This window comes from Streptomyces albidochromogenes (assembly GCF_005981925.1).
GTDB classification, from domain to species: domain Bacteria; phylum Actinomycetota; class Actinomycetes; order Streptomycetales; family Streptomycetaceae; genus Streptomyces; species Streptomyces albidochromogenes.
Genome location: NZ_VBVX01000007.1, coordinates 1 through 54,424 on the forward strand (window position 1 = coordinate 1; position 54,424 = coordinate 54,424).

Sequence of the window (54,424 nt, forward strand, 5' to 3'; positions counted from 1 at the left end):
CAGCGGGGGCGAGTTCGCGCCATTGTTGCCGCGGCAGCCCGGCCGGCGCGGCGGTCAGTACTTGCAGGCAGACGTGGCTGGCTCCCGCTTGAAGGTGGTGCGAGACGCGTCGGCGGATCGCTTCCGTGTCTCCGTAGGCGACGATCGCGTCCACCAGTTTGCGGCTCGGGCCGCCGACGATGTCCTCGTCTCCGAAGCCGAGCCGGCGTACGTTCGCCTCCTGGTGCGGTGCCGATGCCAGGTATCCGGCGACGTGCGCCGTGGCCACCTCCCGGGCTCGGTCGAGGTCTTGGTCGAGAACGACGGCCTGCTCGACTGCGAGAAACGCATCCGGTCCCATGATCTGGCGTGCTCGTGCGGTGTGCTCGACGGGCGCGAAGTAGGTGTGGGCGCCCCAGGTGCGTTCGGCGGCCAGCTTCAGCATCATCGGACCCAGGGCGGCCAGTAGGCGGCGCGGGGCAGGGGCCGGAATCGGGCTGTGGGCGGGTGAGGCATCCATGGCTTCCAGGTAGGAGCGCATCGTGGTCACCGCCCGGCTGCGGGTTGGCACAGGGAAGCCGTCCACTGTGTGAACGGTGTCGTCGACGCGGTGTCCGCCCAGGCCGAGTACGTACCGTCCGGGGAACGCCTCGCCGAGCGTGCGCGCTGCCGCGGCAGTGGCGATCGGTTCCCGGAAGGCGATGTTGGCGATGCCGGATGCGACGGCGATGCGACGGGTTGCCGACAGCAGGAGCCATGCCTGGCCTACCGTGTCACGGCCGAAGGCCTCTCCGTACCAGAGGGCTCCATATCCCAACTCCTCGATTTCCGACGCCGATTCACGCACACGTCCGGCGGGCTGCCCGTCGAAGGCGAAGGTCCAGATTCCGACCCGGCCGAGTTCTACTGATGGGCCGTCTTTCAAGAGTACTCCTGCGGCAGTCGTTCCGGAGAGGCTCTCCGGTTGGAGTCCGCTACGATACGGAGAACTTCTCCGCTTCGCTATCCCTGAAGGCAGGACGATGACGACCGGACGCGACCATGCCGCTCAAAAATCGAAGCGTGCAGACGCGCGCCTCAACCGGGAGCGCCTGGTAGCCGCTGCGCACGAGGTGTTCACCGAAGTCGGCCCCGAGGCGTCCCTCAACGAGATCGCCCGCCGCGCCGGCGTGGGCCCAGGGACCCTGTACCGGCACTTCCCGAACCGCCAGGCCCTGCTGACCGCAGTCCTCACAGACCGCATTCAGGCCCTGTGCGAGTACGCGGAGAAACTGCGGGCCACGGACTCCGCCGACAGCGCCCTGGCGCAATGGCTGGGTGCATTCCTGGCCCATGCGCGTGACAACCACGGCATGGGCAGCGCGCTGATGGTCAACGAGCCTGGTGAGACGGACCTGGACTGCCATCAGCTGATTTCGAACGCGGCAGCAGGTCTGCTCACTCGGGCGCAACACCACGGCACCGCTCGCTCCGACCTGACCGCCGACGACCTGGTGCGGCTCGTCACCGGAATCGCACTGTCCACGGCCCGCGAAGAAGATGCCGAACCGGCCCACCGGCTGCTGGCTCTCGTTCTTGATGCCGCGTACGCAGCACCACGCCAAAGCCGGTGACACCATTCCCGCTTCGCGCGCGCTGCGGGTGACAGGCGGCCTGCCCACCCGGTGCCAACCACCGTGCTTTGCCCGACTGAAGCCGCAGATCGACGGGGTGCGCTGGTGACAACGAACGCCCTTCGGCTCACCGTGCAAGGAGCCGTAGTCGGGTGAGGCCGAGGATGGCGTACGAGAGTCTCGGCCGCCGTCGTCGATCACTGCGATGGTCAGCCCGGCTGTTCCTTGCGCTTCCTGAGCCGCCGGATCGCTTGTCGCCGGACGGGAGGGTGGCCGTGCCCGCGCGGGCTCCTCATCTTCGTCTTTCTGGCAGGCCTATTGGAGTGGTCGGCCGTTACCGTCCTAGTGAGGCGGACCATAGTGCGGCAGAGGGCCTTGGGCGTGGGGCGTCGGGCATCGAAGGCAGGGGGGCGTCGCTGGCGGCATTGATGACGCCAGCGTTAGCCATGAGCTGGATCGGCATGTCGCGGTCGGTGAGCACGATGTGGCCCCCAGAACACTTCGAGTTGAGTAGCTGTACGGATAGCAGTCCACCAGTCGACAAGTGGACGATCGTGCGCATGACCTATTTCGTGCGGGCTGCGAAGGCGGCTTCCGTGGCTGCCGCGGCCACGCTCGTCGCATGGTGGCTGATACGCGGTCTGTACACGCTGATCGACCACGCCACCGAAGCCGACAGCGCACGCAACCCCTCGGGGGAGCCCATTACTACCTGGCCGCCAACGCGGCAGGCATCATCTGTCAGCCCTTGGCCCTATGGGCCGGCGCCAGACTGGCCGGAGTCCGCGGCAACCATCCGACGATCGTCATCAGCACCTACGTGTGGGCCACGATGACCATGGGACACCTTGTGGACTCCACCCCGGGCCCGTGGGAGGCCGTCTTGTGGGTGGCCATCCAGTCCGCCGCCGCGACCGGGGCCGCGCTCCTGCAAGCCAGGCTCATGCCGGCCAGCACACAGCCCAAGGAGCGGTCCTCCTGACTCGGCGCCCGGTGAAGATTCTGGTTCTGCGTGCCGTGACGTGGCCGCTCCTCGTCATGTTCAATCTCGTGGCACGTGTGTGGACGCTTGTTGGATCGACCAGCCGCTACACAGCCCGTCGACTCGCGGACAGTGACACCGCGCAGCAGGCGCGGGAGTCTGCTGAGGCACGGCTGCGGGCCATCGCCCACGCCTACGCGGAACGCACGCCCTTGGTTTTGCGTCTCCTGGTCGTGGAGGACCACTACAACCGCGGCATGGCCGACTGGGACCTGTTCAACCCGGTGAGGCCTGCCTACCGGGTGTCCTGCTGGATGCGTCTGACGGCCTACTACAGTTCCCCGCTGTCACCAGACGAGACCATCACCGAAATCCTCGCCGCCGGTGAGCAGGCCTTGTCCAGCATCCCCTTCACCCACGACAACACTCACGAGGACAATCGAGATGAACTGACCCACGCGGGACACACCCTTACCTGGGATCACCCAGGCTCACCGGTCCCAGCACCTGCGCAACCGGCCCACGCCTACCGGTTCGTGTGCGAGCCTCCAGCGGCGAGCCTGGGCGGTGTCCGCCGCCGCTACGGCACGGTGTTCGCGCTGGACCTGCCGTCGGTTGACTACTACCGAGTCCCACGATGACAGAGCCTCAGCGGCGGTAGTGCTAGAGCTCGGGACAGTGGCAGACAGGCTCCGCACTCCCCGCACCCGGCCGCGTCCCGGCCCGACAGCGCACGGCCACGCGCCAGGCGGTGTTATTAGGACCGTATCCCCTGGTGCGGTGCCCGTTGCGCCATGTGGTGATCGCGTGGTTCGCGAAGAAAGTGATCAATGAACTTTTTCGGACTGACCGCGATCGGCCGCTCTGGTTGCGATACTGCGCTGCCGTACCGCCTCGCGCTTCGCGAAGAAGGGCCACCGACGACTGACACTGACTTGAACGTGTTCAAATTTCGTGCCAGGGTGCGACATGAGTTCCCGAGCCCATCGGTCGCGCCCGCGGCCCGCGAAACCCGCTAGGGGTGGAGTGTGTTGCGTTCCTGCCGTACTGCGCTGATCTTGCTCGCCACGGCCCTCGCCCTGACGGCCTGCGGCAGGCTCACCGTCATGCCGCCGCCCGACGGCGAACCCGTCGTTCTGAAGCGTGCCGAACTCGCGACCACCTGGACTGATGCCGACGGCGGCACCCTCACACTGAAACAGGACGGGACGTTCGTCGCCGACAAAGTCTGCGTCGCCGTCGCCTGGGAGGACGGTTTGACCTGGTCCGGACCAGGCACCTGGGGGCAAGGCTCCAACAAGAAGCAAAGCCTCGTCGGTGTGACCTTCGACGCCGCTCACCCCGAAACCGGTGAGCGGGAGCCCGGCCCCTACGCCGCCTTGAGACACGGCAAGGTCCTGAAGCTCTGGGTCGCCATCGGCGATCCGGACAACGATTATCCGAACTGCGTCCTGACCAGCCCGGCCGGCTGACCCCGCTGCGGCATCGCACGTGCGATGCCCTCGAGCGCGACCCACAGCCGTGCCCGGTAGGCGACCCGCACCCGCACCGCCAGGACCGTGGCAGCCCGCCGTGCCTCGCTGACCGCGGCCTGCAGCTGCTCGGTCGGCCGAAGCGCAACAGCGCGGCCGACCTGCTGCTGCCTCAGTACGGTGTCATGGGCCTGACCACGAACCCAGGCGATGAGGTCGGCCACGGGTTGGTCCGCATGGCGCGCGGCCGCGGCCGCTGTCCTGTGCCGGCGTGCTTTGAGGGCGTGCCAGCACCGTTTGCTCAGTTTCTTCGACCGTGCCGCGTGCGGGCTGGAGCTTGTGGCGCGGCTGTGATGTCCGGGGGTTGGCTGGGCAGGAGGGTCCGTAACTTAGGGAGGCTGATGTGGAGCGTGATCGGATCGGACTGGCCGAGGTGCTGGCAGCGGCGGAGGACGCGGCGCCAGTGCGCTCTCTTGATGTCGTAGCGCGCAATCTCCGCGAGCGGTTCGGCGCGCGTTACGTGTCGTTCCTGTTCGTCGATGTCGTCGGCCGGCGTCTGCTGCGGGTCGACGAGGAGGGGGCAGCACCACAGGAGCGTGGCGTTGATCAGGTTCCCCTGGCGGGCAGTGTCTACGACGAGGTCCTGCGCACCCAGAAGCTGGTGCAGGTACCCGAGGGTGCGCAGGGGCAGCGGGTGCTGGCCCCGGTCACCAACCGGGGCGACACGATCGGGGTCTTGGAGCTCTACCTCACCCGCGTCGCCCAGGACGTGCTGGAGCAGGTCGAGGAGGCTGCGCACGCGCTGGCGTACATCATCGTCACCGACCGCCGCTTCACCGACCTCTACCACTGGGGCAACCGCACCGCCACGGTCACTCTGGCCGCGGAGATCCAGCGCCAGCTCCTGCCCTCGGCCCCCTCGTGCGAGGCCGCCGAGTTCGCGCTCGCCGGCGCCCTGGTCCCCGCCTCCGACATTGCCGGCGACACCTACGACTACAGCCTCGACCACGACACCTTGCACCTGTCCATCACCGACGCCATGGGTCACGATGTCGACGCCTCACTCATCGCCACCCTCCTGGTCAACGCCTCGCGCGGTGCCCGCCGTGCCGGCACCGACCTTGCCGAACAGGCACGCCAAACTCACCAGGCCCTCCTCGATCACGGCCGCCGTACCTTCGCCACCGGCCAGCTCCTGCGCATCGCCCTGGACGGAACCGGCGCTCAGCTCGTCAACGCCGGCCACCTCTGGCCCCTACGGCTGCGCGACGGCAGGGTCGGCGAAGTCAAGCTCGACATCAACCTCCCCTTCGGCGTCCCCGCCCAAGTCTCCTACCAGGTGCAGAACCTCGATCTGCGCCCGGGCGACCGGCTCGTGCTGTACACCGACGGCATGCAAGAACGTCAAGCCAAGACCGTCGACCTGCCCGCACTCATCCGTGACACCGCCACCGAGCACCCCCGCGAAGCCGTACGCGCCATGGTCACCGCAGTCCAAGAGGCCTGCGACGGCGGCGTGAGAGACGACGCCACCGTCCTGTGCCTGGACTGGCACGGCCCCCGCCCGGGGGGCGTAGTGCGAACGCCGAACGTCTGACCTGCTGCGCTCACCTACCGCTCAATCCCACTGTCGGCGGTGTCCGGGTGGGCGTAGGCGTAGGGCGAGCAGAGCGTCGTCGTCGGTGCGGTCGGACGCCAGGCCGGCAAGGAGTCGTCGCAGACGTCTTCCAGGGGTTGGCGGGCGAGGGCTGCTGCATGCTGGCGCAGGCGGGTCAGGCCGTGGTCGAGGGTTTCACCGCAGCGTTCGATCAGTCCGTCGGTGTAGAGCAGCAGGGTGGAGCGAGCGGGCAGGGGCTGTGTGGCGTTGGTGCGCGGGGCGGTGGGGTCGACGCCGAGGAGCATTCCGTGGCCGTCTTCGAGGTATCGGGTGTCGCCCTGGTGGGTGATCAGCAGAGGTGGGAGGTGTCCGGCGCTGCAACGGCGCAGCTGCCAGGGTCCGCAGGGGACATGCGTTCCGCACCGGATTCCGCTGACCTGCGGCGATGGGGTTGTCTCCAAGCCCCCTCAACGGGGTCGGGGCCGGCTAAGCGAACCGGTTCCACGCCGTGCTGCACGCGATCGGAGGCCCGAGGCTGAACCCCGCAGAGATCCCGCCCCCCTGCGCCCCCGCTGGTCGTGACCGACGGCTGACTCCGCGGGCCCGCGAAGACAACGCGGCAGGGTGGTCATCGCAGCCCAGGTGTTGGTCTCCCACTCCACCCGCCGGTCACCCGGCTCCAATGTCAACGGCTCGTCGGCCACCTCAGCTATCCATGTCAACAGCACTGAAGCAGTATCCCTGCATCGACTGGCCGAAGAACCACCATCACCCAGCCAGCAGGACTCCGTGGCCGGGACTCAAGTCCTGGACCGGGTGGCCGCCCGCGACAACCCTTCTGCCACGACTCCATGTCAGGCTTCCGCTGGGAGGACGGCGCCCTGGCGCGCGTCGCGGACCCCGCAAGGGCCGGTGCCGCTGCCGACGCTGCTGGGTGCCGAGGTGTCGGCGTACGCGCGAACGTGGCCAGTGAGGTATAGCGATGTGTCCCCGCCCTGAAGGTTGGTCGTGGCCAGGTCGGCGAGCCGGGGCGCCCCGACCGCTCAACAGCGCACATCCGAGAAGTCGTCGCCGTCAGCGGACGGTTGCGCCCAGGTAGTCGAGGGCTGCGCGGGCGAATCCTGGTGCGGTACGCGGGCACTGCCAGCGGGCAAGGATCTCGGGCGCGGAGAGGTTCGAGGGTTCGGCCTGTTCGTCGAGTTCGTCCAGGTAGTCCTCGGGAAGCAGATCCTCTCGAAGCAGGTCGTCGAGGGCCTGGTTCATAGGGGAGCTCAGCACCTCCAGGTGGGCGGGAAGGCGCTCGAGTACATCGTCCACGTCCGCCTCGTACGGGTGCCAGTCGTGCGCGCACGTACGGCCGTCGTCACGGCGCGCGACCCGGCTCAGTACGGCGACGACCTCGTTCTCGACTCCAGGACCGGGGTTGGCGAAGGCCACGTAGGGGGCGAGCATCAGCATGCCCAGCGTCCAGAACAGCACGGGATCGCCCTCCGGCCCCGGCGCCTTCATGTCGAGCCGGCGGGCGCAGCCGCGTACCGTCTCGTCCTTGTCCCCGGCGTGGTAGCCGTGCCGGAGCTCGTCCCAATCGCTGACCAAAGAACGCCAGTTGTCAGGCACAGGTATGACCGTCGGCATGCCTCCAGCTCCCTTCGCAAGGTCCCGGCTCCGCGGCCATTGGATCACACGAGCTTGCGCCGACACCCAAGGACCGCGACCCCACCCGGCCACCAGAACCGCGCAGTGCCCAGGCGTGTCGGACGGGCTGAGCCTTCCGTCGGCGGATGCACCATCGGCGCCCTTGAAAGCCTCACCGCGTGCACGAGATCAACCGAGGTAACGGGCCGGTGCGAGACACGACGGTTCGTAGAGGGGGCCTACAGGCCTCGCGGAGCGATGGGGCTGCGGGCCGATCACCCTGAACCGAGACTCTCACAGGCTATCGGCTGTCCTGGCTGTGCGGCGGCCAGGCAGCCGAGGACGTCGCCCGTACGCACCTGGGGAGAGACTCTCGTATGCCGACACGAGGACGACCCTGTCGCCTTCCCGGCAGTATCGCCTGTCGGCGTGCGAGCTGAAGAGCGGCACTGGGGAACCGGGTTGAGAGGCAGCCGGAGCCGCGGTGGAAACTGCGGGCTGTGCACCTGCGACCCGGGCGGGGAGGATCGGTCCATGGACGAGACGACAGCGCTGGTCAGCATGCTGCAGCACGCGCGCGTGGCCCAGATGAGCTCGGTGAGCGGGGTCGGGGCGTACGGAGAGATCCGGGTGGACCTCTTCGATCCGGTGGAGTCGGCCAGCCAGGACGCCATGGCTGTGGAATCGCTGCCCGAGTTCCAGTGCATGTGCCCCGGGGACGTCCGCTTCGAGGTGTTCGACCGGGACGGTGAGCGGCTTGCAAGTCGTCCTGCACCACGGCGCGACGCTGCCGCGTGTCCCATGGCCAGACCACTGCGGAGGGTGAGCGGGTGAACCAGCGGCGCTTCGGCAGCGCGTGAGCCCGTGCGGAAGAACCCGCTTGATGGGTCTGAACTGTCTCTTATGATGCGGACTGCGCCCAGGCGGGTGTGACGCCCTGCCTGGCACTCGCCCCGCCCCACCCCCCCCGGGGCCGGGCCGGGCCAGACCGGACAGGCCGCCTGGCCGAACGTGCCGAGGTTACGAACCTTCTGAACGCTCCGTGAACGTGGTGGCGTGGTCGGCGGCCCACTGGCGAAGCGTTCGTGGCGCCGTCCCGAGGATGTCGGCCACCGCTGTGGTGATGTACGCGGGCTGTCCGACCGCCGCGCTCCACGCGGCGAGCAGCATGTCGACGACCGAGCTGGGCGCCGTGCCCTCCGACAGGCTTTGAAACTCGTCCGGCGTCATCTCCTCGAACGTGATCCGGCGCCCCAGGGCGTCACCGATGACGCCCACCTGCGCGGCCTGGGTCAGCGATTCGGGGCCCGTAAGGACGTAGTCGCCTCCGACGTATCCGTCCTGATGGAGCGTCCGCGCCGCGACGGCTGCGACGTCGCGGTCGTCGACCGGTGCCGACTCCGCAGCGCCGTACGGCCACCGGACGACGTCGCCGGCCCGGATCGCGGACGCCCACCAGGCCAGCGAGTTCGACGCGAGCATCCCCGGCCGGATGATCGTCGACTCGAGTCCGGTGGTTGCGATGAGCCGCTCGATGTCGGCGTGCAGCACCGCCATGGGATTGGGCTGCTGGAAGAAGGGGTGCGGCGTCTGGTGCGGGGAGGAGAGGAAGACGACCCGCCGCACGTGGGCTGCCAGCCGCTCGACGACTGCCGCGGCGGTCTGAGGCGGGGCGGTCCAGACGAGGAAGACCGCACCGGCGCCGTGCAACGCCGGGTCGAGCGACTCGGGCACGGTGAGGTCGCCGGTGAAGACCTCGACCTTCGCCGGCAGCGTCGCCGCCGCCTCGGAGCGACGGGTAAGAGCGCGGACCGGCACGCCCGCGTCGAGGAGTTGGTCGACGACGACGCGGCCGACCCGGCCCGTCGCCCCGGTTACGAGCACGGGAGGAGTGTCTATCTGGTTCACACCGCCCATAAAAACGTTACTCGGTTAAAAAAGCAACCCGGTCAAAAATGTTACGGTGGTCAGATGAGTGAGCCGACGGGACTGCGGGCCCGCAAGAAGGAGCGGACGCGCGACGCCATCGGCGACGCGGCCGTCTCACTGTTCCTGGAGCGCGGCTTCGACGGCGTCTCGGTCAACGACATCGCAGCGGCGGCTGAGATCTCCAAGCCGACCCTCTTCCGGTACTTCCCCACCAAGGAAGACCTGGTGCTGCACCGGTTCGCGGACCACCAGGGCGAGGCGGCACGCGTCGTACGCGACCGTAGGTCCGGCATCAAGCCGGTGACGGCGCTGCACCGGCACTTCCGGGCCGGCCTTGATGGGTACGACCCCGTCACCGGCCTCAACGATCACCCCGAGGTGGTGGCGTTCCATCGGCTGGTGTTCACCACACCGAGCCTGGCGGCACGGCTCACGCGATACCAGCTCGAGGACGAGGAGGCACTGGCGGACGCCCTCGGCGAAGGCATCCAGGCACGTCTGCAAGCTGCCCAGGTACTCGCGGTCCAACGGGTGCTCGCCCGGACCAACTGGCAGAAGATCGCCGACGGTCGAACCGCCCGCGACGTCCACCCCGAGGCTGTAACCGACGCCGACCAGGCATTCAACCAACTGCGGTAACAGGCGCCCCCCCCGGTCGAAGAAGGCTCCGCAGCCTGGTGTACGCGCGTTGCCACCGGCCCCCGTTAAGCCGCTTCCGCGCTGCTTCGATTGATGCTGGCGCCCTCTGACCATCATCGCCGGAGGTGACAACGGTCCACGTCACGAAGGCTCCGGCGGCGCGGCGACCGCAGTAGTGCGAGCAACGATCTCCCGGAAGGTGGGAATGACCAGGTCGACAGCCTCCCTCTGCGGCGCCGCGGTCAGCGCCAACGGGGCTGTGTGTAGTCGTTGGTGCGTGGGCGTTCGTCATGGTTGTGCAGCGGCGTGTTCATGAACAGGGCATGCAGCGTGCGGGCCGGGTCGGCACCTGTGATCAGCGGTAAGTGCGGCATTGATCCTCCAGTTCAGCGGGCATGGGAGCCCTAGGTGAGGGTTGAGAGCGCCTGGGTGTGCAGGGCGGTCCGGTCGGGGCTGGCCATGCCGGTCCACATCGGGGCGAAGGCCTTGTCCTTCTTGTCCGGCCAGCCAGGTTCGGGCGCGATCTGCGCGGCCCAGGTGCGCACGGCGAGGTCGTTGCGCGGGTAGATGCTGAAGTCGCCGGTGTAGTCCGCTGTTGCGGCGGCCCCGGTCCACGGACCGCTCCGGGGGACGCTGGTCAGTGCGGCGACCAGGGCGCGGGCGTCCCCGCGGACCCAGCGCTGGGCGTGCCGCTCGTAGTGCGATCGCCTTCGAGCTGTAGCCCTTGTCACCGATGACGTGATCGGGTCTGGTGCGTGCCCGGCCCGGTCCGGTCCGGGCTACCCGGATGGCGTTCATCAGCGCGGCGAACTGGGTGCAGTCGTTGGTGTTCCCGCCGGTCAGAATAAACGCGAGCGGCGGCCAATCGCGTCGCAGGCGAGGTGGATCTTGCTGGTCAGTCCACCTCGCGGCCGTCCGAGGGCCGGGTTTCGACGCCCCTTCTTCGGGCCCCTGCTGCGTGCTTGTGGGCGCGGACGATCGTCGAGTCGACCGACATCAGCCACTCGATGTCGCCGGCCGCGTCCGCCTTCGCCTGGGCGGCCCGCAGCATCCGGTCGAACGTGCCGTCCGCCGCCCTGCGGCGGAAACGGGTGTGGAGGCTGGTCCACGGACCGTATCGCTCGGGCACCTCCCACCAGGGGGAGCCGGCCCTGGCCAGCCACAAGATCCCGTCGAAGACCTGCCGCCGGTCCTTCGGTGGCCTTCCCATCTTCGGTATCGGCGGCAGCAGCGGCTTTGACCGCTCGCACTGCTCGTCCGTCAGACAACCACGCGCCACACCGAGATCGTTCCATCGGCTTGATCGACGCCTCAAGCCCGTGTCAGGACGCCGTCTCCTCTGTCTCCGCTTCCTCATCCGAGCCGAACATCTCGGCCAACAGACGCTGCCGCGCCGTCTTGAGGCGCTCTTCGTAGTCCGGCACGAAGATCTCAGCGAGCGTCGTTTCCAGGGCCCCGGAGAGTGTGTAGATCGGAGACCAGACTGCACGGTCGGTCTTCAACAGATCGTCCGGTACGTCGGACTGGTGCATCGCCTGATAAAGCCAGTCCGACAGCACAAGAGCGTGATCGCGCGTGAACTTGATGGTTATTGGTTCTTCTGCCACGAGGGAACAGTAACGCCCAGCTTTCGCCCTATCGCGCGGGCCCCTCAGCGCGCGGCCCCTGGCAACTGAGCCCGGCCAGTGATTCTCTGGCATGCACTGGTCCCCATCACCATTCGGATCCAGGTGAGCGATCAGGCCCAGAATCCCTCTGATTCCTCCCGACTGAGCCGGGGATACAACAATCCGCCTCGTGGCACACATGCACCGCTCGACGGTGTTGCGCTGCTTGTACGTCTCCCGGTCGAAGGAGGGCGGTCTGCCGCCGGCCTGTCCATGCCGCCGCCGGTTGGCTTGCTGGTCGGCCCGATCCGGGATCACCGCGCGGATGCCGCGTCTGCGCAGGTGGTTCCGGATCGCGCGGGAGGAGTACGCCGCGTCGGCCAGGACCATGTCCGGCCTGGTGCGGGGGCGTCCGTGTCGCCGTGGCACGCGCAGGCGGGCCATTGCCCCCATGTAGGCGGGTGCGTCGCCGGCCTGTCCGGCCGGTGAGGTAGAAGGCCAGTGGCCGGCAGCGGTCGTCGGCCGCGAGGTGGATCTTCGTGGTCAGTCCACCGCGGGACCGGCCAATGGCGTGGTCGTCCGGCTCGCCGGCAGGGGCCCCCTTTTTGCGGGCCCCTGCCGCGTGCTGGTGAGCCCGCACGATCGTGGAGTCCACCGACCCCAGCCCACGTCTTCGTCCGCGTCGGCCTGGGCGACCAGGGCGGTGAACACCCGCCCCCACGTGCCGCCGACGGCCCACATCCGCAGCCGGTTGTAGACACCCCGCCAGTTGCCGTACTTCTCCGGCAGGTGCACCCACTGCGTACCGGTCTGGAACGTGTAGGCGATCGCGTCGATCACCCCGCGGTGGTTCCGCCGGCGGCCACCCCGCTTCGATGTCCGGTCCGGGAGCAACGTCTCGATCCGCGCCCACTGCGCATCAGTCAACGGCACGCCCGGACCAACGACCGAAGGGCACGGTCCGGATCGGTGCCGTTCGTCAGGTCGCCTGCTCTGTACGCAGTCGTCGTACGTCCCGCACGAGCGCGTAGAAAGCGCTGAGGAAGATCACAGCTCCAGCCGCAATCCAGAGAGCCGATGCCCCGGAGCGGTACTCACGAACGGCGCCGGCGAGCATCACCGTGCTGGCAAGAACGCCGAAGGCCGAGATCAGAGCGCTGACGCGGTTAGTCACACGGACATCATCACAGGCAACCTCGCTGAGCGGCAGTGCTCCAAACGAATCGGCCTAGTCGTGTTCGGAGTCACTGGCCTGGATGGCCGGGTTGCAGTCCGGGGGCAGCGCATCTACGACCAGGGCGATCGCTTCGGCGGTGGTGGTGACAACGGTGTGCGTGCCGAGTGGTGCCTGTTGGCTGCCGACCCGCCAGCTGTTGTTGTCGGCGGGGCCTATCTCGAAGAGGTCGTGGGAGAAGGGCGGCGTGGGGGAGCGGTGGAATCTGAGCGTGCCGTGGGTGACGAACGGGGCGAGTTGGCGAAGCTGTGGGGTGTTGTATGCCTCTTCCACGAGAGAACTGTTCCATTGGTCTGCGGTCACGGCCCTCGCCACATCCCACGCGTACTCGACAGCGCGCCCTTCCTCGTGTGCCACTGCGCGCGGGGAGGCGGTGAGCCACCCACGACGGCCGGCAATCATGGTGAGTGTGTCACCACGCTGCCAGTCGTGGATCGCCTGCGCCACGTCCTGCAGCGTCTTGGCATGCCCGGAAAGGGCCGCTCCCACCCAGGGCATCATCAACTTCACCTGGATTTCGTGCCTGTCGCGTTCCAGGACCACATGGACGATCCCACGGTCTGCTTCGACCACGAGCGTGACCGGCCCGTGAGGCGCCGAAGCCGATTCCGTGACACGCAGGGGCGCCAGGGTGATGCCTGCTGCTGTCGCGAAGCGCCGTAGCCCAGCGCCCGGGTCGCCGGCGTCGGGGCTGAGCTCCGGGTAGAGCGTGGTATCCATCTTTGGCCCGTCGTGCGGGGACTGTGCGCTCACAGATGATCTTCCTCTCGTCCGGCTGGTCATGCTATTCGGCCGCTGCCCAGGGGCCGACCCCTCCTTTCCGAATCTGGGGGAAGTCCTGACTGCGGTACGTCGCGGCCTGTGCAAGCAGTGAGCCGGAGTCGTCTATCGGCGTGAGGCAGATCGCGGTCCGGTCAAGGGCAGCACCAGCCAATGGCTGATCAGGCAGCGGGCGAGCTTGAGGAACGCTTCGTGGATATCCGCTCGGCGTTCCGAGCGGATGCGGAGTCGTTTGAAACCATGCAGCCAGGCGAACGTTCACGCGACGCCCCATCTGTCGACGCCCAGACCGCTGCCGTGGGCTGTGCCACGTCGGGCGAGGGCCGGAACGATGCCGCGGGCGCGCGCTGCGGTCCGCGCTCTCGCTCGACGGTGAACTCACCGAGGAGCAGCGGGAGACGTACTTCGCGCTGCTCGAACCGCACGAGGACACCGACTGATAGCACCCGCGCGTAGAGGAGCCGGAGCCAATGCCAGTGGCTCCGGCCCCTTCGCGTGGACGTAGCCCGGTTCCCTCGTCGGCGGCCGTTCCCTCAGGGAACGGCGGGCGCACGGTTGCTCCCAATGGGACTAACGGGGGCAACCTGGCTTGGGCTGGAAACCCCTAAAAAGGGTTTCGCTCCGTCAGACGAGGCCGGACGGGTGACGCGCGGGCCTGAGCACGGCCGACGGCGCGCACCCTGTCGCCATGACCCCTGACACGTCCGTCGTCCGGCTCCCTCCCGTTGGCCACCGCTTCGCCTCCGATGGGGGCGGCCGGGAGATCTTCGGGCGCCGCTTGGAGCTGGCGCTGGACACGAAGTACGACGAACGGGGCCGGTGGCCCTGGGGGATGCTCGCGGCTGCTCGGCTGCTGACGGAACTGCGGCTTCGGGTGGACGAGCAGAGCGTGTTCGTCCCGCTCCTGGACCGGTTGCGGGGCGGCGTCCCCGTCGGCCGGCTCAGGGTCAAGGCATCGAGCGTCGAGGACGTCGCCGACCAGCTGGCCAAGTCAATCCGGGTGATGCTTCACGATGCCGAGGCCGGGGAGCTCCTGAGCGAGGCCGCCGACTACGCGTACGACGCGGTGTTGCGGTCCCGCACCTGGTGCGAGACGGATCGCACTGCGTTCCAGCCGATCCTCGGCCGGCCCGGCCTCGGACTGGCAGGTCGGTTCCGCCAGCGCAGGCAGGGACTGGAACGGCCTCCGCCTGGCCACCCCCAAGGCCGAGCGGTAGCCGCCGGAACGGACTCCACGAGGGACACGGCCGCCCAGCCCGAGACATCGGGCTGGGCGCCTTCTCGTGTGGATCGTCAACGGGGACTGCAAGCTGCACTTCGTGCCGCGTCTGGGCCGTATTCCGATCGCTAGTTGGCGGCTTCTCTCCGACATTGGGTGGCGGGCTGAAACCAGCCCTGAGACCTTCGTAGGGCGTCGCCGCAGCCGACTTTGTGCCGGCGCGCTGTCGGGCTTGCTCCGCCCGGACACTCATCGAGGGAAGTGAGCTGCCGAGCTCGTTGTCCTCCATCGAGGTACGCGGGGGCCCGGCATTCCCCGGGGAATGCCGGGCCCCCCGGGCGGGTCAGCCCCACATGCCGACGTTCTTCCTCTCTGCGGCCTGGTAGTTCTGGGCCGCTGTGCTGAGGGACTGCTGGGTGGCGTTGAGGCTCTCGTCCAGTTCAGTCTCCCGTCCCCGCCGTACGACAACACGGCGCTACGCCGTGCCTGCTGGCCCTGTCCATCCGCGTGCTCTGGCCTCTATTCTGGACTACGCCCCCCGGGCAGTCAGCCGCCGCACCCGTGGAGCTGCGTCGGCAGTGCGCGCCCAGTAGCAGAAAGACCGCGTCTTCACCCGGGCCTGACGGGCGGACTCCACGGATTCGAGCAGTGCGGACATGAGGTCGACGACGACGGGGGCGGCGGTCGGCTCGGCCGGGGCGCCTTCGGGCTTCGTACCCTCAGCCTTTGCGCGGATCAGGCCTTCGAGGGCTTCACGGTAATGATCGTAAAAACCGCTGAGGTCCTCAACGGCCAATGGCCTCCATGCGGTCGATGGCCGCCTGGATCTCCTCGTCATCCACCGGCACCGGCTTGAGGACCAGGGACTCGGGAGAGCGCACTTCGTCCGGCCATTTCAAACTGTGCAGGACGAGCGCGTCATCCTTGATCCGCAGCAGGCCCAGGCGCTCCCGGTTGTGCCACGCGTACTTGGCCACGGCCACCTTGCTGGACCGCTCCAGGGCCTGCCGGAGCAGGACGTACGGCTTCGCGGCCACGGCGCCGTCGGCTGCCAGGTAGTACGAGTCGCCGATCCGCACGGGTCGATGGACTCGGCCGGCACGAACGCGACGATCTCAATGGCCTTCGCCGCAGGCAGGGGCATGCTGTCGAGCTCCGCGTCGGTCACCTCGGTGATCGTGTCGCCGGAGACCTCGTAACCGCGCCCGATCTCGCCGTGCTGAACGACCTGCTCGTCCAGCTCGCCGTCGGCCGGCCGGGGAAGCGGCTGCGCGGGGTGCAGCCGCAGTGCTCCGGACGGGTCGGGAACCTCGTGTTCTCGTGGAGCGTTCGGGCCCGCACGGTGAGGTGCCGCCCTTGTCTCCCCAGGGTTGCGGTGCTGCCTTCGGACCGCACTGGAGGGTTCCCGCAGCGCTGACGCATCGAGGCCTTGGTCTCCCGCCGGACCAATCCGGCAATTCGGCTGCGCGCTGGTGACCGGCCAGTAATGGCCGGTTGTTTGACCTGTCTGACCTGCACTTTAAGCGCCTAGCTTCCAGATGTCCGGCCCGCAGCACACACCGTTGCGGGGCCATGAAGCGGCACAGCCGACGCTCAGGGAGCGACGATGAAAACAATCCGAAGAAGAACCGCGAGACTTCTCCTCGCGCCCGCTGTTGCTCTGGGGCTGTTCGCGCCGGTCCTCGCCGCTGCCCCGGCCGCCGCTGCCCCGGCCGCCGCTGCCCCGGCCGCCGCGGCGGCGGACGAGGCGTATACCTTCACCAACCCCCACGGCACCCTCAACTCCACGGGCAACAACGACGGGAATCAGATCTCTGTCACGCCCGACGGGAAGAACTACACGCAGTGGCGGCTGATAAAACTCAGCGCTCCCGGACAGTTCAACATCGCCAGCACGTCCTCCGGGAAGTGCATCTACGCGACCCAGCCCGCCACTCAGCGGTCGTGCGGCCAGGACGGTCAGCAGTGGCACTTCCGTCCCGTCGACGGCAAGCCGAACACCTTCGGCATCGTCCGCCGTGCCGAAACGGGCACGGAGTACTGCATGGACAACCGTGGTGGCCTCCACCTGTGGGGCATCCTGGCCCAGCCCAACGTATGCAACGGAAGCGCGAGCCAACAGTGGACGCTGCCCGAGTACAAGGCAGCCGAAGCCAGAAGCCTCGCCCTGGACTACTACAGCGACCTGTGTTCCAAGAAGACTTCCACCTGCTCGTGGAAGCAGCGCTCCGAAGGCCAGCCCGAGGTACTGCCCAGGCGTCCCGCTTCTTCGGTCTGGTTCAACGACACCAGTACCACGATGACCCAGATCTTCACCACGATCTATCACTCCGGCTGGGCCCAGTCGTTCTCAGCCGGTCTGTCGACCTCAATCGGAGTCTCCACCCCGGTCCAGGCCATGATCAGCAACCAGCTGACCGCGACGCAGACGTACACCTCGGACGAGTCGACGATCAACGGCATCTCCGTGACCGTCCCTCCCAAGAGTTACGCCTGGGTCGACTTCGCCGCCGTCGGCAAGAAGGTCACCGGCACCTGGACGTTCAACACCGACAACCAGCCATGGACGACCGACGCGACCGTCACGGTCCCGGTCATCAACTCCACGGTCGGCACGACGATGTACGTCGCCCGTACGAACGCGAACCCGCCCGGCAGTGGCTCCACCAGCGACGACGTCAAGCCCACCGTCATCGCGAAGACCGCATCCGCCGTCATGGACGTGCCCGCAGGCGGCAAGCTGACCGCCGTACAGGGCGGCGTCAGGGTCAGTGACGCGGACGGTGCGACCATCGCGACGGTCATGCCCGGCGCCGTCACCGACACCAACGGCGTCATCCACAAGGCCGCTCTCACGGTGGCAGGCACCACCGTCACTCAGACCATCGAGGACGTAACCGGCGACACCATCACTGGAACCATGTCGCCCCCGACCTTCTCCCTGGGCGACGGCACTCCCGCCGGTTACGCCTCCGCCAAGAAGAGCACCCAGACGATGGCAGCGGCGTCCTTCATTGCCTCCCAGGACAGCGACGCGTACGACAAGTGCATGGCTGCGAAGATCGGCACCAGCATTGTCAGCGGAGGTATCTCTGGGCTCCTTGGCGGTCCGCCCGGGGTTGCTGTAGGGATGATGACCGGCGCCTTCAGCGGCATCGTCATAGGAACGGTGACCTGCCCGAAGAAGTAGCCTGCCTCGGCACATCAACGACCGTGTCCCCCCGCTGTCCAGCCAGCGGGGGGACGCGGCCCTCACGTCGGTGTCGTGGGACCTCTCGCTGCAAACTTCATCGATCATCTGCAACGAGGGCAACGCATCACGACTGAGCTGACTTTCATCGACCAGTCGCCCAGCAAGGCGAGAGGCATCATCGAAGCCCAAGCGATCTCGTCCGGCGGCAGGTCGCATTTGTTCGGCCAAGCCACCTGATCCGAAGCAGGCGCCGCGCCCACGACGACCGCCTCGATCAGCATGCGTCGACGCGCTGACAGACCAGGACTCTCCACAAGGTCATCGTTCCGCGACTCCACGCGAGCCGAGCGAACAGCCTGTCATCTCGCTGAGCACGTTCGTCCGTACTTCACTGAGCACGTTCTCGAGTACGCCGACAGAGGGCTTGGTAGCCCTCCAGCCACACCAGCGACTCCGGGCCGGTAGACCCGGGTGCGCAGGAAGGCCGCGATGGTCGCGGCGTCGCGCGGGCTGGAGAAGTGAAGCAGGGCCGCTTCGGCGGCGGCCTGCGCGTCGTCGTCCCCCTGTTCCTGGCCGTCACCCTTGCCGTGCTACCCCGTGAGCGGTTTCGCAAGGACACCGTCCTTATCGTGGACGGCACTCTGGTACCTACCCGCGACCATGAGGTCGCCCCGGAGTGAGAGCAGCGGGCCAAGGTGGTCAATGACGCGGTCCGCGGCGGATTTCGAGACGCCGAACAGTGAGGCGAGCTGGCGCAGCGTCCAGTTGGTCCGCCAGTACGCCGTGACCAGCAGCACGCGATCATCCAACGGCAGGCACCATGGGCGGCCTGGCCTGACATCATCGGCCCCTTCGCGACGTAAGGCGCTCACCAACTTGCGGAACTGGAGCGGGCTCAGCCCGGTGAACGGGCCTGTCCAGGACGGCTCGGACGCCGTGATCACCCCAGCCACGCGGAGATCGTCGCATCCGGACCGGCAGCCATGGGACGTGTCCCCTGCTCTGTGCGTCCGTTTCGGTAACCACCCGGGCACAGGGCACCCGAGCACTCGCGCGCCGACCTGCTTCGCCAGCCATTCCGCCCTGTGGAGATCGCCTCACCGCGACAGATGCACGAAAGACCACATGGTCTTCAGCCGGTCGTTCAACACTCGACGTCGTCGCTGTTGAACACGGCCTGAATCCCCTCGTACTTCGCGTGCGCCACGAGACCGAGTTCAGGAACGTCAGGCCAGACACCCCCGGACTGGGGAGCACCGGTTCAGGGCGCCGGCCTGCCGCCGGGACCACAGGTAATACCCGTAGCTCCTGGCTGCGCCGAACGCCACCACCGGCTCAAGGGAGAGCTCGCCCGAGGCAAACACGTGGCGAGGCGGTGGAGCGGGGGAGTGATGGCGGCACATCAACGGCGCCGGCGCTTGAAGAAGCAGACCCGCGGGCAACTGGAGGGCTGGGGTGCGGAGGTGGCGCTGGCCGCAGCGGTGTGGGTCGCCGGGAACTGGTCGATGGTGTGGCCCGTCCTGGTAGCCCGTACTCGCTGCGGCCGTGCTGGGCGGCGCCGGCTGGGCGCTGCTGCGGGCGCACCGTCTGGCGGTCGGCCACGGATTTCCGGCGTCGAGGGCCCGGTCGTGAAGAACATGAACCAGCGCTACTAGGCTGTGCGCCGGTCGGCCCCAGGTGCGGGGTCTCAAGGGGGCGAGGAACAGGATGTCCGTAGAACGTCACATAGCGGGGATGCTCCAGCAGATCGCCCGTCAGCAGGACATCGTCGAGATCGCCCCCCAGGGCTCCACGCCGAAGGCGGCCGCCCTGGCGCACGTGGCGGAGCAGTACGGCTACACGTACGGTACGGCGTACAGGACCGGGTTCAAGAACTCGCTCGTCCAGGTCCGGATGTACCGGGACCCGCAGCCCGACGCGCGCGTCCGCGAGGCGGCCACCATCACCGCCCACCCGCAGGCGGGCAACGGCGGGAGCGTGCCGGGGCTGGAGCAGGGCGCGCTGAAGCCGCTCCCCGAAGCGGCCGGTGCCGTGGCCGTGCTGAAGGACCTCATCACCTTCGACGTCATGGCCATGTACGTCGCCGACCGGACCCAGAAGGTGCTGGTCTACTTTGCCTGCGCGGTCCTGACCGTCCTGCTGCTCATTGACGGGTCGCCGGTCGAAGCGGTCGCCTCCGGCGGGGCGGTCGCGCTGCTGTCCACCGTGGCGTTCAAGGTGGGCGCGATCCGCCGGGAGAAGATCGCACGGCGGCTGACGGACGCCGGGTTCCTCGCGGTGCGCGACGAACAGGGCGGCCAGCGGTTCCTGCGCCCGGGGCAGCAGTTGCCCGGCCACACCGACCCGTTCGCCGCCTGAGGCCCTGGCCTGCGGCGCGGGCAGGACTGAGAACCGCCGGGCAGCTGCCGCCGGCCGAGCCCGCCCGGCTGCTCGACGTGGACGCGTCCGGGGTGATGACGCGGCGAGGCTCACCGCCGCAGTAACCGATCGCGGCTCCGTAATGGGGAGCGTGGTGACCGCCCTCAAGTCCACGGACCTCGCGACCGGCGCCACCCAGACCGTGACCCCGCTGCTCACCGGCGTCGTCACGGCGGTCGGCGAGGGTGCCGTGACCGCCGAGCACGCTTCGTGTCCGACGGCCATCTGCTCGTCAACGGACAGTCTGGCGAGTTCATCCGGCGGACCTCTCCGACTGGGCCCCAACCCCAACAGCCCGCGGGTGATGCGCATTCTGGGCAGCGGCGAGGCCCCGTTCTAACCCTGTGCCGCGCCTGACCGCCTCATCGCGCAACGATCCCGACGGCCAGCGCATCAAAGAACGTATGCGGTGACCTTCTTGATCCACGGATGACGGGAGCGCGACGTCGCCTCCCTACCTTCGCGGCATACCGACCAGACCTGATTCCGTCCCGGCGACGGGCGCCCTCGGTACGTAGGTCCGGCCATTGTGGTCTTCCCTGACGGCCGTGAACGTCACGGCCTCCCTGATGCTGCGCCCTGACCCTGCCACCGTTGTGAGCTTCAGCTACGAGCGGCACAGCACCTGGGCTGGCATCATCGCCCTGTCTCCGCTCGCCGATGACCTGGGGGTCTTGTTCGGATCAGGGGGTGGGTGATGACGGTCGTTCGTGGGTGGCAGTCTTGGGCGATGCGCCCCTCGAACATCTCTGCCGCGGACGACCTCCGGCATCTGCTCAATGAATGGGACCCGATCGGCGTCACTGACGATGTGCAGGACGAGTACGACTGCATGCTCGCTCCTCTGCTGCTGCGGCTCCATTCCGGTGCCGACCGGACCGAGGTCGGTAAGTTCCTGCAGCACGAACTAGAGGATCACTTCGGTCTCGACCCCCTGGGTCTGCGGCCAGACGCGATGGCAGTCCGCGTGATCGACTGGTGGACATCGACCGGCCAGGCTGGTGACGTTGCCGGCGCATAGTCGCTCCCTTCCGATCGTCTGACCCGGGTGTGCCGTTGACCGAAGCGCAGTGGACGCGGATCGACTGGTCGTTGCGGACGGCGTGGTGGAAGGCGAGGGTGAGGTCCAGGGCGAGCTCGGCGTACGTCACGCCCGCTGCAAGGGTCTCGGCGCGAAGCATCAACCTCAATTCGGCGACGTCCCATGGTGTGGTTATCCCCACCGCCAGAGGGTGGCTTACCGGATGGGCTATGACATCGGTGCGCGGCGATCGTGTGTCTCAGGGACGGTTTGATGGCTACGCATGACGAAGGGGCACCTCATCGATGCGCATCCTCCTGATCGGGCCGCCCGGAGCCGGCAAGGGCACGCAGGCAGTGCGCCTTGCCGCGCATCTGTCGATCCAGCACGTCTCCACCGGTGACCTGTTCCGCGAGCACATCGACCAGGGCACCGAGCTCGGGCAGAACGCCCTCACGCACATGCGCGCCGGTCTTCTGGCACCGGACGAGGTCACAATCGAAGTGATCAGAGAGCGCCTTGCGCGTCCGGACGCCGAGCGCGGATTCCTGCTGGACGGCTTTCCCCGCAATCTTGCCCAGGCGGAGGCGCTGGACGGCATCCTGGCCGACTCGAAGCCGAGGCTGGATGCCGTGCTGGACCTGGAGATTCCCGAGGCCCAGGTGGTCAGGCGGATCGCTGGAAGACGGCTGTGCCGTCAGGGCCGCGAACACATCTTCCACGTCGAGCACAGTCCACCTGAAGTGGCAGGAGCCTGCGACGTCTGCGGCGGTGAGCTGTACCAGCGCGATGACGACCGCGCGACAACCGTTCGTAAGCGACTGGAGGTCTATCGCAGCGAGACGGCGCCGGTCGTTGACCACTACCGGGCCCAAGGCCTGGTGACCACGATCTCGGCCCTCGGCCAGGTCCAGGAGGTCTTGGACCGCGCGCTGGTCGCGATCGGCCAGGCCAGGTCGATGCCTCCGGTGCGTCGAGCTGTTGCCCCCTCCACTGGGAAGGTCAGGGGCTGTCGTCCCTGACTGCCGCCGGAGAGCGAACTCCCCCCGCCCCAGCAGCCGCATCGGAGCCCGTGCATCGCCGAGATCTGAACAGGACCACAGGGTGCGGAGGGCCCGTCTCGGGCCAGTTGCGGGTGGTGCCCCCGTCGGGAGCACGGTTCGCGGCAGACGCTGCATACAGCAGCTCCACCCGGCGGGATCCCATCGGCCCCATCTACTCCGCGAGCGATCGTCGCGGCCGCGCGGGCAGCGACGTCGTCGGCAGTGCGGTACCCGGAGTGTCCCGACTCATTCGATCTTGCAGGGGTGGGTTCGTTGACCCGCGAGGTGACAGGTTGGATCGCGACTTACTGCTGAAGAGACATCGAGTGCCCAAGGGCACGGAGAAACTTCACACCACCAGATGCTCGTAGGGCGAGATGACGCCGCGCGCGAGCATCAACTCCTCCACCGCACGCAAGCGGAGCGGGAAGCGGAAGTACAGCCACACGCAGTGCAAGACGATCTCCACCGAACAGCGGTGATTCTTGTACGACGGCGACACATCCGAAATGACGACGCCCCTCCCCGAAACGGCCAACCCGAAGATCATCCCACCCCATTCCCGACAACGTGACAACGCCGCCGAGCCTCAAGCGCACCGCGCGGTCAGGCTGAGGAGATACGCGCTCACCGCAGGCCGAAACGCTCCGCCCAGCGAAAGACGTCCTGCGTGGTGGCATTTCCGCCGCACAGCACCAGGCCCAGCCGTGCACCGTCGCCCACCCGTTGCCTTACCTGCCGCGCGGCCGGCAGGAGGCAGCCGGCGGCCGGCTCGGCCCACACCTTCCCGTGATGCGCCAGGTCGAGCGTGCCCTGAACGGCATCAGCGTCCGGCACCACGAGCACGTCGGTGACCAGGGCAGACACCTGGTCGTACGTGATCTGCGCAACGCTCGGCGCGCTCAGCGTGGTCACGATCGACGACAATGCGACCTGCCGTGGACCTCCTGCGGCCAGTGCCTGGGACATGGCCTCCGCGCCCTCGGTCTCCACACCCCACACCCGTACGCCGGGCAGCCGCGCGTGCAGGGCTGTCGCGACACCCGCGATGAGCCCGCCGCCGCCGACGCTCACCAGTACGTCCGTGAGTGGACCGCCGCCCGCCGCGGCCACGTCCTCGGCGAACTCCAGGCCGACCGTGCCCTGTCCCGCGACGACGACCGGGTCGTCGAAAGGGTGCACCAGGCTCAGCCCGTCCGCCTGCAACCGGGACACGAGGGCGAACGCGCCGTCCATCGTGTCGGTCAGGTGCACCTTCGCCCCGGCAGACTCCGCGATCTCCACCGCGTGCGCGGGCGCCGACTTCGGCATGACGACGGTGGCCTTCACCCCCAAGGACTCAGCCATGACCGCCACGGCGATCGCGTGGTTTCCCCCGCTCACCGCCACCACCCCCGCCGCACGGTCGGCCTCGCCGAGCGTCAGCAGCTTCGCCGTCGCCCCTCGCGCTTTGAACGAACCAGTGCGCTGCAGCAGTTCGAGCTTCGTGGTGACCGGCACGCCGAGCAACGCGGACAGTCCGGGGCTGGCCACCGTCGGCGTGCGCACCACATGCCCAGCGATCAGCCGCGCCGCCGCCTCGACATCCTCTATGCCAATCACTGCACGCAACTCCCTGTCAGTCATGTCGCATCGACCCGGCGCCCCATTCCCGCCCCGAGCCTGAGACAGTACAGGGACCCTCATCGGCCACCGCCGCCTCACCAAATGAAACGACGACTACATTCACGGGGAAAACCGACCAGCTCGAAAGCCTGGTCTGACGGCCGAGGACCACCAGCGGTTCGACGAACGCAATGCCTATCCGGCCCGTCTTTGGGGTGCTGGCCGGGCAGGAGCGGCCATTCCCTGCCCCTCTCCTGCGCCGGCTCAGCGACCACGTGTACCAGCTGGTGCGAAATCCGCACAGTGAGCCGTCCGCCCTCGCGGTCGCCGACATCGACAGCGCGGACGCTGCCGGCCTGTGGTGACGCCTCGCCAATGTTTCAAGCGGTTGAAGCAGCGTTCGACCACGTTGCGCCGCTGGTAGAGCTGCTTGTCGAAGGCTGGCGGGCGCCCGCCGCGGTGGCCGCGCCGGAGCCGGTTGCGGATCTGGTCGGACCGTTCCGGGGGCGTGGGGCGGACACCCCGCCGCCTGAGCCAGGTGCGGATCGCTTTGGAGCTGTGGCCCTTGTCTCCGATGGCGTGGTCGGGCCGGGCCCGGGGCCGCCCCGGCCCGGGGCAGCCGTATCGCGTCCATCACCGCGGTGAACTGGGTGCAGTCGTTGGTGTTGCCGCCTGTGACGGTGAAGGCGAACGGACGTCCCAGGGCGTCGCAGGCAAGATGGATCTTGGTGGTCAGTCCGCATCGGGAGCGTCCGAGCCTGGAGCCGCGGAGCCCTCCTTTCCGGGCCCCCGCAGCATGGTGGTGGGCTCGGACCACGGTGGAATCGACCGATACAAACAGTCGATATCCCCGGCCGCGTCCGCTTTGACCTGGGCGGTCTGGAGCATCCGCTCGAACGTGACCTCCAGGGCCCACCGCCGGAACCGGGTGCAACGCGGCCCAAGGGCCGTACCGTGTCCGCACGTTGTGTCAGGCCACCCGGTCGGGAACTTCCACACCATCCCATTGAGCGCCGTGCGGTCGTCCAATCGCTTCCTGCCCCGCGACGACTCGGGGAGCAGCAGCCGAACGAACTCCCACTCCGCATCGGACAGTTCATGGCGACGTATCACCTGACCAAGATCCATCACTCAAGATCATTCGAAGTCACGGCCTAGCGGCGCGCCAGAGGCCGTGCACGGCTGTCGCTGGCGCGGTGAACTTTCGTACTCAGCCCGCCACGAGACCGTCCCAGCGCATGGTCGTCAGGTTTGGCCAGACCCGGCGCCCCCTGTTCCTGGCACCGGCGGCGTGCTGGTGGGCACGGCAGACGGTGGAGTCCACCGAGACGGTCCAGCCGATGTCGTCAGCGTCGTCGGCTGCTGTCAAAAACGCAGCCAGGATCCGTTCCCAGGTGCCGTCGACAGCCCACCTGATCAGTCGCTTGTGAGCGGTCTGAAAGGGCCCCAGCTCATCCGGCAGGTCCCGCCAGGGCGAGCAGGTGCGGTACTTCCACGCGATGGCCTCAAAGGGTGCGGCGGTGATCGGCCCACCGCCGCCCGCGGACCGGATCGGCCGGCATCAGCGGCGCGATCCGGTCCCACATCGCATCGGTGATCAATAAGCGGACAGACGCATCCGATCAACTGGTCACCCGACCAAAGGGACACGTCCTAGGGGCGCTGCTTCAAACGGTCGACGATCGCCCACTCCACCGTGTGCGACAGCTGGATGTATGTCCTGCCGGAAGCCGTAGACCCCTCACTGCGGAACCCTAGGAATTCATGGGATTTCGTATCGAAGATGAGGTAGCTGCCCTTCTGGGACCCTTGTCCGGTGTAAGTGATCCCCACTCCGGTGCGCCCGGCAGAGTCCTTGACGCCCGGCATCGTCTTCACCCCGGGCACCAGGGCCAGTGCTTCGTACGCGGCGGGACGCATCCCTGGGGGCAGCACCGGGTGCTTCAGGAGCTCGCCGAGCAGGAAGTAGGCGTGCCACCAGTCGTCACCGGAGAGGTCGTGGATCGACTGGTCGGTCGTGCCGCGGGCGGAGATGATGGCCGGAATGAGCTTCTGCGGATCGGTCGGGAGCTTCTTGAGCTTGTGCCACTCCCGGGGAGGCCATGCGAAGCTGCCGTCGGGCTCCTCCCAGATTACGTTGCCGCGCTCCATGGTCAGGGAGCGCTTGGAGCCGTCCACCGAATCCCAGTTCACGTCCACAAGAGTCTTGACCTTGCCGGTCTTGCGGTCCGTCTCCTTGATGATCCGCTTGGAGTAGATGAACTGGTCGCCGCGCGGCGCTATGGGCGTCTCCTGTTTGCCCGCGTACGCCGCCGCCCCGTTCAGCACCTTCGCAGCGGCGGCGTTGCGCATCTGCGGGGCCACCGTGCGCGCGCGGTCCGGGCCTCCGTTCTCGGTGGTGATCAGCACCGCCGTCCCCGTGATCGCCATGGCGACCACCCCGGCCGTCACAAGGCGCAGCGCGCGGCGGCGGCTGGGTCCGGTGCCGGGGTGGTGCTCCGTGCGTGTGATCGAGTTGAGCAGTCGGTGCCGGGCCTGTGCCCGGGCCGGTTCGGACAGCGGGGACGCGTCGGCGTCCCAGTCCCGCAGGAGTTCGAGTTCGTCACTCATGGCCGGATACCTCTCGCAGTGTCGTGGGATCGGATCCGCCCAACGCTTCGCGTAGCTTGCCGCGAGCCCGGTGCAGCCGTGATCTGACCGTGCCGATGGGGACACCGAGGGCCTGGGCCACCTCCTCGTAGCCGAGACCGCCCCAGGCCACCAGCAGCAGCACATCCCGGTGCCGCGCGGGCAGTTTGGCCAGTGCCGCCGCCAGCTCGCGGCGTACGGCCTGTGCCCCCACCCGGGCCGCAGCCCGGTCGGCCAGCGGCTCCTCGTGGTCGGCGGGAGCCGGGATGCGGGCCAGGGCCTTGAACCGGCGGGCCTCGGCCCGCCGGTGCCCGCCGACCAGGTTGGTCGCTATGCCGAACAGCCAGGGCCGGGCGCTGTCGCCCGTGGCCCGCGCGGGGTCGTACCGGTGCCGCTGCTGGAAAGCAATGGTGAAGGTCTCCGCCATGAGGTCGTCGGCTGGCTCGCCGCCGAGCCTACGGGCCAGGTAACGGTGTACCGCATCGGCGTGCCGGTCGAAGAGCACGGCGAACGCCTCGGGCTCATTCCGGGACCGCGCAACTACCGAGGCATCACTGTCCACCCCTGTGCGGACGCCTGGGTCGACGGTCATCGGGGCTCCTCTCGTCCTGAAGAACGCTTCGAAGGTTTGGGCTTTCAACTCTCCTTCGCCCCTCGCCCCCGACGAGTTCCATCGGGCCCCTGGCCACACTGGTCCTCAGCGCTGCGCCGCAGAAGATCCACGGCGCAGCACCAGGGATACCAGTTGTCCCGCCAGGCGGGATGCAGCTCCAAGGGCAGCGCGAGCGCATGCATGCTCCGGCACGCAGGGATCGAGTCCGGGAAGTGCCCGATCCGCATGGCGGGTGACACAGGCCACCCAGGTCTCCCACAGCCTGCCGGCAGAAAGCACAGACAGCCCGTCGCCACCCGGGGAGTTGTACTGGCCCGAGCCATCCTTGAAGTACAAGAGGACCGCGACCGTCTACCGGGCCGGACTGCACGGCGCAGGCATCTTCATCTCGTCCGCACGGTGATCCGAACGAGACTGCCTAGAGCCTGTCTGATGGGTCGGTGACCGAAGCTTCCGCTCCATCGTTCTGTTCGGCGTGGGGAGGGGCGATCTGTCAGACCGCGAGTGGTCTCGTCTGGAAGGGCATCTGCCGAAGGCCGTTGGCAGAGGCGGCCGGTGGAAGGATCACCGGATCGTCATCAACGGGATTCTTTTCAGGCTTCGGACCGGCGTGCCAGGGCGTGACTTGCCCGCGCGCTTCGGGAGCTGGAAGACGATCTACGACAGGCATGGACGCTGGTCCGCGGACGGTACGTGGGACACGGTCTTGCGTGCCGTTCAGGCTGACGCCGACGCTGAGGGGTGCATCGATTGGTCCATGGTGAGCGTGGACTCAACCGTGTGCCGGGTTCACCAGCACGCGGCCGGGGCCCACAACCGACCGCCCCGGATCAGCGGCAAGCGCTCCCGGTCTGCCCAGCATCGGGAGGATGAGGCCCTGGCCACTCCCGTGGTGGCCTGACAACCAAGATCCACCTGATTGGGGAGGGGAGATGCCGGCCGCTGGCACTGCTGATCACGCCGGGCCAGTGGGGTGACGCGCCCCAGATGATCCCGGTCTTGGACCGCATTCGCGTACCCCGCCTCAGCGGCGGCCGCCCGCGCACCCGGCCCGACCATCTTGGCGGAGACAGGGCGTACTCATCCCGCAGGAACAGGCGTTACCTGCGCAGGCGCCAGATCAAGCACACCATCCCCGAACCGAGGACTCAGCAAGCCAACCGTCGGCGTCGCGGAAGTGCTGGCGGCCGGCCTCCCGGCTTCGACCGCGGACGATATGCCCGCCGGAATGAAGTGGAGCGAACCATCCTGGTACTCAAAGGCTTCCGGGCTGTAGCGACGAGATACGAGAAGCGGGCGTACGTCTTTCACGGCACTGTCACGGCTGCCGCGATCCGGTGTGGCTCCGTTAGTGATCCGCGAGTCGGAGCAACTGTCACAGCTGACCTGTACGCTGCGAGCGATCTACGACCAGCTGTCCGGAAGGCATGATGACCCACACCCCCAGGCCGCTGGTTGAAGCGATACTCGCTGTGCTTCCCGAACTCGCTCCCCACGCGCGCGACGCGGTCATCTTCCATCCCGAGCGGGCAGAGCCGGACTGCAGGACCAGCTCTATCGGCGGACCACTGCTGTGGCCGAGTGACGAACCATGGCCCGAGTGCTCCTTGCCCGACGTGAACAGCCCAGATGGCGCGCCTGCCACGGCTATGGTGCCAGTCGCACAGATCTTCTGTCGCGACGCGCCAGGTCCCTGGTGGCCCGCCGGGACCGACCTCTTGCAAATCCTTTGGTGTCCCAACGAACACTGGGATCCTCCAGTCCAGCAAGCCGACATCAGCCCTGTGCTTGAGGTGCGATGGCGTCAGGTCGCTGATGTGATCAACGAGTTGACGACCCCGCCGCCGCCCTCGCGGTACGAGGAGGACGGCTATCTGCCGCAAGCCTGCGGCATCACCGCGGAGCGCGTCACCGACTTCCCCTTCCGTGAGGAGCTGCCGGCAGAACTCCTCCTGCGGCTTGAGGACCTGGTCCGCCAGACCGGTGGCGGCGGTGACGCCATCACTCGCCTCGCCGGCTGGGAACTCGGCGGCTGGCCAACATGGCACCTAACGCACCCGACAGTCTTTGCCTGCGGTGACTGTGGCACGGCAATGACACTCCTGTTCACCGTGGCCAGCGAGACGAGACAGGGGTCGTCGTCGGCCGGTGGGGAGACTTGCGCATCTTCACCTGCCCCGCCGATCACCGTCACGCCTTCCAGATAGACCTGCACTGAGCTCGGGCTCATCACCGGCACCACGACCCATCAGACAGGCCCTAGGGACCGCGTCCGAGCGACCAGTCCGACGGGACTGGCCCACGACCCATGGCCCCTACTTCCGGGGCGGCGGCCGTTTCCGCGCCCCGAGGCATCAATGTTCGGCGAAACGATGACCGGAATCGCCGTTCCAGGGGCGGTCGTTAGCCTCGCGGGGGAGGGGCTACTACCCTGCTGTCTTTCGTCACGAGCCCGTCGATACGGCCCGGCGCAGCAACGCGCCCGTCGAGGTGATGGACGCCCGTCCAGATTGCCCCGCTTCGCCACAGGTAGGTGTTGTCCACCTCGCCGCGGCGGAGCATGACACCACAGCCGATGTCGTCCGCGGTGTAGTCATTCGCGCACAGGGGACACCCGTCGCCGGCGCGGTGACGGAGGAAGTCCTCGGGCCGGCCCGCCGGCAAGGCCGGGCCGTTGAGTCGGGGCTGGAGAGGGTCCTGCTGGGTCACGAGTAGCTCCATGGGGATTGGGGCGTGCCGGGTGACGCGATGCGGGGGCGCTGTCATGGCGCTTGCCGGGGGACGGTGGCGAGCGGGGGCAGCGTCCAGTTCAGCGCCTTGGGCCCAAGGCCGGAGGTGACGTGCTGGTCCCCGGTGCTGTCGTGGAGGTCGACCCGGTACTGCTCGGGCCTGCCGGCCCGCTCCCAGTGGTCATGCACGTCCTCGAGCTCGGCCCACACATCGCGCGGCCCGTGGACCTGGACAGTGCCGTCGCCCGGGCCGGCCACGGCCCACGAGTCGTCCTCGGGCGCGACGATGGTCATCGTCCCGGCCTGGAAGTCCCGCACCGTACCGGGGACCAGGTACGCGGCGGCGAGCCAGAAGCCGTACGCCTCATCCGGAGGCGGCGTGAGCCGCGTGGACCGCGGTGTGCCGGGAGCGGCCTTGATGCGGGCGCGGTGGTTCAGAGCGCTGAGCCACTGGAAGCCGCGTAAGGGCCGGTACCCGCGCGGCCTGCCCCGCAGCACCGCCTCGATCGTGCCCGCCGGGGTGCGGGTGGCGCGCAGGTGTCCGGGCCAGCTCGGCGTGCGGGTCGCGAGCGTAGTGAGCAGCAAACCGCGCGGCGCGAGCTGCTCCACCCACGGCGCCGGAACACACGGCACACCGATGCCGGAGTGGATCCGGTCGTACGGCGCCCGCGCCTCGTGCCCTTCGAGCGCGTCGCCCTCGACAACGGCCGCGCCGACACCGAGCCGGTCCAGGTTCCGCTGGGCGAAGGCCGCCATGTGTCCGTCCCGCTCCACACCGGTGGCGAGGCCGGTGCCGGTGATGGTGGCGGCGAGCGCGAGGGAGACGCCGGGGCCGGGCCCGAACTCCAGATAGCTCTGGCCGGGGCCGAGTTCCATAGCCTGAAGGGCTTCGACCGTGGCGGGGGTGTAGGTGGACATGGACGTCATGTGGCCGCCGGTCACCGGCCCGCGGGGGAGAGCGTCGAGGGGTTCGCCGTCGCGCTGGAGCAGAATCGACTCGTCACTGTGGATCAGGTCGAGCCACTCCTGACGGTCGTCGGGATGGGAGCCGTCGAGAAGGCGCCAGTGGATCGGATCCGCGCCCGGGCCGCTGACCCGGACGTACGCGTGCGGGAGCAGTACCTCGCGCGGCAGGCGAAGCAGCGCGTCGCGCAGCAACGCGTCGGTCAGGACGTCGTCGGTCGTGAGCCGTTCGACCATGCCGGCGCGCCGACGGCTCGTCGCCGTACGGAGGTCAAGAGCCATGATCGGGGTCCTTCACGGAAGTGGGGGGCAGGGGACGGGTGGTGTCACGCGGAACCGGCTTGGGCTCTTGTTGAGCCGGTGGTCAGGGGCCGCTTGGCTGCCAGTGATAGGGGACGTGACGTGCAGGTTCCACGGCTTCGTGTGCACTGGGTCCTGCGGGAACGCTGAAATCCGGGCTCGATGCGCAATGCCGTTGTTGGGCAGTGGTGCGCAATCCTGGACCGGTAGGCGACACCGAAAGTTACCCAGGTGAGATGGGCCGCGCACTGACAAGCGGTGCGGTGGGCCCGCGCTCCAGCGGCGACCGTGTATGGAACGTCCTTCTCGGCGATGCGGGTTGAGGGCGAGGCTGTCCGGGCACGTATGGCCGGTTCCTGGCTGGGGTGTCAGGCTGGGCGATCCGTGACACCTGGCATCAGGAAGGGCAGATCTGAGTCGGCAGGCCGTTGGGAAGTCCGCCGCGTTCGTCGTCGGTGAGATCACGACCGAGGACGGAGCACAGGTGCCGCTTCCAGAGGGCGGGGTCGAGGCGGAACAAATCGAGGCGGCCTCCAGAGACGGGTGAGCGTAGAAGCGCTCTGCCGTCCTTGGTGGCCGCCAGGAAGCCCTGCTTCTCCCCGAATTCGTACGTCTCCCGGTACTCGGGGTGGTCCGCCTTCAGAAAGCTTACGGAACTGTCGTTGGCCATGAAGAACCCGGAGCCCCCGGTGCCACCCGCGGCCAGCGGCCCGAGCGGACCCACCACTCTCTTCGGAGGCTGCCCAGGTTGCGCCGACCACAGCTCGATCAGGCCGCCCGTGCTCTTCACGGTCGCGTAGCGCGAGTCCTCCAGGAACACGGCCGCGTGGAGGTCGTCGCCGAGGCGTAGGCGAAGTCCTTTGTTCTCCTTGCCTGTTCGCAGATCGACAGCGTGCACGTCCGGTTCGCCGTGCACGGCGACCCCCGCGTACCCCGGCTCGGGGTGGTTGCCCACGAAGTAGTCCGGTCGGTCTTTCGTGGTGAGCTGTAGGTCACGCAGGTCGATCGGCGGCGCCACTCGGCGGCCCTCGCGGGCATCCCAGTGCTCGACGAGTGTGCCGGAGATCGTCCGGAACCGATCGCCATCGAGGAAGCGGAAGGCAACCAGTTCCGGCTTCCCGTCCTTGCCGACGGGAGGTTGTGCCACGGTGAACTCGGTCACCCGGCGCAACGAGGGCAGTGCGCGAACCGTGATCCGGTTCAGGTCCGAGAGATCCGCCACCAGCGTCTCGGCGTTGTTGACCTGGAGTACCTGGTTCGCGTCCGGAGGCGTTTCGGCATCGCTGTCCACTTCGGCAAGGGTTCTCTCCTCCCCTTCTGTTTCCACGACGCGCAGGCTGTCGCTGTCCTTGCCCACACGGACCACCATCCTGCTTCCGTCGCCGAGCAGCGTCGGAGGGCTGTGGGTGCTGACGTCCTCCAACTTTGCCAGCGCCCATCCAGTCACCGCCTCCTCGTTCCAGGTGACCACGACAGGCTCGCGCGAAGTCCCGAGAAGAGGAAAATTCTTGACGCCCTGCGGGCTGTCGGGCCCGAAGAACCGCTGAGTCCTGCCGCCGTCTCGAGTGCGGACCAGGTCCCACTCGCCCGTCGTGGAGAGCACCGCGACGCGGTCGCCTTCCTCGTCAACGGCCACATCAGTGCATGAAGTGTTGTCCCCGCGCCGGTATTGGCCCAGCACCTCTCCGTCCGCCACGCGTACGGCCTGGTAATGTGCCTGTCCGACCGAGTTGGGGTCGGGCTTCTCTTTCCGGCAGACGATCACCACGCTGCCGTTCCCCGACACTCCGGTGCCATCGAATTCGAGGCCCTTCGCCAGTTCACGCATCGTCCCGGCACTGATATCGACGGCCACTACTGACTGCTTCAGATCCGACCCGGGGCTGCGCTGGGCCACAAGTGTGTTCCCGTCCGGGCCGAACCACACGTTCACAAGCCCGGAGACCTGTTCCGGAAGCTCCCGAGGCTGTCGCGTCTCCAGGTCCCACACCTGCACCGGCCGCTTCGCCGACGACGCCGGCACGCCGACCAGTTGACGCCCGTCCGGGGAGAAGTCCATGATCTTGACGTTGAACCATTGCGCGCCGAGCGAGATGTTCTTGAGCGCACCGCTGAGCGGGTGTGGCGGCCCTACCAGCCGTTTCTCTGATGGGGTCACGTCGTGCCAGACCACCACCCCGTCCACATCGCGCAGGTAGGCGATCCGCCGCCCATCCCGGCTGACCACGGGGGACAGAACGTTGCTGGCGAGGCGGAGTTGCTCCTGTCTGACCCTGCCCTTGGCCGTGCGGACGAAAAGGGTTGCGCGGCCGAGCTTGGTCGTCACCAGCGTCACTCTGCCGTCCGCGCTCATGGCGGCCGCACGGATCGGTCCCTCGGCTCCCGTCAGCACCCATGCGGCGTCCTTGAGTTCCTCGTACCGGCGCATCAGCGCACTGCGGGCCTCCTGTGTCGGAGCGACCTCGTACGCCGCGAGCGCCGCCAGGGCAGCCTGCCCGGGGTTGCTGTCCGTCAACTCGTCCGACTGCACCGCAAGCGTCCGGGACCGCCCCTCGGCCTCCCGGTGTGCGCTTACCTGGGATTCCTGCACGAGGAACGTGCCCAGCCCGGCGATCAGCACAAGGGTCAGGGCCACCGCGACCCACCCGGCACGCGCCCGAACCTGCCGTGCCCGCCGACGCCGACGGGCCAGCGCAAGGAATTCCCGCTGGTCCTCGGTCAGATCCGTCTCGCGTCCGTGCAGCCTCGCTTCCACGGCCGCGAGCTGAAGAGTGCCGGGCAGTAGATCGGCCGAGCCGTCCGCCTTTTGCCACCGCTCCAGATCGTGCTGTACCTCCGCCCGCCCCGTCAGGAAATCAGCATCGGCCCGGACCCGCTCTGCCAGGGCCGGCCATACCGCGATCAATGCCTCGTGGGCCAGCTCCGCGCTCTCCGGCCGGCCGTCGCCTCCGTACAGGACCAGCAGGCGCTGCTCGGCCAGCGCTTGCGCCAGGCGCCAGCGTCCTTCTCCCGCCTCTTCGCGTGTCAGGGAGCGCCGCAGCGGAGCCTCGCCGCCCGGCAGCACCCGCACCAGCCCCGTCAGCAGCCGTGCCGCTTCGGCCTCACCCTCAGGCGGGACGCACTTCCGCCACGCCTCCTCGGCATGGCGCCGCAGTGCGCCGGACACTCCGTCGATGTGCTCGTACGTCGCGGCCTGCAACCGTCCGGCGGCCCGTCGCTGCCACAACTGCGCCAGAACGAACCCCAGAAGCGGCAGAATTCCCGGCTCGCCGCCCGCATCGTCCAGGATGCGGCGGTCAAGCCCGGGGTCGTACTCGACCGCCGGAATGCGCTTGAGCGGTTCGGTGATCACCGCGTGCAGCTGGTCCCGGGCCATGGGAGTGAGCGGAAGTGTCACCCCGCGCTTCAGCGCGGGACCCAGCTGCGAGTGACTCAGTGCGGCGTCCATGAAGTCGGCGCGCAGGGTGACGAGAACCCGCAGGGCGGCTGGTTGCCACTTCGGGAACAGCAGTTCGACGGTCTCGGCGAGCTCCGGCTGCGGACGGTTCAACAGTGCCTCGGCCTGGTCGAGTACGACCAACAGCCGTGCCGCTGGCCGCCCTGTGACCCGATGGAAGGCGTCCGCAAGCCCTAGCTCACTCAACCAGTGGTCTACTTGGTCGGCGTTCTGCGCGCGCGGGGGCCGCCCATACTCCCCCGATCTTGCGATCTCGAACAGCTCGGTGGCGAGCGCGGCCCGCAGGGAAGAAGAACGTGTCGCGTTCACCTGCAGAATCCGGTAGCCGTCCTGCCGCATCCTCGGCACCACACCGGCTAGCGCGAGCGATGACTTGCCGCAGCCCGACGGCCCGTACACCGTCACGATGGGCTGATCGCCCCGCAGGACGGTGACGACTCGCTCGATGTCGTCGTCCCGGCCGAAGAAGACATCCGCGTCGTCCTCCTGAAAGGCGGACAGACCACGGAAGGGCGTAACCGGGCTCACGTACGGGGCAAGTCCGGGCACTTCCTTCAGCAGAGTTCTCGTCCGCAGGACGAATGCCTGCTGGGCCTCGCGGACCGACTGTGCCGCCACCATCATCCCAACGGCAGCACCCAGTTCGTTGTCCCAGACAGGGCTGCCGCTGAAACCCCCCTTGACGTAAACGGCTTCACCGTCGGCCCGCGAGAGCTGGATCCAGCCCGGGCGCGTGGGCCCCCGGAACCTGCCGCTCTGCCAGATCCCATCCGGGTTGTCATCGGTGAAGCCCACGGCACGCGCATCGTGGTCCCATACGCCGCCCTGCGGGTCGGCCATGGGGAGCGGACAGGCTCCGGGGATCCGGTTCCGCAACCGCAGCACGGCGATGTCTCCGGTCTGATCGGGCCTGATCGGTATCCAGTGCTGGACCTCGGCACGGTGGTCGCCCCCGTCGACGCCGTCGGTGTTCCCGGCCAGCGGCACGTCGACCGTGACCTCGGTACCGGCCTCAACCATGTCCTCCCGGGGCCGGTCCAGTGCGTCCGACACCACATGGGCGCAGGTGAGCACCAGGTCCGCTGCGATGAGGAAGCCCGCGCCGCCGATCGCGCCGTCCGGCCCCTTGACACGGACGACGGCCGCGACCAGCGACAGCTCCGCTTCCCCCGTGTCGCGTTCCTGAATTTCCGTCACTGCGACCCCCGTGCCCCGTTGTCGCGCCTGACTGGGTCAACTCCCCTGCGAAGTATCCCCATTGGTGTCTCTCGCGTCACTCCTGTTCCAGGTCAGGCTCACGGAGAAATTGGCTGCTGTCGCCGTGCTGGCAATGACCACGTCCGCCTCGGCCGACAGTGAAACCCCGAACTCCAGCGTGATCTCGTCCGGCGCGTTCGACAACCCGCTGAACCGCCCCACGAAGCTCTCCGCCACCGGACGTACAGTGTCCAGCATCTGCCCGAACGACCGTTCGGCGCGCGCTATGGGGCGCCCTCCGCGCCCCACGCGGACCAGCGTCTCGTCCACCTCCCGGATCTGGACACGCACGGACTCGTCGCTACCCTCCCCCAGAGGGACTTCTACCGTGTGGACAGGGCTGTCACTCATGACTCTCCTCCATTGCCAGGGAGTTGGAGATCGTAGCGGCATGTCCCTCTCCGATCGCAAGAGACCGACAACGACAGCTATGGACTGCAACGAATGCGCATCGAGCCTTGGATTTGCGCATTCATTGCGCATCCTCAGCCGACATTGCGCATCGACTCGCGGATCCTAGATGGCGGGGCGAAGCGGATCAGCGGTCCTGGGAGAGTTCCAGCAGTTCGGCGAAGGTTCCGCCGGCGTGGACGAGGCCGTCGTACCAGCCCTGCTCGGTGATCCGGCCGTGCTCCATCACGACGATGTGGTCAGCGATCTTGGTGTTCTCCAAGCGGTGCGTGACCATGATCGTGATGCGGTCCGCGGCGATGGCCTTGATCTGCTCGAAGATCTGGTGCTCACCGCGCGGATCCATCTGAGAAGTCGGTTCGTCCAGGATCAGCAGCCCCGGACGCCGGTACAGGGCCCTCGAACAGGCCACGCGCTGCCACTGCCCGCCGAAGACGTCGCGAGCCAGCAGGGTGTCCAGACCAGCGGGTAGGTCCTCGACGGCCTCGCGCAGGCCGACCGCGTCGACGGCCTCCCACACGGGGGCGTCGTTGTGGGTGCGGGGCTGGCCGAGGGTGACGCTCTCGCGGACCCGCAGCGGCCACTGGGCGAAGATTTGCGGCACGAGCCCGGTGTTCGCCCACACCGTGGCGGGGTCCACCTCGGCGAGGTCGGTGCCGTTCCACGTGACCCGGCCCTTGTCGGGCAGGTAGATCCCGATCAGCAGCCGGGTGAGCGTGGACTTCCCCGATCCGTTCGCGCCGACGATCGCGAGGATCTGGCCGCGCCGCAGAGCGAGCGAGACACCGTCCACGGCGGGCTTGTCCCTGCCCGGGTACTGGTAGACGACTTCCTCGAGCCGGATCTCCTCGGTCGGCGCGGCGTGCGTGCGGGAGCCGCGCTTGGGTGCGCGGGCGGCTGCGTCGTCGAGGAAGGGGTGCATGTCGCTCAGGTACAGGCTGGTATGGAAGACCGCGGCGGCGTTGATAACCACCTGGGAGAGCGCGGCGAGCGTGGTCCGCACGGCGATGATGGCCGTCGCCACGACGGCGAGCTCGATCCGGCCGGACACCGCCTGGCACGCCAGCGCCCCCAGGTCGCGACGAGGAAGTCGCCGCCGGGCCAGTGCGGAGAGCAGGGCGATCCACAGGGTGCGCTGGGCGGCGGAAGGGCTGGCATCGATGCTGTCCGGTGGGCTACGTTGTGCGGCGATGACTACCGGGACGGCATTGCGCCACACACGGATTGGTGACCCGGCGCTCCTTTGAGCGCCGTACGGGCCGGAGCCGGCCCGCTGTTGGATCGAGGATCCGGCGCTGCTGCGCGGGCTCCGCCTCCTGTCGTGTTGATCACAGCTCGACACGTCAACCCACGACAGGAGAACTCGTGCCCACCAAGATGTTGCACATCCCCACCGCGGACGGCCAGGCCGACGCTTTCGCCGCCTTCCCCGACAACGGCGAGCGGCACCCGGGCGTGCTGATGTACCCGGACGGCTTCGGCATCCGGCCCGTGCTGCGGGAGATGGCCCGCGAACTGGCCGGGCACGGGTATTACGTGCTCGTCCCCAACATCTTCTACCGGCACGGCCCGGCACCGGTAGTCGAACTTCCCGAGCACATCGGAGAAGAGGTCCGGCCTGCGGTCTTCGCCCAGCTGATGCCTTTGATCGAGGCGCACACCGCCGAACGTGTCCTGAGCGACGCCGACGCCTACCTCAGCTTCCTCGCCACCCAGCCCGAGGTCGGCGCCGGATCGGTCGCGGTGACCGGCTACTGCATAGGCGGCCTCCTGGCGCTGCGCACCGCTGCGGCCCACCCCGGCCAAGTGGCCGCCCTCGCCGCATTCCACGGCCCCGTGGGCGTCGACGGACCTGACCTCTTCTTCAAGCTCACCGCCCAGGTCCACCTCGGCCACGCCGAAGGCGACATGACGCCCGAGGCCCTCGGTGAGCTCAACCAGGCCCTGGACGCCGCGGGGGTCGGCTACACCTCCGAGATCTACCCCGGCACCGTCCACGGCTTCACCATGTCCGACACCGAAGCCTTCAACCCCGCCGCGCTGCAGCGCCACTGGGACCGACTGCTCCCCCTCCTCGACCGCACCCTGGCCAACAGCTGAGGCTCCGGCTCGGAAGACAAACCCAGTACGTGGGTCCGGAGTCCTAGCGATCGTTCGAAGACTGTGTGAGGGCGGGCGCGGCCCGCCCTCACCGTGTCGGCGTACCCGCATGCAGCTGTACGCCGATACCGGGGAGCCATTGACGGTCTGGAAATCACCGGCCTGGGCGGTGGCGGATGATCTGGATGAGCAGTCGCTGATCGAATGCGGCCAGGGCGGTGAGGGCGTATCCGAAGGTGTGTCGGCGTACACGTGAACGTGGCTCTGGCAAGATGCTTGTAGGCGGAGATCATCTCGGTGACACGGTCGGCCGGTCCGCGTAGTGGGCAGCCTGTGCCTGTGCCTTGTTGAACTCGCAGAGTGGATACCGCAGTTGGCCGACGTGGTGGTTGTGTCGGCCGAGGTCTCCGATACTGCCGTGACGGTCCGCGCTCGCACGAGATCCGGTGTTCCGGCAGGATGTACGGGATGTGGCCGGCTCAGCTTGTGGTGCCACAGTCGTTACGTACGGCGCCTCGCTGACGTCCCCCTCGCAGGCCGGCCTCTGAGCATCGACTTGCCCGTACGCCGTCTGTACTGCGAGAACCCAAGCTGTCCGAAGGCGACCTTCGCCGAGCAGGTGCCAGGGCTGACGGTGCGCTATCAGCGTTGGACCCCGTTGCTGCAGGGCCTGGTCGAGGACGTCGGTGTCCCGGCCACGGCGGCCGCCGACCCGGTCCCGCAGCAGGCCGTACCCGTTGTGCCGGTTCAGCGACCGGCCCCACCGGAGGGCTACCGTCTCGCCGTCGAAGCGCACCGTGCCGCCGCGCGGCCGTCCCGGGTGGACCGGGGTATCACACAGGTGGTGCAGCGGCAGACCGCCGCGATGCGGAAGCTGAGCCGCGGGGCGTTCCCCGAACCCGACGTCGTCCCGGCCGATGCGCCGGCCCCGATCGAGCAGGCCCGCGTCCAGCGCCGCCTCCAGGCCGCGGCGACCGAGGCCGCCGTCCTACGCAGGGCCCGAGCCGAGCGGCGCACTGCTCCAGCACCGGACGTTGTGCCGCTTCAGCAACAGACCCCAGCTGGCGAAGTGGCGTGAACGCGCTCTCCACCGGCGGACACGCCACTGCCGTGATCGAGCATCTTCTGGGGAGGGACCTTAAAAACGCACCCGGCGTTCACCGAACTGGATCTGCTGACCGCTGAATGGGGGAAACCTGTGGATGCGAGCTGAGCAAAGGGGGGTGAGCGCCTGTGCGACGCCTGATCACTGAGGCGAGCGCCCCCGAACTCACGCCGCCGCGGGCATCCTCTCGGCTGCGCGACGGCGCTTCCAGTAGGCGACGGTCAGCACGGCCAGCAGCGGCCCCCAAAGGATCAGCGGCACGTAGCAGACATAGAACCAGGCAGCCTCCCAGCCGGTGGCCTGGCTCGGGGAGCCGGCCGGCAGGTCGTCACCTCGGATCGTGGTGCCCCTGATCTCGGAGGCAATGAACAGGACAGTGAACAGGAGAGTGAGAATCGTGGCCCCGGCGGCGGCGGGGATGACCGCCGCCTTCCTAGGGACCCTGCGGCCGCGTAAGAACGGGACCCAGCGCGGGAACACCTCGCCCCAGCGGGCGATCAGGCCGATCGCGGTGAACGCGAAGACCTCGGACATTATCGAAAGGAAGACAATGTACGCCCGCTCACCCAGCCCGATCCCGCCGTCGAACGCGGCAGGGAGCCGCCAGATACTCGAGGGCAGGACGGTTAACGGCACGGCGTAGGCCACGAGTCGCAGCCGCCGAGACACTCCGGCAACGGGCTCGTGGGCCACCCGCCATGCGGCGCGGAGTCGCCCGAAGCAGGCGGCAGTGCGTTCTTCGACGCGCAGGAGCGGCTGCATATGCGGTCCTCGACTTCGGTGGACCAAGTGGCTGGCCCGTTCACTGATGAAGATCCCATCCGTGGGTGCCACCGAGGATCGCTCTGCGGGCTGAACTGGCTCCGCCTGAACGCCGATACAGCCTTGCGACCGAAGAATGACAGCAGGTGTTTCCGGTAGCCAGAGGTGGGACTGTGCAAGCCTGATGCTGAGAACTGGCGACGCTGCCGCAGCCGGATCTCTCAAGGTGCGGGGGCATGACGGGCCGTCAAGTACGCACCTTGCATCTCAGCCCGTCATAGAGAGGCAGGCGTACGCCCGATGAAGTCTCGTGCAGTACGGGTGAGGTGGGCTTGGTCGGCGAAGCCTGCGGTGGCTGCGGCCAGGGCGGCAGTCGAGTCCGGCAAGTGAGCGATCGCGGTGCGGAGCCGGCCCCATCGGCGCAAGCGCGCAAGCGCAATACCCACGTCCTGGCGGACCAGGGCGCGCAGCCGCGGGGCCGACAGCCCGACCTCGATGGCGATGGAGGTGATGGGCAAGTCCGGATCGTGCAACGTACACAGGTGGACGGCGTGGGCGACTCTCGGATCGAGTAGGGAGGGGCGCCCGGCGAGTGTTCGCAGTTCGGTGTATCCGGCGGCCAGATCCGTGCAGGTGCCGGGGCCGTCGGAATCGGTGGTGCCGAGCGCGTCGAGCAAGCGGCGGACCTGCCTGAACCGAGCGGTATCGGCCCCGGGCGGGAGGGCAGTAGCCAGGAGTCGATGAACAGGGCGATGTAGGGAGAGGTCGCCGCACAGGTGTGGGACAGCTGGGGCGGAACGATCAGCCCGGGCGCCGCCACCATGGGCCGTCCCGGCTGGAGGAGTTCGGCGTGGCCGCCGATCGGCAGCACGGCCTTCCACGCGGGCAGCCGGTGCTGGGCGACGCGGAGCGGGCGGGACTCGGCGAACGTCGTCGCCTCGGGGCCGGAGGCGAAGACAATGCGGCGATCGTTTCGTTCAAGTGCCCAGGCACGAGGTGAATCGATCATCGTGCCATGCACGCTATCGCTTCCGTTTCGTTGGCGATCTTCCTGATCGTCACGGGGGCCGCGCATTTTCTGGCCCCCGGCTACTTCCGCACGCTCGTACCCGCATGCCTCCGCCGGGAGCGGCTCCTCGTTGCCGTCAGTGGGGTGGCGGAAGTCGTGGTGGGTGCGCTGGTGCTGGTTCCGTGCGGCAGGCCGGCCGGGGGCTGGGCCGCCGCCGTCCTGATCACCTGTTACCTGGTGTCCCACGTGGACGCGCTGCGCCGCGCGCGCCCGGACCGGCCCTGGCTGCTGGAGCGGCCGTTCGGTGCGGTGGCTCGGCTGATGACAAACGTCCTGTACATCGCCTGGGCGGTTGCCGTAGCCAGGTCCGCGGCCTGACGCCGATGCGCGGCGACCGAATTGTACGAGGTGGCGCCGAAGCATCCCGTAGTCACAGCGGAAGTCACGCCATGAATCATCGTCTCGTCGTCGTGGGCAGGTGCCAGATGCCCTCGTGGTGGGCGATGCGGTTGCGGAACTTGTGCAGCCGCTTGACCGGGTCTTCCACTGTGGGCAGGGCACGGTTGGGGGCGTGGGGGAAGGCGCCCGCGAGGTCGGGCCACAGGCTGGTCTTGTACTGGCGGGCCAGCAGGAAGCGCCAGAAGCCGAAGCTCAGCTCAGCGATGATCTTTCCGCGCGGGATGGCCGGGGCGTTCCGGCTGGCGCGTGGCAGGCCTGGGCGATGTCGCTGCGGGGGAGACGTGCGAACGCCCGCCCTGAAGCTCGAGGGCGGGCGTAAGGCTGTGCGTCGGCTCGCGTTGGATCACTCGCAGGAGGCAACCTCAGTTTCCGGGTCGTACAGAGTCACCCGCCACCCATCCACGTACCACTTCTTGGGAACGTCAGACGGGCTTGCGTTCTTCGCGCGTTCTTCAGCCCACTCAAAGGTGATCCGATACCGGGTCTCCCCGTCTGGTGCCTCTACGGAGCATTCCACCGCGACGTACGCCTCCTCTACAAACGCCTTCGGCGTTGTATCGCCGACGTCTTCGTACAGCGGTGTTGGCTCATGCAAGCGGAAGATCAAGCCGGGTACTGGTCCAGGTGAGGGGTCCGGGTGTGGTGACTCGGGTGGCCACTCCTGCGGGGTGGGAGCCCTCGTCGGCGGTGGCGGCATTGGACCCGGCGCGGGGGTACGGGTGTCGTCCATCGCCGAAATGAGCAGCATGATCGGGCCGGAGAAGGCTGCGACAAGCCAGGCCGCAGCCACCAGCAGCGACCTCCAGCTTTTCGTCAGGTAAGGCCTTCCGCCACAGCTGCCCTTGTGCCGGTCTTTGGCGGGCCCGGTCGCGCGAAGGATGCTGTCCAGGGCGGCCTCTGACGGCTTGCGTTTCCCACTCGCGATCAAAGAAATGTGCCCAGGGCTGACATGTGCATCGCGAGCGATCGCCCGCAGGCTCTTCTTAGATCCTTCGAGCTCCTTCCTGACGGCCTGTACGAACTCCTTGCGGCCCTCGGGGAGGTCATCTGGCATCGGCTTCATCGGCGCCGTCATGTCTTGTCCCCCCGGCCGGAGGATGTCTCGCTCTCCTGGGAGCCGGAATCGTTGGCGCCAGCCCGTGCCTTAGGTACGGCAGGGGCTGGCCGGCGGCGTTCGCTGTGATGGCCCGCCAGGTCCCTCACCATGACGGCGACCGCAGCAGCGGCGCCGAGAGCAACAGGCACCTGTGCGCCCGTGCCGAGGATGAGGGCGAGGACCAGGCCGGTGACGACCCCGAAAAGGATCAGTTTCTGCCAGAAAGAACGCCATGACATGGCGCTCAACTCCCCTTGCAGGACCCGGATGTAGCGGCCGAGGTGTTTGCCCACCGTGTTTCGGCCGTGCCATCCATGGTTCCCGCAAGGTACCCGCAGGGGGTAGGGCGGAAGAGGTTCTGTAAACACTTTCTCCAGAGGCTTGAGATCTTGACGGAACCCGGGCCCAATAGGACTGCTGAGCTTCCGGACCCGGATGACGGCACTTGGGCCCCTCGTTTCCGCGAAGGGCTTCGCCGCGAAGGCGGCTGCGAGGAACTTCGAGCCGGCGCCGCGGCCGTCGCGGATGCCGAACGTCTATGGATCGTGGACGGCACACTCTTTGCGGCCCGGACAGCACAAGCCGACGAGGCGGGCGCTGTCAGCGGCGAGCTCTAGGATCCTGGCATGTTCTCCCCGGAAGAGATCGAGCAGATCGTGACGCGGATCGAAGTCGAGGGGGACGGTGAATTCTGCGACTGTGGGGCATGGGCGGCCCGCCTGGTGCGGGGCCGTGAGTGCCAAGGGTGCTACCGGATGCGCCGGGGCATCGAGAAGTACGGGCTCACCATCCCCCAGTACAACGCCATCTGGCGCGCGCAGAACTTTCGGTGCGCCCTCTGCGGGGACAATGAGGAGCCCTGCGACGGCGGTATCCCTCACGTCGAACCACGCCCCTGGCAGATCGATCACGACCATCACTGCTGCGGCATGAAGGGCTCCAGCAACCGCTGCTGCGTTCGCGGGATCCTCTGCTGCCCGTGCAATCTGAACGAGCTGGCACCGTATGAGCGCAAGCGCCGTCGCGGCGCCGGCTTTGCGATCCCTGACATCGACGCCTACCTGGCGAACCCGCCGGCGCGCCGCCCAGAAGCCCGTGTCATCCGCGGCCGCGACGATGCCTACCTGCCGACCTCCTGGGCATTCATACACGATGCGCAGGTGGGCAAGCACGGGCGTGTGGGGTGGTCGTGAGCGTTCCACCGCTGAGGCCCCACCGCCCCCTGCGCTGTGGGGAAGCGTCCAGGACTTGGCCCGTGTCTCGCCTCATCCCTGGAGCGACCATGCGCTGTGCGGCGCCTGGTTGCTGTAGCCGGTGGGCTTGGCCATCGCGCACAAGTGCCGCCCAGTCGCCCGCGCGGCCTGCAGGTGCGCCGCAGTATCGAGGTCACGCTCGTCGAAGTCGCCGACGAAGATGAGTACGCCGTGGAGGAGTTCCACTGCGCTAGGCCGGGGCGAACGCCACACCGAGACGAGCCCATGCCCGGATGCCGTTCACCGATCTCAGTGAGGGGCCATGGGCTTGTTGCCGGTGTGGCCGCATATCCAGGCGAGGGCGTCGTGGACGCCGTGGATGTAGTCGCGGGGCACGGTGCGCTGGGTGGAGTCTTCTATCTGCGCGATGGCGGCGTCCGTCTCAGCGGTCAACACGTCCAGCCCCGGTGTGACGTCGGTTGCCTGCGCGGTGATGGGGGCGTGCTCGCCGCGTCCCAGCGCCCACAGGTAGCCGGCCAGAGCTCCACGGGCGTACTGCGTTTGCTGATCCGGCCCGGCAGCAACGGCGTCCAGGCACTGGAAGGCTTGTTCGACCTCGGCAGAGGCCCGAACCCCGATCTTTGCTTGCGTCGTACCGCGCGGATGCTTCGTCATACAGGTATGACTAACCGCGCTCGCCCATGCCACGCCCCAGCGCGCCCGGCGCTCACCCGGTGAGCGGTAGCCGCCCCGGCGCACTCAGCTCTGCTGGACAGCGCCGGCCGCCACAGTTGATCCCGCGGCGATGCAGGCAGACCTCTTGGGGTGTCCACGGTGCTGTCTGAGACGACGCCCTCGGACTCGTTCTGCGAGCGCCTTCGTCGACGAGCTCACCGACCCCGTTTGCCGTCCGGCGCGGCTCGTACAACCTCGCCCCCTGCGGGTCCACGAGCGAGGCGTCGGGCAGACCCGCGGCCTGCGGAACCGGCAATCAGTTGAGGCCGCCGGAGGCACTTCGCGAAGGGTGGCACGGACAGCTTCCTACAGCCATCATCTCTGCTTCCATGCCAACGAGTCGTTGCGCGCTCCCTGGTGCCCTGGCGGCGGCGCCGAATGCGCTTCGTGGTCATGCTGCGACAAAGACCTCCTGCCCTGACAGTCCGGCTAGTCCATCGAGGGGCCGGCAGTCCGCCTGACGTAAGCAGCCGTGATCGTTTTTCCGGGGCGTGGGCTGGGGGTGATGGTCACTTCATCGGTCAGGCGGCGGACCATGTGCCAGCCGAACCCTCCGCTGCCGCCATTCAGATCAGGGGTGACCTCACGCGGGTGTGCGGGGTCGAGGTCGCTGACTGCAACCCTCATCGCGTCTTCGTCGGCGGACAGCTCGAGGGTGTAGCGGCCGCCGCCGTGGCGCAGGGCGTTGGTGACGAGCTCGGACACCACCAGCACGAGGGTGTCCGTCACGTGGGCGGCGGCGGGGGTCGGACTGAGGGTGTCGGTGAATACCCGTGTGAGCTCCCGGGCTTGCCAGACGTCTGCGGTGCTGTCGCCCATGGCCCTGAGGGTGGCAACGGTATTGGTGACCTTTGTGTCGTTCATGCACGTACACCCCACCTGGATCGGTTGTACCGCTTTGCGGATGGTCGCGTGCCCGCTCAAACAGTTTCCACACAGCAACAACAGAACCCCGACCGCCGCAAGCGAAGGAAACCTACCGCGACCACAGGAGATGCACTCGCGCTGCACAGGTGTGCGGACGCCGCGTGCAGGCCCTTCGCGTTGACGAATGATGGGCGCCTCAGCCCAAGCACGGCTGCCTTGTGCCGGAAGCCCGGACGGGAGCAACGGGAATGGTTCCTGTTAGACGGGCAAGGTGTTGCACCATCGCAGCCCGGTCAACGCCCAGTCGGCGGGGCAGAGGCGGCGTCGTGGTCGTCCGATGGTCGATTCCGGTAAGAGCGCGGGGCCCGGCCCTGCTCCGCGTCCGTGGCTATGCGCGCGACGCGCCGCCGCCTACGTGGCTGAAGGAAGCGTAAGAGGGGAGGACGATCTCTCATGCCTCAGCAACTGGCAGGGTCCCTGCGCAGCGGCACGGGCGAAATCGTGTATTCCGACGCGTCAGAGCATCGTCCGGAATGCTCTGCGCGCGCGGCCCGGGGCGTCGTTGAGCTGCTGGCAGTGTTGGGGCACCAGGGCTTGGACCCGGTATCGGCCGCCTCTGTTTCGGCCTCCCAGCTCAGAGCGCTGTACGTGCTGGAGCACAGTCGGAGCATCAACGTGCGGACATTGAGCGACACGCTCGGCTTGGCGCCGTCGTCGGTGAGCCGCCTGTGCGACCGGCTCCAGCGGCTGGGCTTCGTCGAGCGCATCCCCAGTTCCGCCAGTCGCCGGGAGGTGGAGCTGCGCCTGACCAACCTGGGCAAGAGCTACCTCAACGACCTGCGGACCCGTCATGAAGCAGCATTGGTTGAGGTCATCTCCTCCATGGCGCCCGCTACCAGAGCGGCGCTGGTGGAGGGCCTCGCCGGCTTCCGTCGTGCCGCCGACGGGCTGGCACCCGGCCTGCAGGGATTGCCCAGCAAAGAGCGAGCGTAGTCCTTCGCAGGAACATGGGCGCAGACGTCCAGCAGGTCGGGCGACGCCCCCGACCCCAGCCGCCGCACCCTGCGAGGACCTCAGGGCTTTCCCTATGTCCGTTGGCGGGACGGTTCAGGCGGCGTCTTCTCTGTAGGTGCCCGTTTCGCCGCATGTGGGTGAGGGCTGCAGCGGCTCTCTTCGTGTCGTTGCCTTGTCCAATGACCGGAAGACAGTCCAGGTCATGAGCAGTGTCCCGGTGAGCAGCCAGGGCATGTACCAGAGCGAAGCCAGCCATGTGGGGTGGAAGAACGCCTGGATGTTGCTGGTGACCATGGCAAGCCCGAGCACCCAGCAGAGCGCTGCCCCGGTAGCTGAGGCGGCGGTGTGCCATCCGGTGCGCGTCACCAGCGCCCCATCGGCCGCGACAGATTTCTTACGCAACTTCCCCCCAAAGGAATGTTCTGCCCTCAGACCGGACATGCGGCCGGCTCACCGACTCGAGCGTGGTAGCGGATCCCGGCACATCGCGCGGCATTCGACCTGCTGCCGCCGACTGCCCCTGGCCGGCGCCTTGTGTTCGCTGATTGTCCGCCGAAGTTCAACAGAATGTGGCCGGACGTGTGTAGAGTAGCAAAAGTTGCCGAGCGGCAACGGTGTGGTTCCGGGTGCGCATGTGCCCCGGAGGCTGAGGGCCGCTCGTGACGTACGTCCGGGGGCCGTTGGGGTCTGCCGGTGTCGTCTTCCCCGGGGGAAAGATGTATTCATCTGTCATGGGCATGTCCTCAAGGCGTGCCCGGGTGCGAGCGAGACGCCTGTTCACCGCGACAGTCGCGGTTCTGGCGGTCACGGCCGGGGTGATGCCGGCGATGGCCGCTCCGGCCGATGATCCCGTGGCGCCCAAGTCGGTGTGGGGCAAGGACGCTCCGAAACTGACGGTTCCGCCGGTGAAGGTCGGGACGACCAAGCCGGTCGCGTCGAAGGAGGAGGCCGCTCCGTCCAAGGAACGGGCTCAGTGGCGGGCCGCGCAGAAGGAACGCGCCCGCTCCTCGCAGAAGGCGCGCATCAGTGAGAGCGGCGGCATGTCGGCCGCTGCTGCGGCTGATTCGATCCCGTCCGCGCCGTCGGGACAGGGCGCGGTGCCATGGCATCAGATATCGAACTTCCGCATCACGGACTCCCTGGTCGCCCGAATCGACTACTCCAACGGCAACCTGATGCTGGCGGGAACCGACTTCGATGTCGCGGGTGTGGGGCAGAAGCTTCAGCTGTCGCGGACGTACAACTCCTTCGACGCACCCTGGGGCAAAGTCTCGCAGCGGTGGTGGCAGGGCTATGAGCGTTACCTCGACATCTCCGGCACGGAGGTGATCCTGTACGACGCGACCGGCGACGCCTTGCGCTTCGCGAAGAACGCCGACGGCACGTTCAAGACGCCGGCCGGTTACTCGAAGGACCTGAAGGAGAACACGGACGGCACGTTCACCGTGACCACCCGCAAGTCCGGGACGAAGGACACCTACAACCAGTACGGCACGCTGACGAAGGTCACCGACCGCAACAACGGTTCCATCACGGTCACTCAGCATGACGAGGGCGGCGAGAACAAGGGCTTCAAGCTGACGGAGTCGCGCTCAGGCCGCTGGATCGACCTGCTGAAGACCAGCGCCTCGCAGTGGCAGGCGAAGGACCACACGGGCCGCACCGCCGTCTTCGACCTGAACGCGGCCGGCGACCTGGTCAAGACGACGGACACCGAGGGCAAGGCCACCCAGTTCGGCTACGACTCCTCTCGCCGCCTGACGAAGATCACCACCCCCGAGGGGCGGGTGACGGCCTTCACCTACGACGCCGACAACCGGGTCACTTCCATGCTGCGGGCCACCGCTTTCAACGGCACCGGGCACACCGGACCCACCTACACCTACGCCTACTCGGCCGCGGACCCGTCGGCCGCCGGTACGACGACGGTCACCGACCCGGAGCAGCACGCGACGAAGTACGAGCACGATGCGGACGGGCAGGTCACCAAGGTGACCGACGCCAACCTGCGTTCCCGCTCCAAGACCTTCGACGCGAACCGGAACATCGCGACCGCGACGGACGCGATGGGCGTGGACGGGGTCGGCGCGAATGTGACGACCTACGGGTGGGACGCGCGGAACAACCCCACCTCGGCGAAGCTGCCGTCTGGTGCCTCGTCGACTGTGGGTCCGTACCAGACGATCGCCGGAGCGGACCTGCCGGGGACGATGAGCACTCCCGACGGGGAGAAGGCCGACTTCACCTATGACGCGGCAGGCAACACCGCATCCGTCGCGGTAACCGGTACCGGCGGCGGTACGCAGAGCTTCACGTACAACAAGGCCACCCCGACGTGCGGCGGGTTCGAAGGCCAGCGCTGCACCGTCAAGGACGCCCGCGGCAAGGTCACCTCGTTCACGTACGACGCCAAGGGGAACCTGAGCAAGGCCACCCCGCCCGCCCCGCTCGGCGTGACGACGTACATCTACGACGAGCTGGGCCGACCGACGTCCGCGAAGGACGGGCGCGGCGTCACGGTCACCTACCAGTACGACCACCGTGACCGGATCATCAAGGTCGACTCCTCCAACTACGCGACCGTCACCTACACCTACGACGGTGACGGCAACCTGAAGCAGCGCTCCGACGGCACGGGCGTGACAGCGTATGACTTCGACCCGCTCTCCCGTGAGACCGTCCGCACGCTGCAGAACGGGTCGCAGACCCGCCTGACCTACACGCCGGCGGGCAACGTGGACACCTACGAGGACCCGGCCGGTATCACCGACTACACATGGAACAAGGTCAACAAGCTCTCCGAGCTGAAGGATCCGACCGGCAAGATCACCACGTACACCTACAACAACAACGACACCCGCACCAAGACCACCTACCCCGGCGGCACCGTGCAGGACATCACGCTCGACAAGTCCGGGCGCCCCACCGCCATCAAGGCGACGTCCCCCAAGGGCACGCTGACCAACCTGTCGTACACCTATGGCTACGACCACGACGCCAACGCGGCCACGGCGGAAAAGGACGGGGCGAAGATCCGTACCCGCACCGACACGGCCGCCGGTCTCAAGCAGGCGTACACCTACGACAGCGCCGGGCGGATGACGCTGGCCAAGGAGACCGCCGGGACCACGCTGAAGGCGACGTGGGTGTACTGCTTCGACGCGGCCGGCAACCTCACCTCACAGGCCGACACCGGCACCTGCCCCGGCACCGGGTCCACGTTCACCTACAACGACGCCTCGCAGCTGACGGCCAAGAACGGTGTCACCACCGGCTGGTCCTACGACAAGCTCGGCAACGAGACCGCCGGTGCCTCCACGACGGCCGAGGCCCGCACGGCTGAGAAGTGGTCGGACTACTCCCAGTTGACCTCGATGACGGTGGGCGGCAAGACGTACGCCGGCCAGTACGGGTCGACGGACCAGAGTGAGCGGATCAAGCTGGGCGACACCTTCTTCCACAATGGGCCCCTTGGCCTGTCCGCGAAGTCAACGGGCGGTGTGGACATGGGATTCAACCGGGAACCCGGGGGCACCTTGAACTCCATGACGACCGGGGGCAAGAGCTACTACTACCTCACCGACGCGCTCGGTTCCGTCATCGCGCTCGCCGACGAGGCCGGCACCAAGGTCAACTCGTACTCGTACAGCCCCCGCGGCGTCATCCGCGCGGCGACTTCGGAGAGTGTCCCGCAGCCGCACCGGTTCGCCGGCGGCTACCAGGACCCGACCGGGCTGTACCACTACGAGGCCCGGTACTACGACCCCAACATCGGCCGCTTCACCTCACCCGACCCCTCCGGTCAGGAGAAGAACCCGTACCTGTACGCCGAAGGCGACCCGGTCAACCGCATCGACCCCAGCGGCCTCCTCTCGTTCGGCGAAGGTCTCGGTTTGGCAGGGACGGTGGTAGGCCTCGCAGCACTGGCTCCCGTTTCGGCGCCTGTAGCCATAGGCGCAAGCGTCGTAGGAACGGGTCTGAGCGTCGCTGGCTCAATCGCTTCAGGCAACCCTGCCGGCGAAACCGCCGCAGTGGGGATCCTGGGAGTAGCAACGGGAGGTGTCGGGGCGGCTACAAAGCTCGCCGGCATTGCTGGAAAGACTGGTGCAGGAATCGATATCGGTTACACCGCCCTTGGTTACTTCGGAGGCGCGGGAATTACCGGCGGCTGGCTCTGAGGGAGAAAGATGGAGATCGCAGTGGTGGGAATTGGATTCGAGGACAACATGCCAGCAACGCTGGCTCTTGGCGGCATAGTTATCGCCATCGCATTCCTACTCGTCTACTGGCGATCCAAGCGAGAGAAGAAGTAACCGGACGCTCAGCCGCGTGAAGACGGCGCCCACCCGACCCAGTGAGCAGGGTGGGCGCCACTTGCGCACCTCCATGGTTCACCTCCGGGGGGCCGGTCGCAGTGGCGGCCGGCCCCGAGCCGTGTTCCGTAACAGGTTGCTGGTGGTCACTGCCAGGCGCCCCACTGTGGTGGGAGTTGCACGCTTCACGGGGGCCGAATACGCCGGGACCGCCGTCGAGAATGCGGCAACTGACGCCTGGTCGTAAGACCGGGGACCAAGAAGGGATCAGCGAGTGGAACTGGGGAGCACATACCTGCTAGCCAATGAAGGGCGCGTCATGCCCGAAGGCACTGCGGGACTTGTAATCTCTTTCGATAGCCATCGCTGCGCTTATGGCGATGATTATCTACGGAAGGTTCAGCCGCAAGCGCGGCCGCAGCGACTGACGTCCTGTCTGACCAAGCCGTGCAGGCTCACCCAAGGGGGAGTCACGGTGACGCAATGGCAGGACCGCCGACTGGTCGGCGAAGCTCACGAACGGCAGGTCGCCGCCGCCCTGACGGCACGCGGCTGGACTGTCCACCCCTGCGGACAAGGCACCTACCCGCCCCCGTACGCGACGCCTTGAGCCGAACCCGCTCCGCCCTACGCCACTTCCCCGACCTGATCGCCGCCCGCGGCGCCGAACTCGTCACCATCGACGCCAAAGACCGCATGCCCAGCACCGACACCGACCGCTACGCCATCAGCGCCGCCACCGTGAACGCCGGCCTGCTCTTCACAGCAGCCCACGCCCCCACCCCGCTGTACTACGTCTTCGGGAACCTGAAAGTCCTCACCCCGGCCGAAGTCGTCCACCGCACCGCCCACGCCCTGCGCCACCGCAGCGGGGCCTTTCACCTCGTTCGCACAGAGCGAGCCCACCGCTTCGACGATGTCTTCGGACCGGAAAGCACGCTGGCCGCCGCGTAGTGGTCAGGCAGGCTGTACAGGAGCAGCGTGGCTTTGTCCGCCAGAACGGGAGTCGTTCGGATGGTGGGTGTTCCCGACTCGCCCCGGTCGCGGCGGGAGATGCGTACGTCGTCGTGCACCACGGTGCGCTCGGACCATGTCAGGGTTCCGGGAATCCTCAAGCGGCTCGTCTGGTGGGGGCAAGTCGTCGCAGCGGGGTCAGCGGTAGGCGGCGAGGAAGACGCGGGTGCCGGTGGCGGCGTGGCGGTCGAGGTCGGCCTCGGTGTGCTGGGAGCGGCCGGTGAACATGGCCTTGTTCACCGGAATCCACAGCAGTAGCCCGGAGAAGTGGTTCGCGGCCAGGAGCGCGTCGTCGATGCGGAGCAGCCCCTGGTCAGACAGGCGCTGGAAGGTCGACGCCAGCGTGGCGAGCCCTCGCTCGAAGCCTCGTTCGTACCAGGCGGCGCCCAAGTCGGGAAAGGTGTCGGCGTTGGCGATGATCAGGCGCCGCAGCTGGATCACCTGGGGGTGAGTGAGGGTGGTCAGGAACTGGCGGGCGAGCCGAGTCAGGTTCTCTTCCAGGTTGTCGGCGTCGATCGGGATGCCGGCGAGCAGGTCGATTGCGGTGTCGAGCCGGTCGGTGGTGGCCAGGACGATGTCGGCGAAGAGCTTCTCCTTGTCGGCGAAGTGCTTGTAGACGGTTTGCTTGGAGACCGCGGCCAGTTTGGCGATGTCGTCCATGCTCGTCCCCGAGTACCCCTTGTCCAGGAACACGGTGGTCGCGGCGTCCATGATCGCCTGGTGTTTGCGCGCCGACCTGCTGTCCATGTTCGACTCCCTGCCACTGTTCAATCCGGCTCTCCTCCCGAGAGTACTGGACTGACCAGTACTCAATCGAGTACTGTACCGTCCAGTTCCACAGTCGCGGAGCTTCCGCTCTGCACTGCACTTCGATGGGGGCTTTCATGGACAAGGTGTTCTCGGCCGACGGCGCGACCATCGCCTTCGAGCAGCGGGGGTCGGGCCCCGCGGTGGTGCTCGTCGGCGGTGCGTTCATGACCCGCGGCGACTCCGCCGAACTCGCCGGTCTGCTGGCCGAGCGCTTCACGGTGATCACGTATGACCGAAGGGGCCGCGGCGACAGCGGGGACGGGCGGGCGTACGACGTGCGGCGCGAGATCGAGGACCTCGACGCGCTGATCCAGGGGCCCGCCGGCGGGTCGGCCATGGCCTTCGGCATGTCCTCGGGTGCCGTCCTCGCCCTGGATGCGGCCGCCGCACTGGGCGGCGCCGTGTCGCGCCTCGGGCTGTACGAGCCGCCGTTCGTCACCGACGACAGCCGGCCGCCGCTGCCTGCCGACTACGTGGAGCACCTGACGGAGCTCGTGCGCCGCGAGGCGTACGGGGACGCCGCCGCCTACTTCATGACGGCGGCGGTCGGCCTGCCCGACGAGGTCGTCGCGGGCATGCGCCAGGCCCCGTTCTGGGCGGGCATGGAAGCCGTCGCCAACACCCTCCCCTACGACGGCCGGATCATGGGCGACACCATGTCGGGGCGCCCCCTCCCGGTCGACCGCTGGGCGTCGGTGACCGTGCCCGTCCTCGTCGGCAGCGGCGACGCGGGAGCATCCCACATGCTGGCCGGCGCACGGGAACTCGCCGCGGCGGGCGAGAACTTCATCCTGCGGGTCTTCCCGGGCGAGGAGCACACCATCGCCCCCGAGGCGCTGGCCCCGGCCCTGGCCGCCTTCTTCTCCGGGGAGCACGCGGCATGAGCACGGTATTCGCGAGCCTGAGCATGTCCCTCGACGGCTTCGTCGCGGGCCCGAACTCTCACCCCCGAAACCCCCTGGGCGACGGCGGCCTGCGCATTCACGAGTGGGCCGAGGCGGCCGAGGCATGGCGGGAACGCCAGAGCATGACCGGCGGCACCGGCGGCAACCAGGACGACGACATCGTGCGGGCGACCTTCGAGCGCGCCGGGGCCTACATCATGGGCCGCCGCATGTTCGACGAAGGTGAGGCAGGCTGGCCCGACCCACCGCCGTTCCGCGCGCCCGTGTTCGTCCTCACCCACACCCCGCGTGAGCCGTGGGTGAGGCAGGGCGGCACCACCTTCCACTTCGTCACCGAGGGCCCCGAATCCGCGCTGGCCCTCGCCCGCGAGGCCGCCGGGGAGAAGGACGTCCAGGTCTCCGGGGGCGCCGACTCCGTGCGGCAGTACCTCACCGCCGGGCTCCTGGACGAACTGGAACTCCACCTGGCCCCGGTGATTCTCGGCGCGGGCACCCGTCTCCTAGACGGTGTCTCGCCCGAGCTGCGCCTGGAGCCCGTACGCACGGTCGGCTCGCCGAAGGTGACCCACGTGACATACCGGATCACCGGATGAGGCGTTCGGTGCCGTGAGCGGCATCCGGGGCATGTCGGCGGCATGCTTCTTGGAGCGGCCTTCGCCCCTGTGAGGAGCGCACCCTGGTGAAGCCCGCGAAGGACCCACCCGGCTGGGGCGGGGCG

General features: G+C 68.0%; 53 protein-coding genes and 12 pseudogenes. 28 read left to right on the forward strand and 37 right to left on the reverse strand.

The window, feature by feature from the left end; all coding sequences use genetic code 11:
- The coding region (locus E2E34_RS01835) for a TIGR03620 family F420-dependent LLM class oxidoreductase (RefSeq protein ID WP_138900138.1) at positions 1-904 on the reverse strand (904 nt) is incomplete at its 3' end.
- A 97-nt stretch (positions 905-1,001) separates the two neighbouring features.
- Here E2E34_RS01835 and E2E34_RS01840 point away from each other — a divergent pair.
- The 4 genes from E2E34_RS01840 (at position 1,002) to E2E34_RS01855 (ending at position 4,046) form a co-directional block, all read left to right on the forward strand.
- A complete protein-coding gene (locus E2E34_RS01840) occupies positions 1,002-1,592 on the forward strand; it encodes a TetR/AcrR family transcriptional regulator (protein ID WP_138900139.1) in 591 nt (196 codons plus the stop codon).
- Between the two features lie 748 nt (positions 1,593-2,340).
- The gene (locus tag E2E34_RS01845; RefSeq protein ID WP_138900140.1) at positions 2,341-2,574 is read left to right on the forward strand and encodes a hypothetical protein; all 234 of its coding nucleotides are present in this window, start codon (positions 2,341-2,343) and stop codon (positions 2,572-2,574) included.
- 11 nt (positions 2,575-2,585) lie between these two features.
- On the forward strand, positions 2,586-3,215 hold the full coding sequence (locus E2E34_RS01850) for a hypothetical protein (RefSeq protein WP_138900141.1): 630 nt from the start codon (positions 2,586-2,588) through the stop codon (positions 3,213-3,215).
- A gap of 417 nt (positions 3,216-3,632) precedes the next feature.
- Positions 3,633-4,046, forward strand: coding sequence for a hypothetical protein (locus tag E2E34_RS01855; RefSeq protein WP_138900142.1), 414 nt, complete (start codon positions 3,633-3,635; stop codon positions 4,044-4,046).
- Here the strand turns inward: E2E34_RS01855 and E2E34_RS01860 are convergent.
- The gene (locus tag E2E34_RS01860; RefSeq protein WP_138900143.1) at positions 4,010-4,270 is read right to left on the reverse strand and encodes a hypothetical protein; all 261 of its coding nucleotides are present in this window, start codon (positions 4,268-4,270) and stop codon (positions 4,010-4,012) included. The genes E2E34_RS01855 and E2E34_RS01860 overlap by 37 nt on opposite strands.
- A gap of 179 nt (positions 4,271-4,449) precedes the next feature.
- Between E2E34_RS01860 and E2E34_RS01865 the strand changes: the two genes are divergently transcribed.
- The gene (locus tag E2E34_RS01865) at positions 4,450-5,643 is read left to right on the forward strand and encodes a PP2C family protein-serine/threonine phosphatase (protein WP_138900144.1); all 1,194 of its coding nucleotides are present in this window, start codon (positions 4,450-4,452) and stop codon (positions 5,641-5,643) included.
- 14 nt (positions 5,644-5,657) lie between these two features.
- Here the strand turns inward: E2E34_RS01865 and E2E34_RS01870 are convergent, their stop codons facing one another.
- On the reverse strand, positions 5,658-6,104 hold the full coding sequence (locus E2E34_RS01870; RefSeq protein WP_341870202.1) for a PP2C family protein-serine/threonine phosphatase: 447 nt from the start codon (positions 6,102-6,104) through the stop codon (positions 5,658-5,660).
- 613 nt (positions 6,105-6,717) lie between these two features.
- The gene (locus tag E2E34_RS35210; RefSeq protein WP_167518177.1) at positions 6,718-7,260 is read right to left on the reverse strand and encodes a hypothetical protein; all 543 of its coding nucleotides are present in this window, start codon (positions 7,258-7,260) and stop codon (positions 6,718-6,720) included.
- A gap of 552 nt (positions 7,261-7,812) precedes the next feature.
- Between E2E34_RS35210 and E2E34_RS01885 the strand changes: the two genes are divergently transcribed.
- Complete coding sequence (locus tag E2E34_RS01885; RefSeq protein ID WP_138900146.1) at positions 7,813-8,112, forward strand: hypothetical protein; 300 nt, start codon at positions 7,813-7,815, stop codon at positions 8,110-8,112.
- Positions 8,113-8,298: 186 nt separating this feature from the next.
- Here E2E34_RS01885 and E2E34_RS01890 read toward each other — a convergent pair whose 3' ends face one another.
- Positions 8,299-9,162: an SDR family oxidoreductase gene (locus E2E34_RS01890; protein WP_138900147.1), complete on the reverse strand. Its 864-nt coding sequence runs from the start codon at positions 9,160-9,162 to the stop codon at positions 8,299-8,301.
- 87 nt (positions 9,163-9,249) lie between these two features.
- Here E2E34_RS01890 and E2E34_RS01895 point away from each other — a divergent pair, with 87 nt between their 5' ends.
- The gene (locus E2E34_RS01895) at positions 9,250-9,846 is read left to right on the forward strand and encodes a TetR/AcrR family transcriptional regulator (RefSeq protein ID WP_138900148.1); all 597 of its coding nucleotides are present in this window, start codon (positions 9,250-9,252) and stop codon (positions 9,844-9,846) included.
- A 404-nt stretch (positions 9,847-10,250) separates the two neighbouring features.
- Here E2E34_RS01895 and E2E34_RS01900 read toward each other — a convergent pair whose 3' ends face one another.
- The 7 genes and pseudogenes from E2E34_RS01900 to E2E34_RS01935 all read right to left on the reverse strand — a co-directional run.
- Positions 10,251-10,577 carry a hypothetical protein gene (locus E2E34_RS01900; protein ID WP_208765116.1) on the reverse strand — a complete coding sequence of 109 codons (327 nt, stop codon included), beginning with the start codon at positions 10,575-10,577 and terminating at the stop codon, positions 10,251-10,253.
- Positions 10,549-11,125 (reverse strand): annotated as a pseudogene (locus E2E34_RS01910) (IS5 family transposase); the annotation flags it as partial. The gene E2E34_RS01900 and the pseudogene E2E34_RS01910, both read right to left, overlap by 29 nt.
- Positions 11,126-11,168: 43 nt before the next feature.
- Positions 11,169-11,453, reverse strand: a complete 285-nt coding sequence (locus E2E34_RS36155) for a hypothetical protein (protein ID WP_167518184.1) — start codon at positions 11,451-11,453, stop codon at positions 11,169-11,171.
- 201 nt (positions 11,454-11,654) lie between these two features.
- A pseudogene (locus tag E2E34_RS36160) lies at positions 11,655-12,386 on the reverse strand (IS5 family transposase); the annotation flags it as partial.
- A gap of 46 nt (positions 12,387-12,432) precedes the next feature.
- The gene (locus E2E34_RS01925) at positions 12,433-12,627 is read right to left on the reverse strand and encodes a hypothetical protein (RefSeq protein WP_138900152.1); all 195 of its coding nucleotides are present in this window, start codon (positions 12,625-12,627) and stop codon (positions 12,433-12,435) included.
- 54 nt (positions 12,628-12,681) lie between these two features.
- Complete coding sequence (locus tag E2E34_RS01930) at positions 12,682-13,407, reverse strand: DUF6193 family natural product biosynthesis protein (protein WP_138900153.1); 726 nt, start codon at positions 13,405-13,407, stop codon at positions 12,682-12,684.
- A 165-nt stretch (positions 13,408-13,572) separates the two neighbouring features.
- Positions 13,573-13,830, reverse strand: a pseudogene (locus tag E2E34_RS01935) (hypothetical protein); the annotation flags it as partial.
- Between the two features lie 325 nt (positions 13,831-14,155).
- On the opposite strand from E2E34_RS01935, the gene E2E34_RS01940 reads away from it, so the two are divergent.
- Positions 14,156-14,818, forward strand: coding sequence for a hypothetical protein (locus E2E34_RS01940; RefSeq protein ID WP_138900154.1), 663 nt, complete (start codon positions 14,156-14,158; stop codon positions 14,816-14,818).
- A gap of 397 nt (positions 14,819-15,215) precedes the next feature.
- On the opposite strand, the gene E2E34_RS37080 is transcribed toward E2E34_RS01940, so the two are convergent.
- The 3 genes and pseudogenes from E2E34_RS37080 to E2E34_RS37090 form a co-directional block, all read right to left on the reverse strand.
- Positions 15,216-15,482: a hypothetical protein gene (locus tag E2E34_RS37080; protein ID WP_341870203.1), complete on the reverse strand. Its 267-nt coding sequence runs from the start codon at positions 15,480-15,482 to the stop codon at positions 15,216-15,218.
- Positions 15,472-15,765, reverse strand: coding sequence for a Ku protein (locus E2E34_RS37085; protein ID WP_341870204.1), 294 nt, complete (start codon positions 15,763-15,765; stop codon positions 15,472-15,474). Before E2E34_RS37085 ends, E2E34_RS37080 begins: the two co-directional genes overlap by 11 nt.
- Positions 15,766-15,824: 59 nt before the next feature.
- Positions 15,825-16,136, reverse strand: a pseudogene (locus E2E34_RS37090) (hypothetical protein); the annotation flags it as partial.
- 156 nt (positions 16,137-16,292) lie between these two features.
- On the opposite strand from E2E34_RS37090, the gene E2E34_RS35870 reads away from it, so the two are divergent.
- Positions 16,293-17,876 (forward strand): RICIN domain-containing protein, encoded by a 1,584-nt coding sequence (locus tag E2E34_RS35870; RefSeq protein ID WP_208765118.1) that lies wholly within the window; start codon positions 16,293-16,295, stop codon positions 17,874-17,876.
- 104 nt (positions 17,877-17,980) lie between these two features.
- On the opposite strand, the gene E2E34_RS01955 is transcribed toward E2E34_RS35870, so the two are convergent.
- Positions 17,981-18,160 (reverse strand): hypothetical protein, encoded by a 180-nt coding sequence (locus E2E34_RS01955; protein WP_138900155.1) that lies wholly within the window; start codon positions 18,158-18,160, stop codon positions 17,981-17,983.
- 288 nt (positions 18,161-18,448) lie between these two features.
- Here E2E34_RS01955 and E2E34_RS01965 point away from each other — a divergent pair.
- A pseudogene (locus E2E34_RS01965) lies at positions 18,449-18,550 on the forward strand (IS5/IS1182 family transposase); the annotation flags it as partial.
- On the opposite strand, the pseudogene E2E34_RS01970 reads toward E2E34_RS01965, so the two are convergent.
- Positions 18,551-18,832 (reverse strand): annotated as a pseudogene (locus E2E34_RS01970) (helix-turn-helix domain-containing protein); the annotation flags it as partial.
- A 754-nt stretch (positions 18,833-19,586) separates the two neighbouring features.
- Here E2E34_RS01970 and E2E34_RS01980 point away from each other — a divergent pair.
- The 4 genes from E2E34_RS01980 (at position 19,587) to E2E34_RS01995 (ending at position 22,340) form a co-directional block, all read left to right on the forward strand.
- Positions 19,587-20,237 carry a hypothetical protein gene (locus E2E34_RS01980; protein ID WP_138900156.1) on the forward strand — a complete coding sequence of 217 codons (651 nt, stop codon included), beginning with the start codon at positions 19,587-19,589 and terminating at the stop codon, positions 20,235-20,237.
- A 151-nt stretch (positions 20,238-20,388) separates the two neighbouring features.
- On the forward strand, positions 20,389-20,637 hold the full coding sequence (locus E2E34_RS01985) for a hypothetical protein (RefSeq protein WP_138900157.1): 249 nt from the start codon (positions 20,389-20,391) through the stop codon (positions 20,635-20,637).
- 390 nt (positions 20,638-21,027) lie between these two features.
- Positions 21,028-21,318 (forward strand): hypothetical protein, encoded by a 291-nt coding sequence (locus tag E2E34_RS01990; protein WP_138900158.1) that lies wholly within the window; start codon positions 21,028-21,030, stop codon positions 21,316-21,318.
- A gap of 305 nt (positions 21,319-21,623) precedes the next feature.
- Positions 21,624-22,340 carry an adenylate kinase gene (locus tag E2E34_RS01995; RefSeq protein ID WP_138900159.1) on the forward strand — a complete coding sequence of 239 codons (717 nt, stop codon included), beginning with the start codon at positions 21,624-21,626 and terminating at the stop codon, positions 22,338-22,340.
- Positions 22,341-22,725: 385 nt separating this feature from the next.
- On the opposite strand, the pseudogene E2E34_RS02000 reads toward E2E34_RS01995, so the two are convergent.
- Both E2E34_RS02000 and E2E34_RS02005 read right to left on the reverse strand, forming a co-directional pair.
- Positions 22,726-22,872, reverse strand: a pseudogene (locus E2E34_RS02000) (IS6 family transposase); the annotation flags it as partial.
- A gap of 116 nt (positions 22,873-22,988) precedes the next feature.
- Positions 22,989-23,963, reverse strand: coding sequence for a threonine/serine dehydratase family protein (locus tag E2E34_RS02005; RefSeq protein ID WP_138900160.1), 975 nt, complete (start codon positions 23,961-23,963; stop codon positions 22,989-22,991).
- Between the two features lie 194 nt (positions 23,964-24,157).
- Between E2E34_RS02005 and E2E34_RS36170 the strand changes: the two genes are divergently transcribed.
- Positions 24,158-24,331, forward strand: coding sequence for a hypothetical protein (locus tag E2E34_RS36170; RefSeq protein ID WP_244315462.1), 174 nt, complete (start codon positions 24,158-24,160; stop codon positions 24,329-24,331).
- A 13-nt stretch (positions 24,332-24,344) separates the two neighbouring features.
- Here E2E34_RS36170 and E2E34_RS37200 read toward each other — a convergent pair.
- The 6 genes and pseudogenes from E2E34_RS37200 to E2E34_RS02035 all read right to left on the reverse strand — a co-directional run.
- Positions 24,345-24,554 (reverse strand): annotated as a pseudogene (locus tag E2E34_RS37200) (transposase); the annotation flags it as partial.
- A 43-nt stretch (positions 24,555-24,597) separates the two neighbouring features.
- Positions 24,598-24,792 (reverse strand): annotated as a pseudogene (locus tag E2E34_RS37205) (transposase); the annotation flags it as partial.
- Positions 24,699-25,094, reverse strand: a complete 396-nt coding sequence (locus tag E2E34_RS37210) for a transposase (RefSeq protein WP_138900161.1) — start codon at positions 25,092-25,094, stop codon at positions 24,699-24,701. The gene E2E34_RS37210 and the pseudogene E2E34_RS37205, both read right to left, overlap by 94 nt.
- Positions 25,095-25,129: 35 nt before the next feature.
- Positions 25,130-25,552, reverse strand: a pseudogene (locus E2E34_RS02025) (IS5 family transposase); the annotation flags it as partial.
- Between the two features lie 67 nt (positions 25,553-25,619).
- The gene (locus E2E34_RS02030) at positions 25,620-26,576 is read right to left on the reverse strand and encodes a CU044_5270 family protein (RefSeq protein WP_138900162.1); all 957 of its coding nucleotides are present in this window, start codon (positions 26,574-26,576) and stop codon (positions 25,620-25,622) included.
- Positions 26,569-27,186, reverse strand: coding sequence for an RNA polymerase sigma factor (locus E2E34_RS02035; RefSeq protein ID WP_138900163.1), 618 nt, complete (start codon positions 27,184-27,186; stop codon positions 26,569-26,571). Before E2E34_RS02035 ends, E2E34_RS02030 begins: the two co-directional genes overlap by 8 nt.
- A gap of 496 nt (positions 27,187-27,682) precedes the next feature.
- Between E2E34_RS02035 and E2E34_RS02040 the strand changes: the two genes are divergently transcribed.
- A protein-coding gene (locus tag E2E34_RS02040) for an IS5 family transposase (protein ID WP_425573442.1) occupies positions 27,683-28,638 on the forward strand; the annotation gives its coding sequence in 2 pieces (ribosomal slippage) (positions 27,683-28,085 and positions 28,085-28,638; 957 coding nt in all).
- Entirely contained in the window at positions 28,638-29,414 is a 777-nt protein-coding gene (locus tag E2E34_RS02045; protein WP_244315463.1) for a hypothetical protein, read from the forward strand. The genes E2E34_RS02040 and E2E34_RS02045 overlap by 1 nt, the downstream gene beginning before the upstream one ends.
- Positions 29,415-29,969: 555 nt before the next feature.
- Here the strand turns inward: E2E34_RS02045 and E2E34_RS02055 are convergent.
- The 4 genes and pseudogenes from E2E34_RS02055 to E2E34_RS02070 all read right to left on the reverse strand — a co-directional run.
- Positions 29,970-31,181, reverse strand: coding sequence for a protein-L-isoaspartate O-methyltransferase family protein (locus tag E2E34_RS02055; RefSeq protein ID WP_244315464.1), 1,212 nt, complete (start codon positions 31,179-31,181; stop codon positions 29,970-29,972).
- A 415-nt stretch (positions 31,182-31,596) separates the two neighbouring features.
- The gene (locus E2E34_RS02060; RefSeq protein WP_138900164.1) at positions 31,597-35,853 is read right to left on the reverse strand and encodes an nSTAND1 domain-containing NTPase; all 4,257 of its coding nucleotides are present in this window, start codon (positions 35,851-35,853) and stop codon (positions 31,597-31,599) included.
- 36 nt (positions 35,854-35,889) lie between these two features.
- On the reverse strand, positions 35,890-36,264 hold the full coding sequence (locus tag E2E34_RS02065) for a CU044_2847 family protein (protein ID WP_138900165.1): 375 nt from the start codon (positions 36,262-36,264) through the stop codon (positions 35,890-35,892).
- Positions 36,265-36,451: 187 nt separating this feature from the next.
- A pseudogene (locus E2E34_RS02070) lies at positions 36,452-37,477 on the reverse strand (ATP-binding cassette domain-containing protein); the annotation flags it as partial.
- A 212-nt stretch (positions 37,478-37,689) separates the two neighbouring features.
- Between E2E34_RS02070 and E2E34_RS02075 the strand changes: the two are divergent.
- The 4 genes and pseudogenes from E2E34_RS02075 (at position 37,690) to E2E34_RS02085 (ending at position 39,502) form a co-directional block, all read left to right on the forward strand.
- Entirely contained in the window at positions 37,690-38,424 is a 735-nt protein-coding gene (locus E2E34_RS02075; protein ID WP_138900166.1) for a dienelactone hydrolase family protein, read from the forward strand.
- A gap of 109 nt (positions 38,425-38,533) precedes the next feature.
- Positions 38,534-38,680, forward strand: a complete 147-nt coding sequence (locus E2E34_RS35230; protein WP_167518180.1) for a hypothetical protein — start codon at positions 38,534-38,536, stop codon at positions 38,678-38,680.
- A 162-nt stretch (positions 38,681-38,842) separates the two neighbouring features.
- Positions 38,843-38,998 (forward strand): annotated as a pseudogene (locus tag E2E34_RS36175) (hypothetical protein); the annotation flags it as partial.
- Positions 38,999-39,058: 60 nt separating this feature from the next.
- A complete protein-coding gene (locus E2E34_RS02085; protein WP_341870205.1) occupies positions 39,059-39,502 on the forward strand; it encodes a hypothetical protein in 444 nt (147 codons plus the stop codon).
- 192 nt (positions 39,503-39,694) lie between these two features.
- On the opposite strand, the gene E2E34_RS02090 is transcribed toward E2E34_RS02085, so the two are convergent.
- Both E2E34_RS02090 and E2E34_RS02095 read right to left on the reverse strand, forming a co-directional pair.
- Entirely contained in the window at positions 39,695-40,291 is a 597-nt protein-coding gene (locus E2E34_RS02090) for a hypothetical protein (RefSeq protein ID WP_138900167.1), read from the reverse strand.
- A gap of 275 nt (positions 40,292-40,566) precedes the next feature.
- Positions 40,567-40,968, reverse strand: a complete 402-nt coding sequence (locus E2E34_RS02095; protein WP_244315465.1) for a helix-turn-helix domain-containing protein — start codon at positions 40,966-40,968, stop codon at positions 40,567-40,569.
- 338 nt (positions 40,969-41,306) lie between these two features.
- On the opposite strand from E2E34_RS02095, the gene E2E34_RS02100 reads away from it, so the two are divergent.
- Positions 41,307-41,678, forward strand: coding sequence for a DoxX family protein (locus tag E2E34_RS02100; protein WP_138900168.1), 372 nt, complete (start codon positions 41,307-41,309; stop codon positions 41,676-41,678).
- 424 nt (positions 41,679-42,102) lie between these two features.
- On the opposite strand, the gene E2E34_RS02110 is transcribed toward E2E34_RS02100, so the two are convergent.
- The gene (locus tag E2E34_RS02110; protein ID WP_167518181.1) at positions 42,103-42,822 is read right to left on the reverse strand and encodes a helix-turn-helix domain-containing protein; all 720 of its coding nucleotides are present in this window, start codon (positions 42,820-42,822) and stop codon (positions 42,103-42,105) included.
- Positions 42,823-43,481: 659 nt separating this feature from the next.
- Here E2E34_RS02110 and E2E34_RS02115 point away from each other — a divergent pair.
- Positions 43,482-44,048 (forward strand): endonuclease domain-containing protein, encoded by a 567-nt coding sequence (locus E2E34_RS02115; RefSeq protein ID WP_138900170.1) that lies wholly within the window; start codon positions 43,482-43,484, stop codon positions 44,046-44,048.
- Between the two features lie 72 nt (positions 44,049-44,120).
- Here E2E34_RS02115 and E2E34_RS35235 read toward each other — a convergent pair whose 3' ends face one another.
- The 3 genes from E2E34_RS35235 to E2E34_RS02125 all read right to left on the reverse strand — a co-directional run bounded on the left by E2E34_RS35235 (position 44,121) and on the right by E2E34_RS02125 (position 45,647).
- Positions 44,121-44,294: a hypothetical protein gene (locus tag E2E34_RS35235; RefSeq protein WP_167518182.1), complete on the reverse strand. Its 174-nt coding sequence runs from the start codon at positions 44,292-44,294 to the stop codon at positions 44,121-44,123.
- Positions 44,295-44,357: 63 nt separating this feature from the next.
- Entirely contained in the window at positions 44,358-44,723 is a 366-nt protein-coding gene (locus E2E34_RS02120; protein ID WP_138900171.1) for a hypothetical protein, read from the reverse strand.
- Between the two features lie 489 nt (positions 44,724-45,212).
- Positions 45,213-45,647, reverse strand: coding sequence for an ATP-binding protein (locus E2E34_RS02125; RefSeq protein ID WP_138900172.1), 435 nt, complete (start codon positions 45,645-45,647; stop codon positions 45,213-45,215).
- 456 nt (positions 45,648-46,103) lie between these two features.
- Here E2E34_RS02125 and E2E34_RS02130 point away from each other — a divergent pair, with 456 nt between their 5' ends.
- Entirely contained in the window at positions 46,104-46,643 is a 540-nt protein-coding gene (locus E2E34_RS02130; RefSeq protein WP_138900173.1) for a MarR family winged helix-turn-helix transcriptional regulator, read from the forward strand.
- A 114-nt stretch (positions 46,644-46,757) separates the two neighbouring features.
- Here the strand turns inward: E2E34_RS02130 and E2E34_RS02135 are convergent, their stop codons facing one another.
- Positions 46,758-47,105, reverse strand: coding sequence for a hypothetical protein (locus E2E34_RS02135; protein ID WP_138900174.1), 348 nt, complete (start codon positions 47,103-47,105; stop codon positions 46,758-46,760).
- 377 nt (positions 47,106-47,482) lie between these two features.
- On the opposite strand from E2E34_RS02135, the gene E2E34_RS02140 reads away from it, so the two are divergent.
- Positions 47,483-50,842: an RHS repeat-associated core domain-containing protein gene (locus E2E34_RS02140; protein WP_138900182.1), complete on the forward strand. Its 3,360-nt coding sequence runs from the start codon at positions 47,483-47,485 to the stop codon at positions 50,840-50,842.
- Positions 50,843-51,583: 741 nt separating this feature from the next.
- Positions 51,584-51,931: a hypothetical protein gene (locus E2E34_RS02150; RefSeq protein ID WP_244315466.1), complete on the forward strand. Its 348-nt coding sequence runs from the start codon at positions 51,584-51,586 to the stop codon at positions 51,929-51,931.
- A gap of 198 nt (positions 51,932-52,129) precedes the next feature.
- Here the strand turns inward: E2E34_RS02150 and E2E34_RS02155 are convergent, their stop codons facing one another.
- Complete coding sequence (locus tag E2E34_RS02155; protein ID WP_138900176.1) at positions 52,130-52,738, reverse strand: TetR/AcrR family transcriptional regulator; 609 nt, start codon at positions 52,736-52,738, stop codon at positions 52,130-52,132.
- Positions 52,739-52,875: 137 nt separating this feature from the next.
- Between E2E34_RS02155 and E2E34_RS02160 the strand changes: the two genes are divergently transcribed.
- Together E2E34_RS02160 and E2E34_RS02165 are read left to right on the forward strand one after the other, a co-directional pair.
- Entirely contained in the window at positions 52,876-53,685 is an 810-nt protein-coding gene (locus tag E2E34_RS02160; protein WP_138900177.1) for an alpha/beta fold hydrolase, read from the forward strand.
- On the forward strand, positions 53,682-54,299 hold the full coding sequence (locus E2E34_RS02165; protein ID WP_138900178.1) for a dihydrofolate reductase family protein: 618 nt from the start codon (positions 53,682-53,684) through the stop codon (positions 54,297-54,299). The genes E2E34_RS02160 and E2E34_RS02165 overlap by 4 nt, the downstream gene beginning before the upstream one ends.
- The last annotated feature ends 125 nt before the right edge of the window (positions 54,300-54,424 follow it).

Coding starts and splice junctions, on each gene's coding strand:
- E2E34_RS01840 (WP_138900139.1), top strand. CDS start 1,002: ATGACGACCGGACGCGACCATGCCGCTCAAAAATCGAAGCGTGCAGAC.
- E2E34_RS01930 (WP_138900153.1), bottom strand. CDS start 13,407: ATGGATACCACGCTCTACCCGGAGCTCAGCCCCGACGCCGGCGACCCG.
- E2E34_RS02125 (WP_138900172.1), bottom strand. CDS start 45,647: ATGAACGACACAAAGGTCACCAATACCGTTGCCACCCTCAGGGCCATG.
- E2E34_RS36170 (WP_244315462.1), top strand. CDS start 24,158: ATGCCTATCCGGCCCGTCTTTGGGGTGCTGGCCGGGCAGGAGCGGCCA.
- E2E34_RS02030 (WP_138900162.1), bottom strand. CDS start 26,576: ATGAGTGACGAACTCGAACTCCTGCGGGACTGGGACGCCGACGCGTCC.
- E2E34_RS02065 (WP_138900165.1), bottom strand. CDS start 36,264: ATGAGTGACAGCCCTGTCCACACGGTAGAAGTCCCTCTGGGGGAGGGT.
- E2E34_RS02130 (WP_138900173.1), top strand. CDS start 46,104: ATGCCTCAGCAACTGGCAGGGTCCCTGCGCAGCGGCACGGGCGAAATC.
- E2E34_RS01895 (WP_138900148.1), top strand. CDS start 9,250: ATGAGTGAGCCGACGGGACTGCGGGCCCGCAAGAAGGAGCGGACGCGC.
- E2E34_RS37210 (WP_138900161.1), bottom strand. CDS start 25,094: ATGGATCTTGGTCAGGTGATACGTCGCCATGAACTGTCCGATGCGGAG.
- E2E34_RS01955 (WP_138900155.1), bottom strand. CDS start 18,160: ATGCTGATCGAGGCGGTCGTCGTGGGCGCGGCGCCTGCTTCGGATCAG.
- E2E34_RS02165 (WP_138900178.1), top strand. CDS start 53,682: ATGAGCACGGTATTCGCGAGCCTGAGCATGTCCCTCGACGGCTTCGTC.
- E2E34_RS02090 (WP_138900167.1), bottom strand. CDS start 40,291: ATGCAGCCGCTCCTGCGCGTCGAAGAACGCACTGCCGCCTGCTTCGGG.
- E2E34_RS01995 (WP_138900159.1), top strand. CDS start 21,624: ATGCGCATCCTCCTGATCGGGCCGCCCGGAGCCGGCAAGGGCACGCAG.
- E2E34_RS01885 (WP_138900146.1), top strand. CDS start 7,813: ATGGACGAGACGACAGCGCTGGTCAGCATGCTGCAGCACGCGCGCGTG.
- E2E34_RS02045 (WP_244315463.1), top strand. CDS start 28,638: ATGACCCACACCCCCAGGCCGCTGGTTGAAGCGATACTCGCTGTGCTT.
- E2E34_RS02115 (WP_138900170.1), top strand. CDS start 43,482: ATGTTCTCCCCGGAAGAGATCGAGCAGATCGTGACGCGGATCGAAGTC.
- E2E34_RS02055 (WP_244315464.1), bottom strand. CDS start 31,181: ATGGCTCTTGACCTCCGTACGGCGACGAGCCGTCGGCGCGCCGGCATG.
- E2E34_RS02110 (WP_167518181.1), bottom strand. CDS start 42,822: ATGAAGCCGATGCCAGATGACCTCCCCGAGGGCCGCAAGGAGTTCGTA.
- E2E34_RS01980 (WP_138900156.1), top strand. CDS start 19,587: ATGTCCGTAGAACGTCACATAGCGGGGATGCTCCAGCAGATCGCCCGT.
- E2E34_RS02035 (WP_138900163.1), bottom strand. CDS start 27,186: ATGACCGTCGACCCAGGCGTCCGCACAGGGGTGGACAGTGATGCCTCG.
- E2E34_RS35230 (WP_167518180.1), top strand. CDS start 38,534: ATGCAGCTGTACGCCGATACCGGGGAGCCATTGACGGTCTGGAAATCA.
- E2E34_RS01990 (WP_138900158.1), top strand. CDS start 21,028: ATGCGCCCCTCGAACATCTCTGCCGCGGACGACCTCCGGCATCTGCTC.
- E2E34_RS02135 (WP_138900174.1), bottom strand. CDS start 47,105: ATGTCCGGTCTGAGGGCAGAACATTCCTTTGGGGGGAAGTTGCGTAAG.
- E2E34_RS02120 (WP_138900171.1), bottom strand. CDS start 44,723: ATGACGAAGCATCCGCGCGGTACGACGCAAGCAAAGATCGGGGTTCGG.
- E2E34_RS01940 (WP_138900154.1), top strand. CDS start 14,156: ATGACCCCTGACACGTCCGTCGTCCGGCTCCCTCCCGTTGGCCACCGC.
- E2E34_RS02160 (WP_138900177.1), top strand. CDS start 52,876: ATGGACAAGGTGTTCTCGGCCGACGGCGCGACCATCGCCTTCGAGCAG.
- E2E34_RS02155 (WP_138900176.1), bottom strand. CDS start 52,738: ATGGACAGCAGGTCGGCGCGCAAACACCAGGCGATCATGGACGCCGCG.
- E2E34_RS02140 (WP_138900182.1), top strand. CDS start 47,483: ATGCCGGCGATGGCCGCTCCGGCCGATGATCCCGTGGCGCCCAAGTCG.
- E2E34_RS35870 (WP_208765118.1), top strand. CDS start 16,293: ATGAAAACAATCCGAAGAAGAACCGCGAGACTTCTCCTCGCGCCCGCT.
- E2E34_RS02100 (WP_138900168.1), top strand. CDS start 41,307: ATGCACGCTATCGCTTCCGTTTCGTTGGCGATCTTCCTGATCGTCACG.